Origin of the sequence: Streptomyces sp. NPDC051664 (genome assembly GCF_044453545.1) — a bacterium.
Taxonomy (GTDB): domain Bacteria; phylum Actinomycetota; class Actinomycetes; order Streptomycetales; family Streptomycetaceae; genus Streptomyces.
Genome location: NZ_JBITCU010000037.1, coordinates 1 through 57,354, shown reverse-complemented (window position 1 = coordinate 57,354; position 57,354 = coordinate 1). Strand labels below are relative to the sequence as shown.

55 protein-coding genes (1 of these 55 only partly in view) are annotated in these 57,354 nt (G+C 68.7%); 37 read left to right on the top strand and 18 right to left on the bottom strand.

Annotation, left to right across the window (positions count from 1 at the left end):
• Together ssb and ACIA8E_RS36335 are read right to left on the bottom strand one after the other, a co-directional pair.
• Positions 1-218 carry the 5' portion of a single-stranded DNA-binding protein gene (ssb, locus tag ACIA8E_RS36340; RefSeq protein ID WP_399304870.1) on the bottom strand. 262 nt of this gene lie to the left of the window's left edge, so 218 of the gene's 480 nt are visible here — the first part of the coding sequence; the start codon lies at positions 216-218; its stop codon lies beyond the left edge, outside the window.
• A 65-nt stretch (positions 219-283) separates the two neighbouring features.
• Positions 284-700, bottom strand: coding sequence for a hypothetical protein (locus tag ACIA8E_RS36335; protein ID WP_399304867.1), 417 nt, complete (start codon positions 698-700; stop codon positions 284-286).
• A gap of 154 nt (positions 701-854) precedes the next feature.
• Between ACIA8E_RS36335 and ACIA8E_RS36330 the strand changes: the two genes are divergently transcribed.
• Together ACIA8E_RS36330 and ACIA8E_RS36325 are read left to right on the top strand one after the other, a co-directional pair.
• Positions 855-2,510, top strand: a complete 1,656-nt coding sequence (locus ACIA8E_RS36330) for a hypothetical protein (protein WP_399304865.1) — start codon at positions 855-857, stop codon at positions 2,508-2,510.
• 466 nt (positions 2,511-2,976) lie between these two features.
• On the top strand, positions 2,977-3,504 hold the full coding sequence (locus ACIA8E_RS36325) for a hypothetical protein (protein ID WP_399304862.1): 528 nt from the start codon (positions 2,977-2,979) through the stop codon (positions 3,502-3,504).
• Positions 3,505-3,582: 78 nt separating this feature from the next.
• On the opposite strand, the gene ACIA8E_RS36320 is transcribed toward ACIA8E_RS36325, so the two are convergent.
• On the bottom strand, positions 3,583-4,326 hold the full coding sequence (locus ACIA8E_RS36320; protein ID WP_399304861.1) for a hypothetical protein: 744 nt from the start codon (positions 4,324-4,326) through the stop codon (positions 3,583-3,585).
• Between the two features lie 109 nt (positions 4,327-4,435).
• Positions 4,436-5,290: a hypothetical protein gene (locus tag ACIA8E_RS36315; RefSeq protein WP_399304858.1), complete on the bottom strand. Its 855-nt coding sequence runs from the start codon at positions 5,288-5,290 to the stop codon at positions 4,436-4,438.
• On the opposite strand from ACIA8E_RS36315, the gene ACIA8E_RS36310 reads away from it, so the two are divergent.
• The 3 genes from ACIA8E_RS36310 to ACIA8E_RS36300 all read left to right on the top strand — a co-directional run bounded on the left by ACIA8E_RS36310 (position 5,261) and on the right by ACIA8E_RS36300 (position 11,165).
• Positions 5,261-7,483: a Tn3 family transposase gene (locus ACIA8E_RS36310; RefSeq protein WP_399304855.1), complete on the top strand. Its 2,223-nt coding sequence runs from the start codon at positions 5,261-5,263 to the stop codon at positions 7,481-7,483. The genes ACIA8E_RS36315 and ACIA8E_RS36310 overlap by 30 nt on opposite strands.
• A gap of 336 nt (positions 7,484-7,819) precedes the next feature.
• Positions 7,820-10,357 (top strand): hypothetical protein, encoded by a 2,538-nt coding sequence (locus ACIA8E_RS36305; RefSeq protein ID WP_399304853.1) that lies wholly within the window; start codon positions 7,820-7,822, stop codon positions 10,355-10,357.
• A 202-nt stretch (positions 10,358-10,559) separates the two neighbouring features.
• The gene (locus ACIA8E_RS36300) at positions 10,560-11,165 is read left to right on the top strand and encodes a recombinase family protein (RefSeq protein WP_399304850.1); all 606 of its coding nucleotides are present in this window, start codon (positions 10,560-10,562) and stop codon (positions 11,163-11,165) included.
• A gap of 28 nt (positions 11,166-11,193) precedes the next feature.
• Here the strand turns inward: ACIA8E_RS36300 and ACIA8E_RS36295 are convergent, their stop codons facing one another.
• Entirely contained in the window at positions 11,194-11,484 is a 291-nt protein-coding gene (locus tag ACIA8E_RS36295) for a hypothetical protein (RefSeq protein WP_399304847.1), read from the bottom strand.
• A 258-nt stretch (positions 11,485-11,742) separates the two neighbouring features.
• Here ACIA8E_RS36295 and ACIA8E_RS36290 point away from each other — a divergent pair, with 258 nt between their 5' ends.
• Positions 11,743-12,096, top strand: a complete 354-nt coding sequence (locus ACIA8E_RS36290; protein WP_399304844.1) for a hypothetical protein — start codon at positions 11,743-11,745, stop codon at positions 12,094-12,096.
• A 43-nt stretch (positions 12,097-12,139) separates the two neighbouring features.
• Here ACIA8E_RS36290 and ACIA8E_RS36285 read toward each other — a convergent pair whose 3' ends face one another.
• The 4 genes from ACIA8E_RS36285 to ACIA8E_RS36270 all read right to left on the bottom strand — a co-directional run bounded on the left by ACIA8E_RS36285 (position 12,140) and on the right by ACIA8E_RS36270 (position 16,209).
• Positions 12,140-12,775, bottom strand: coding sequence for a DNA-binding protein (locus tag ACIA8E_RS36285; RefSeq protein WP_399304841.1), 636 nt, complete (start codon positions 12,773-12,775; stop codon positions 12,140-12,142).
• 91 nt (positions 12,776-12,866) lie between these two features.
• Positions 12,867-13,442 carry an adenylate kinase gene (locus tag ACIA8E_RS36280; protein WP_399304839.1) on the bottom strand — a complete coding sequence of 192 codons (576 nt, stop codon included), beginning with the start codon at positions 13,440-13,442 and terminating at the stop codon, positions 12,867-12,869.
• 395 nt (positions 13,443-13,837) lie between these two features.
• Complete coding sequence (locus ACIA8E_RS36275) at positions 13,838-15,019, bottom strand: hypothetical protein (protein ID WP_399304836.1); 1,182 nt, start codon at positions 15,017-15,019, stop codon at positions 13,838-13,840.
• A 938-nt stretch (positions 15,020-15,957) separates the two neighbouring features.
• Positions 15,958-16,209: a hypothetical protein gene (locus ACIA8E_RS36270; RefSeq protein ID WP_399304833.1), complete on the bottom strand. Its 252-nt coding sequence runs from the start codon at positions 16,207-16,209 to the stop codon at positions 15,958-15,960.
• Positions 16,210-16,253: 44 nt separating this feature from the next.
• Here ACIA8E_RS36270 and ACIA8E_RS36265 point away from each other — a divergent pair, with 44 nt between their 5' ends.
• The 4 genes from ACIA8E_RS36265 to ACIA8E_RS36250 are packed head-to-tail and all read left to right on the top strand — an operon-like array spanning position 16,254 to position 19,970.
• A complete protein-coding gene (locus ACIA8E_RS36265; RefSeq protein ID WP_399304876.1) occupies positions 16,254-17,357 on the top strand; it encodes a tyrosine-type recombinase/integrase in 1,104 nt (367 codons plus the stop codon).
• Positions 17,354-17,698: a helix-turn-helix domain-containing protein gene (locus tag ACIA8E_RS36260; protein WP_399304830.1), complete on the top strand. Its 345-nt coding sequence runs from the start codon at positions 17,354-17,356 to the stop codon at positions 17,696-17,698. Before ACIA8E_RS36265 ends, ACIA8E_RS36260 begins: the two co-directional genes overlap by 4 nt.
• Positions 17,699-17,701: 3 nt before the next feature.
• Complete coding sequence (locus ACIA8E_RS36255; RefSeq protein WP_399304827.1) at positions 17,702-19,705, top strand: hypothetical protein; 2,004 nt, start codon at positions 17,702-17,704, stop codon at positions 19,703-19,705.
• Positions 19,706-19,745: 40 nt separating this feature from the next.
• A complete protein-coding gene (locus ACIA8E_RS36250; RefSeq protein ID WP_399304824.1) occupies positions 19,746-19,970 on the top strand; it encodes a hypothetical protein in 225 nt (74 codons plus the stop codon).
• Positions 19,971-20,828: 858 nt separating this feature from the next.
• Here the strand turns inward: ACIA8E_RS36250 and ACIA8E_RS36245 are convergent.
• From ACIA8E_RS36245 to ACIA8E_RS36225, 5 genes are all read right to left on the bottom strand, one after another.
• Positions 20,829-20,978, bottom strand: a complete 150-nt coding sequence (locus ACIA8E_RS36245; RefSeq protein ID WP_399304821.1) for a hypothetical protein — start codon at positions 20,976-20,978, stop codon at positions 20,829-20,831.
• Positions 20,979-21,168: 190 nt separating this feature from the next.
• Positions 21,169-21,624 carry a hypothetical protein gene (locus tag ACIA8E_RS36240; RefSeq protein WP_399304818.1) on the bottom strand — a complete coding sequence of 152 codons (456 nt, stop codon included), beginning with the start codon at positions 21,622-21,624 and terminating at the stop codon, positions 21,169-21,171.
• An 87-nt stretch (positions 21,625-21,711) separates the two neighbouring features.
• A complete protein-coding gene (locus tag ACIA8E_RS36235; protein ID WP_399304815.1) occupies positions 21,712-22,554 on the bottom strand; it encodes a helix-turn-helix domain-containing protein in 843 nt (280 codons plus the stop codon).
• Positions 22,551-23,087: a DUF6879 family protein gene (locus tag ACIA8E_RS36230; protein WP_399304813.1), complete on the bottom strand. Its 537-nt coding sequence runs from the start codon at positions 23,085-23,087 to the stop codon at positions 22,551-22,553. The genes ACIA8E_RS36235 and ACIA8E_RS36230 overlap by 4 nt, the downstream gene beginning before the upstream one ends.
• Position 23,088: 1 nt before the next feature.
• On the bottom strand, positions 23,089-23,292 hold the full coding sequence (locus tag ACIA8E_RS36225; RefSeq protein WP_399304810.1) for a hypothetical protein: 204 nt from the start codon (positions 23,290-23,292) through the stop codon (positions 23,089-23,091).
• A gap of 463 nt (positions 23,293-23,755) precedes the next feature.
• Between ACIA8E_RS36225 and ACIA8E_RS36220 the strand changes: the two genes are divergently transcribed.
• From ACIA8E_RS36220 to ACIA8E_RS36185, 8 genes are all read left to right on the top strand, one after another.
• On the top strand, positions 23,756-24,604 hold the full coding sequence (locus ACIA8E_RS36220; RefSeq protein ID WP_399304807.1) for a hypothetical protein: 849 nt from the start codon (positions 23,756-23,758) through the stop codon (positions 24,602-24,604).
• A gap of 122 nt (positions 24,605-24,726) precedes the next feature.
• The gene (locus ACIA8E_RS36215) at positions 24,727-25,062 is read left to right on the top strand and encodes a hypothetical protein (protein ID WP_399304805.1); all 336 of its coding nucleotides are present in this window, start codon (positions 24,727-24,729) and stop codon (positions 25,060-25,062) included.
• Positions 25,059-26,123, top strand: coding sequence for a conjugal transfer protein (locus ACIA8E_RS36210; RefSeq protein WP_399304803.1), 1,065 nt, complete (start codon positions 25,059-25,061; stop codon positions 26,121-26,123). The genes ACIA8E_RS36215 and ACIA8E_RS36210 overlap by 4 nt, the downstream gene beginning before the upstream one ends.
• Positions 26,123-26,422 carry a hypothetical protein gene (locus ACIA8E_RS36205; RefSeq protein WP_399304800.1) on the top strand — a complete coding sequence of 100 codons (300 nt, stop codon included), beginning with the start codon at positions 26,123-26,125 and terminating at the stop codon, positions 26,420-26,422. The genes ACIA8E_RS36210 and ACIA8E_RS36205 overlap by 1 nt, the downstream gene beginning before the upstream one ends.
• A complete protein-coding gene (locus tag ACIA8E_RS36200) occupies positions 26,419-27,039 on the top strand; it encodes a hypothetical protein (RefSeq protein WP_399304797.1) in 621 nt (206 codons plus the stop codon). Before ACIA8E_RS36205 ends, ACIA8E_RS36200 begins: the two co-directional genes overlap by 4 nt.
• A gap of 2 nt (positions 27,040-27,041) precedes the next feature.
• Positions 27,042-29,594: an ATP-binding protein gene (locus ACIA8E_RS36195; RefSeq protein WP_399304794.1), complete on the top strand. Its 2,553-nt coding sequence runs from the start codon at positions 27,042-27,044 to the stop codon at positions 29,592-29,594.
• Positions 29,591-32,164 (top strand): hypothetical protein, encoded by a 2,574-nt coding sequence (locus tag ACIA8E_RS36190; protein ID WP_399304791.1) that lies wholly within the window; start codon positions 29,591-29,593, stop codon positions 32,162-32,164. The genes ACIA8E_RS36195 and ACIA8E_RS36190 overlap by 4 nt, the downstream gene beginning before the upstream one ends.
• On the top strand, positions 32,161-33,282 hold the full coding sequence (locus ACIA8E_RS36185; protein ID WP_399304788.1) for an NlpC/P60 family protein: 1,122 nt from the start codon (positions 32,161-32,163) through the stop codon (positions 33,280-33,282). The genes ACIA8E_RS36190 and ACIA8E_RS36185 overlap by 4 nt, the downstream gene beginning before the upstream one ends.
• Before the next feature lie 208 nt (positions 33,283-33,490).
• On the opposite strand, the gene ACIA8E_RS36180 is transcribed toward ACIA8E_RS36185, so the two are convergent.
• Entirely contained in the window at positions 33,491-34,048 is a 558-nt protein-coding gene (locus ACIA8E_RS36180; RefSeq protein ID WP_399304785.1) for an NUDIX domain-containing protein, read from the bottom strand.
• 51 nt (positions 34,049-34,099) lie between these two features.
• On the opposite strand from ACIA8E_RS36180, the gene ACIA8E_RS36175 reads away from it, so the two are divergent.
• The 18 genes from ACIA8E_RS36175 (at position 34,100) to ACIA8E_RS36090 (ending at position 51,634) form a co-directional block, all read left to right on the top strand.
• Positions 34,100-34,303, top strand: coding sequence for a hypothetical protein (locus ACIA8E_RS36175; protein ID WP_399304782.1), 204 nt, complete (start codon positions 34,100-34,102; stop codon positions 34,301-34,303).
• Positions 34,304-34,564: 261 nt separating this feature from the next.
• Positions 34,565-35,056 carry a hypothetical protein gene (locus ACIA8E_RS36170; RefSeq protein WP_399304779.1) on the top strand — a complete coding sequence of 164 codons (492 nt, stop codon included), beginning with the start codon at positions 34,565-34,567 and terminating at the stop codon, positions 35,054-35,056.
• Positions 35,053-37,308, top strand: a complete 2,256-nt coding sequence (locus ACIA8E_RS36165; protein WP_399304776.1) for an ATP/GTP-binding protein — start codon at positions 35,053-35,055, stop codon at positions 37,306-37,308. Before ACIA8E_RS36170 ends, ACIA8E_RS36165 begins: the two co-directional genes overlap by 4 nt.
• Positions 37,309-37,323: 15 nt before the next feature.
• Positions 37,324-38,286, top strand: coding sequence for a replication-relaxation family protein (locus ACIA8E_RS36160; protein WP_399304773.1), 963 nt, complete (start codon positions 37,324-37,326; stop codon positions 38,284-38,286).
• A 62-nt stretch (positions 38,287-38,348) separates the two neighbouring features.
• Positions 38,349-38,705: a hypothetical protein gene (locus tag ACIA8E_RS36155; protein WP_399304770.1), complete on the top strand. Its 357-nt coding sequence runs from the start codon at positions 38,349-38,351 to the stop codon at positions 38,703-38,705.
• Position 38,706: 1 nt separating this feature from the next.
• Complete coding sequence (locus ACIA8E_RS36150) at positions 38,707-39,732, top strand: hypothetical protein (protein ID WP_399304767.1); 1,026 nt, start codon at positions 38,707-38,709, stop codon at positions 39,730-39,732.
• A gap of 474 nt (positions 39,733-40,206) precedes the next feature.
• Positions 40,207-40,569 (top strand): hypothetical protein, encoded by a 363-nt coding sequence (locus tag ACIA8E_RS36145; RefSeq protein ID WP_399304764.1) that lies wholly within the window; start codon positions 40,207-40,209, stop codon positions 40,567-40,569.
• A gap of 11 nt (positions 40,570-40,580) precedes the next feature.
• The gene (locus ACIA8E_RS36140) at positions 40,581-41,435 is read left to right on the top strand and encodes an ATP/GTP-binding protein (RefSeq protein ID WP_399304761.1); all 855 of its coding nucleotides are present in this window, start codon (positions 40,581-40,583) and stop codon (positions 41,433-41,435) included.
• A gap of 27 nt (positions 41,436-41,462) precedes the next feature.
• Positions 41,463-42,182: an SAF domain-containing protein gene (locus ACIA8E_RS36135; protein WP_399304758.1), complete on the top strand. Its 720-nt coding sequence runs from the start codon at positions 41,463-41,465 to the stop codon at positions 42,180-42,182.
• A 1-nt stretch (position 42,183) separates the two neighbouring features.
• Positions 42,184-43,101: a MinD/ParA family protein gene (locus ACIA8E_RS36130; protein ID WP_399304755.1), complete on the top strand. Its 918-nt coding sequence runs from the start codon at positions 42,184-42,186 to the stop codon at positions 43,099-43,101.
• A 142-nt stretch (positions 43,102-43,243) separates the two neighbouring features.
• The gene (locus tag ACIA8E_RS36125; protein WP_399304752.1) at positions 43,244-44,722 is read left to right on the top strand and encodes a CpaF family protein; all 1,479 of its coding nucleotides are present in this window, start codon (positions 43,244-43,246) and stop codon (positions 44,720-44,722) included.
• Between the two features lie 47 nt (positions 44,723-44,769).
• The gene (locus ACIA8E_RS36120) at positions 44,770-45,618 is read left to right on the top strand and encodes a type II secretion system F family protein (protein ID WP_399304749.1); all 849 of its coding nucleotides are present in this window, start codon (positions 44,770-44,772) and stop codon (positions 45,616-45,618) included.
• Positions 45,619-45,620: 2 nt separating this feature from the next.
• Positions 45,621-46,520: a hypothetical protein gene (locus ACIA8E_RS36115; RefSeq protein WP_399304746.1), complete on the top strand. Its 900-nt coding sequence runs from the start codon at positions 45,621-45,623 to the stop codon at positions 46,518-46,520.
• A 43-nt stretch (positions 46,521-46,563) separates the two neighbouring features.
• A complete protein-coding gene (locus ACIA8E_RS36110; protein ID WP_399304743.1) occupies positions 46,564-46,764 on the top strand; it encodes a hypothetical protein in 201 nt (66 codons plus the stop codon).
• Between the two features lie 3 nt (positions 46,765-46,767).
• Positions 46,768-47,184: a TadE/TadG family type IV pilus assembly protein gene (locus ACIA8E_RS36105; protein ID WP_399304740.1), complete on the top strand. Its 417-nt coding sequence runs from the start codon at positions 46,768-46,770 to the stop codon at positions 47,182-47,184.
• A complete protein-coding gene (locus tag ACIA8E_RS36100) occupies positions 47,181-47,618 on the top strand; it encodes a TadE/TadG family type IV pilus assembly protein (protein WP_399304737.1) in 438 nt (145 codons plus the stop codon). The genes ACIA8E_RS36105 and ACIA8E_RS36100 overlap by 4 nt, the downstream gene beginning before the upstream one ends.
• A complete protein-coding gene (locus ACIA8E_RS36095; protein WP_399304734.1) occupies positions 47,618-48,067 on the top strand; it encodes a TadE/TadG family type IV pilus assembly protein in 450 nt (149 codons plus the stop codon). Before ACIA8E_RS36100 ends, ACIA8E_RS36095 begins: the two co-directional genes overlap by 1 nt.
• Before the next feature lie 6 nt (positions 48,068-48,073).
• The gene (locus ACIA8E_RS36090) at positions 48,074-51,634 is read left to right on the top strand and encodes a LysM peptidoglycan-binding domain-containing protein (protein WP_399304731.1); all 3,561 of its coding nucleotides are present in this window, start codon (positions 48,074-48,076) and stop codon (positions 51,632-51,634) included.
• A gap of 676 nt (positions 51,635-52,310) precedes the next feature.
• Here ACIA8E_RS36090 and ACIA8E_RS36085 read toward each other — a convergent pair.
• The 3 genes from ACIA8E_RS36085 to ACIA8E_RS36075 form a co-directional block, all read right to left on the bottom strand.
• Entirely contained in the window at positions 52,311-53,966 is a 1,656-nt protein-coding gene (locus tag ACIA8E_RS36085; protein ID WP_399304729.1) for a DUF2637 domain-containing protein, read from the bottom strand.
• A 497-nt stretch (positions 53,967-54,463) separates the two neighbouring features.
• Positions 54,464-55,489, bottom strand: coding sequence for a ParB N-terminal domain-containing protein (locus ACIA8E_RS36080; protein ID WP_399304726.1), 1,026 nt, complete (start codon positions 55,487-55,489; stop codon positions 54,464-54,466).
• Entirely contained in the window at positions 55,486-56,733 is a 1,248-nt protein-coding gene (locus ACIA8E_RS36075; RefSeq protein WP_399304723.1) for a ParA family protein, read from the bottom strand. Before ACIA8E_RS36075 ends, ACIA8E_RS36080 begins: the two co-directional genes overlap by 4 nt.
• A 511-nt stretch (positions 56,734-57,244) precedes the next feature.
• Between ACIA8E_RS36075 and ACIA8E_RS36070 the strand changes: the two genes are divergently transcribed.
• The coding region (locus ACIA8E_RS36070) for a transposase (RefSeq protein ID WP_399304873.1) at positions 57,245-57,354 on the top strand (110 nt) is incomplete at its 3' end.

The window sequence follows — 57,354 nt, the reverse complement described above, 5'->3', positions numbered from 1 at the left end:
TTCGACAACGACCCAGCCACGTTCTCCGCCAGCTGCCGCCAGCAACTGCAGTCCAGGAACGTCGACTCCCCGTCCCGCCAGGTGTTCGTATCCCGGTCAAACGTCCGGGGCGTCGACGCCACCGTGAACCGGGCAACCGCCACCCCGGCAGAAGTGAACCGCAACTCCGGGTCATCCACGAGATTCCCGATCACCGTCAAAGGAAGGTCATTACGCATGACGTCAACACTGACACACCCCTATGACACCGCCCCCAACTTCGCATCAGTACTGCGCCGGGCCGCTACCCGGTGGTGCGGTCAGACTCGGGAAACGGCGGCGGGAAATGCCGGTCCAGGATCTCCGCCCACCGGTGCAGCATGACAAAACCGGTGGTGTCGGCCTGCGCCTGAACCAGCTCGGTCAGCGCGCCGACGAACGGCTGGACCGCAGTGTCCGCAGGCAACGCGGCAAAGGCCTGCTGCAACCGCTCGCGCGCGGCATGGAACACACCCGTGGCCCACACATCCTCCTCCAGAACCCGCTTACACCCTTCCTCACCCATGATCCGCATGATCGTGAACTGCGGGCAATCAGGCATGTGCCAGACCTCGCCGAGCATTCCGCCGGCCCTGGCGGACAAGACGCGGGTATTGTCCGGGCCCGGCAGAGCGAAGCAGTCAGCGCAGTCGACGCGCTCCATATCCAGATGGTCAGTCACGCGGAGCTCCCTTTCCGAACGGAGGCAAGCCTGCCACCCCTGATCATCAGACGACCAGGGTTCCCCCGCCAGGGCTTCGGGGGCTGATCGGCTGGTATCCCCGATGATGGGGACCGTCCGGGCAAACGGATCAAGCAACGCTGGGAGTACGCACATGGCAGTGGAGGCCGGTACGCAGGAGGAGCACGTCGTGGGGCGGGTATGGACAATGCGCCTGGACCCCTACGACCGTCCCTCCGCCGGCACGGTCCGGCTCTCCTGCTCCCGCCCGGCCTGCGCCGACCAGCGCTTGCCCAACGCCACTGCGGGACGCAAGGCAGCGGTCGCACACGTCAACACGCACCTGGCCCACATCCGCGCGGGCGGCGGGCCGCGCCCCGGGGCGCGGTGCGGCTGCCGCGCCGCCGACTGCGCGTGGCACACCCCCGACCCCGACACCCTCCCCAAAAGGCAGACCGATGCACGGCCGATGGCGGGAGCGGTGCGGTGCGGGGGCCCAGTGGTCCTGGCGGTATACGCGGACCGGGCCGGGCGGCTGTGGCGGATCGCGGAGACGTGCGCGCGCTGCGCGGCCGCCACCCCCGATTGCCGTGTCCTGGACACCGCCCCACCACCGCCCCGCCCCACCCCGGCCCCGACCGAGGCGGGCAAGGAAACGGCGCAGAAGCCAGGGGCGGAGCGCAAGCCCGCAGGCAGCACCGCCGGGGGTGGGGCGGCGGTGTTCTCCGACCACGGCCCCTCCCCCGTGGCCGACGCTTCTTCTTGCACGGCCGCCGGGCCGGCTCCGGTGCCCCGCGCCCGCGCCGCCTCATCGGCAACAACGCCTGAGCGGGCGAAGCGGTGGGGGAAAATCGCGCAGCGGCCCGTGCCGCACGACCTTCAGCCCGACGTGCTACGCGTGGAACTCATCGAGCTCGGCGACGCGTTCCGCGTCTATCAACGACGTGCTGAACCCGACCTTGCTCTCCTCGCCCGCCTCCATGAGCGCAAGGCCCGCGCGTTCGCCTTGTGGGCCAACGTCACCGACGACGGATCCCTGCGCCACGAGGCGAAACGCGCCGAGAGTGCCGCGCAGACCACCCGCGACATGCACGGCAACCGTGTCGGCCGGCCAGTCGGCGACACGGTGAGCAGGGACGAGCCGGTGGTGGAACGGCTGCTGACCCGCAGCCAGGCCGCGCACGCCCGCACCGTGCTGGACTACGTCCAGGCCAACGCACCCCATCCCGACGCCGAAGTACGCCTCGCGGTGCTCCTGCTCACCCTGCGGGCCGCGCGCGCCGGCACCGGAAACATCACCGGACAAGACCTCACCGGCTGGCTGCCCGGCGACGCCGAGCAGGTACTGGAACGGCTGATCGCAGCCGACTGGCTACGCCTGCCCGGCACCGTCACCGAAACCCTCGCCTCGCGCCCCGAGGACCCCACCGCGTTCACCGTCCCCACACTGCTGCCCGAGCGCCCCCGCCCGTTCACCTTCGGCAAGACCACCCGCTCCAGAATCTCCGGCTGGGCCCAAAAGGTCGTGGGCGACCGGAAGATCCGCAAGAAGAAACTGGGCGCCACCACCCGGCTCCTCGCCCTGTACACCGCCGCCCACACCCGCCCCGACGGCCGCCTCGGACACGCCGAGGACGGCGGACTCCACCTGGACAAGATCGCCGCGCTCTGCGCCCTGCCACCCGAAAAAGTCACCGAGCACGCCGGGCTGCTGGTCACCGCCGACTGGCTCACCGAAGCCGACACCACCCAAGGAATGCTGCACGGACAGCTCGCCGAGCGGGCCCTACCGCTCGGAGGGCTGCTGTAACACGCTTCCCGCAACGACGACAGCCTCACCAACCTCCCCGTCCACACCGACACCCCATTTCTTCCAGTTCTTCCAGCGTCAGTCCGGAAGAAAGGGGCCGGTCCCCAGGCGGCAGCGCGAGCTTGGGAGCGGCCCGGCTGCCCCAGAGCGCCTGGGAGCACCAGGCCGACAACGAGCGAAGCGGCCGCGATACTTCTGCGCATCTTGATCCTCAAATCGGGGGTCACAGGTGCAGGTGAAAGTCACCTCCCGCCTGCTACCGGCAGAAGACCGCATTCAAGCCGGCAGGAAGCGGAACGAACTTTCGTCCTGGACAAAGCTGAAACACAGAGCGCTCCAGGTTCCCGCCCACGACACCCTCCGTGACACCGTGACAATCACGGTGCCCAGAAACGCCGCGCCGGGTGAGCGCTATGCCGTGATCTGGGCACAAGTCAGGGGCAATCGAGGTGATGGTGTCGCCCTGGTGAGCCGCACCGGCATCCGGATGTACCTCTCCGTCGGCGGCCACAACCCCCCGGCCCCGAACTTCACCGCCCGCACGATGACAGCTCAACGCGGCCCGGGCGGGCGCGCGATCGTGCGCGCCCAGATCATCAACACCGGGGGCCGCGCCCTGGACCTGTCCGGCACCCTGAAGCTCGCCTCCGTGTCCGGAAGCCTGAGCGCCGGCCCCTACCAGGTACAGCTGGGCACGAGCCTGGCACCCCACCAGTCCGAGCCGGTGATCATTCCCGTAACCGACGAAGTCGCCGACGGCCCCTGGCGCGCCACCCTAGAACTCAGAAGCGGACTGCTCGTCAAGAAGTTCCACGCCAAGATCAAATTCCCGCACACCCACGGCATGGCCCCGGCAGCCGCCGTAGACGCCGAAGCATCCAGCGGTAACGCACTCAAGGGGCTGGTCGCAGGAACCCTCCTGCTGGGCACCGCCCTCCTGATCATCACCAACCGCATCCGCCGCCGACACGACAGAACAACAGCTGACGCGTAACAACCCGCGGGCCACCCCTTCTCGCCCTGCGGCCCACGGCCGCAGGAACAGGGAATGCTGAATCACCTGAGGCCATCGTCAGCTCCTTTCCGGGCCCGTCAGCTGCGGCCACAGCAGCTTGATGTCGTGGGCGACCCGCTCGGCCAGGACGACGGGGTCGTTGGCCGTCCACTGGTGAGCTGTCCCGATGGCGTCGGCAGCCTTCGTCCTAGAGGTGCTCTTGCCGGGGAACGAGCCGGACTCCGCGCGGGCGGTGAAGGTCGCCGGGGCCGGCGGGCGGGGCAGAAAGAGCAGCGGGTGGTGCGGAGTGAAGTCGAAGTGGCCGAGGCGGGCTGCGGGCGCTTCGTCGAAGAGCTGCGGTTCGGTCCACAGGCCGACGGTGACGACGATCCAGGTGTGCGGGTGGTCCGGGTCGTTGCACAGCCACAGGTCGAACGTGCCGACCAGGAGGTTCTCCTCCCACTTCCAGACCCTCGCCCGCGGATCGAGTTCATCGGCCCCGTCCCGGCGCAGCGGCATCAGGGCGCGCTCGAACGGGGCGATCAGATCGTCGTAGGCGTCGTGCAGGGCGCTGCTGACCGCGTGGTCGACGGTCCGTTCTTGGTCGGGGACGATCTCCCAGTACAGGAGGTCGGGCAGTTGCCCGGCCAGGTAGCGGTGCAGCCGGTCCACAGCGACCGGGAGGCCGTTCTCGCCGCGGCGGGCGTGCTCGGCGGCCGGCACGCGGACCCACCAGGCGTAGTACGGGACGTCGTCCTCGGAGGTGTCGTCGTCGCAGCAGTCCTCGTACTCGCAGCCCAGCGAGGCGGCGAGCTCCGTCATCGGCTGACGGGTGCGCTCCGCCAGGTCCGGTGTCTGGCCGGAGGCTGGCAGACCTGACCGGTGACGACTCCGAACACCGGCCACAAGCAGGCTTGATGGCCCGCGTCTGCTACCGCCGTCGTCCGAACCAGCGGCCCAGGCCTCGGCGGCGTCGCGGGTGCACGGGAGGCAGCGGGGTCTGTGGCCGTGGAGGACGCGACGGCCGTGGTGGAACCGCCGGTGCCGGCACAGTGGTGGAGGCCTCAATCCTCTCCGGCTCGGTGGGCAAGGGCTGCTGGGGTGTGGTGGGCTCCGTGGCCGGTGGTTCGGAGCTGTTGCTGGCCGTTGTGCTGGGCGGTGTTGTCGACGGCATCTGCGGTGGCGCGACTGCAGGAGGGGGCGTCCAGGACACGATGGGCGGCTTGCCGGACTGCGTGGCCTTCGTTCGGCGCTTGCGTTCCTCGGTCTGCAGGATGACCCGCTGTCGGGCTGTGACGGGCGGCGGGCAGGATGGTTCGGTGATCTTTCCGGTCTGCTCGTCGGCTCTCCAGTACGCGACTTGCCAGTGGTCCGTGGCGAACAGGCGCAGCTGCGGGGTTCGGCTCTTGGCGAAGATGTCCCAGTCGCCGACGGCCAGGACGTGCGTGCCAAACTCGAGCGGGTTGATGAGGGTGTCGAAGGCGGAGCGCAGCAGAACCTCGAAGCGTTCGGTGCCCGCGGGAATGTCGGTGGCGAGCACGGCGTACGGGCGGCCGCTCTTGCTCTCGTGCGCGATACGCTGGACTGTGCCGTACAGCGCGATCGGGTGTGTGATCGGCGTCTGGGTGCGGCGTAGTTCGTACAGCTTGGCGTACGAGGCGGGGGTCGGTCCGTAGCAGAACTCGCCCCAGCTGATGGGTCGTTTGCGGCCGTGTGGCTGGACGCGGAAGCGGCCCACGATGTCCGGGTCGAAGTCGTGCACCGGCGCGAGCCCCAGCGCCGCCACCCGATCCTGTTGACGGTCCTCGCGCAGTCGGCCGCCGACGTGCTGGACGAGGTCATCGGTCTGTTCGACCAGGCGGTCTCGGCGCGGGAGAGCCGGGCCCGGACCAAGATGCGCGCCGCGCTGGCGGCACGGGCTGCGGCGGGGGAGGGGCGCCAGGCGCTGCTGGACGAGATCCTGCCGGTGCTGCTGGACCCGGCCATCGAGGACGAGCAGGTCGGGGGACGGCTGCGGAACACCATCGGTATGGAGCGGCTGCGGGCCGCGGCCACCGAGGCCACCCCCCGGTTGCCGCGTGACCACGGGCACCTGGCGATGCTGGATGATTCCTACGCCTACCTGCGGCAGTTCACCCCGGACGTGCTGCGGGCCATCTCCTTCCAGGGCGGCGCTGGCGCGGAGTCGCTGATGGAGGCTGTGAAGATCCTGAAGGAGCTGAACGCGACCGGCGCGCGAAAGGTCCCCGACGGCGCTCCTGCGGACTTCGTGCCGGTGCGCTGGGCGGGTTATCTGGAGCAGGCAGTCAGGGCCAAGGACGCCACGGCGTACCGGCACTTTTGGGAGCTGACGGTGCTGCTCGGTCTGCGCGACGGGCTGCGGTCGGGCGATGTGTACGTGCCCTCGTCGCGACGGTACGCCGACCCGGCCTCGTACCTGTTCACGCCCGAGCGGTGGAGCGGACAGCGGGACCAGTTCTGTGAGCTGGTCGGCAAACCCGTGTCGGCCAGGGCCGCGTTGGAGGGGTGCAAGGAGGAGTTGGAGTCGGCGATGGGGGACCTGGAGAAGGTCCTGGGCAACGGGGAGGCTGGGGTGGGGGAGGTGCGGCTGTCGGATAAGGGAGAGCTGGTCATCCCGCCACTGTCGGCCGAGGACGTTCCGGCCGAGGCCGCCTCGTTGCGCGACGAGCTCTCTGAGCTGCTGCCGCTGGCCCCGATCGCCTCGCTGTTGGTGGAGCTGGACCGCCGCACCGGGTTCCTGGACTGCATCACCCACGCCGGCGGGAAGCAGTCGCGTACCCCGGAGCTCAAGCGCAACCTGTTGGCGGTGCTCATCGCCAACGCCACGAATCTGGGGCTGGTGCGGATGGCGGAGGCATGCGGGATCTCCTACGACATCCTGGCCTGGACCCAGGAGTGGTACATCCGCGAGGAGACCCTGGCCGCGGCGAACGCGGCGATCGTGAACTACCACCACCGTCTTCCGCTGACCCAGGTCTTCGGCGGCGGCACGCTGTCGTCATCCGACGGGCAGCGGTTCCCGGTGCAGGGCAAGTCGACCACGGCGCGGACGATGAAGAAGTACTTCGCCGGGCAGGGCCTGTCCACCTACACGCACGTTTCGGACCAGCACTCGACGTTCGGTACAAAGGTCATCGTGGTCACTCGGCGCGAGGCCCAGTACGTGCTGGACGAGATCATGGGCAACAAGACCGACTTGCCGATCACCGAGCACGCCACCGACACGCACGGCGTGACCCTGGTCAACTTCGCCCTGTTCGGCTTGGTGGGGATGCAGCTCTCGCCACGGATCCGGGACCTGGGGAAGATCACCCTGTACCGAATGGACCCGCAGCGCGACGTCAGCAAGATCTGGCCGGTCGCCGGACCATTGCTTACCCAGAAGATCAACATGGGGTTGATCGAAGAGAACTGGGACGATCTGCTGCGGCTGGCCGCCTCGATCAAGTTCGGGCACGCCACCGCCTCCCTGATCGTCGGCAAACTCTCTGCTTCCTCCCGGCAGAACACCCTGGCCGCCGCCCTCAAGGAGTACGGGGCGCTTCGGCGCACGATCTACGCCGCCCGCTACCTGGCGGACGAAACCTACCGTCGCAAGATCGCCCGGCAACTCAACAAGGGCGAGTCCCTGCACTCCCTGCGCCGGGACCTCCACTACGCCCACCAGGGCAAGATCCGCGAACGGTTCCTGGCCGGACAGACCGAACAGGCGTGGTGCCTGACCGTGCTGACCAACTCGGTCGTGACCTGGACGAGCGAGTACTACGGCTTGGCCGTCGCGCAGATGCGGGCCGAGGGCCGTGCGGTGGATGACGAGCTGCTGGCGCACATCTCCCCTGCGCACAGCGAGAACGTCAACTACCACGGCACGATCAACGTCGAGGTCGACACCGAACTCGCCAAGCTCGACCCAGCCGGCTACCGGCCGCTGCGGTCACGGCGGCCGGAACGCGCATAGGGCCGGTCCACCCCGGAGACCGTCTATCTGTTTCTATCCGATCGGACTCAGCAATCTCATCACTGAGAGCCTGACCACGGGGGAACGCCGTCGGCGGGAGACCACCAGGGGCGGTCCCAGATACCGTCGGGCCGGGTGGCGGGGGCCAGGGCGAGGTCCTCGTCTATGAGATGCGCGAGGTAGTACCGCTCGACCTGTGGATATCGGGCCCGCACGCTGTGATCGCTGTCACCCGGGTGACCGGGGAGTTCTTGAACCCAATCGGCACGTAGATCGTAATATTTGACGGATGTTAAGCCTTATCGAATCTCGATCTCGCCCTGCGAGGGGGCCGTCGTGCTGCTGACGGACGCTCCGGTTTTGACGGAGCTGGACGGCAGGGATGTCACCCTCCGTTCCTTGCCAGTGGAAGGGGGCGTCGTGCACGCTTCCCTGCCCGGGTTCGTTCCGGGGAGCGTCGCGGCCGGGGATCCGATCGCGGCGCAGTTGGTCTCTGGTGGGGCGGTGGCCGATGTCACCGGTTACTACCTTCAGGGTCTTCCGCCGAGTCGGCCGCTGCTTGCGGACTGGCGTACGTGGCCGTGGCCGCCGGGCCTCGAACCGTTTCTGCTGATGGCGCATTCGTCTCCGCACAACCAGCTGTGCCTGATGGTGGACGGCGAGGCGCGGCCGGTCACGGATCAGGCGCTGGGCTCGTGGCTGCGGGCGCTGCCGGAGCTGAATACCTCGAAGCGGCCGCTGGAGGACCCGGTGGTGGCCTTGACGTGCAGCACGGGTGCGGTGCGCCCGCGGCTCGCCGACCTGGTCGGGCGCCTGGTCTGGTTTCCGCACGGTGAGATGACGGTAGGCGTCAAGCCGCTGGATGCGGTCGGCCGCGCGGCCGGGGACAAGGTGCGGTTGGGTGTGCATAGCACTGCAGATGGCGAGGGCGGGCAGTTCAGGTCGTCCTACCCCCAGGGTCCTGCCGGTGACCGGGTGCGATTCGCCTACCGTTCGCGGTTCGCCTCCCGTCCTGCCGACTGGCTGGTCGAACGCTCTGCCGCGCCCGGCACCCGGGCCCCGGTCTGGCTGCGCCCGTACCCGATCAGCGGCAAGCGTGCCCTGGGCCTGTGCTACTTCGACCGGCGCGACCTCGCATCCCGCTCGTCCGCTCTTGCCGCGCCGGTACTTAGTTCCTCGTACGTGGCGTGGACGCCGAACGACGCCTACCAGCCGGGGACTTCGGCGCACCCCGCACCGTCCGCCGGGGCCCTGCACGCGGCGGCCCGGCCCTGGCATAGCCGGGAACTGGGCGAGCTGCCCTTCGACCCCGATGGTGTGGCGATCGTGGTCTGCTACGTCGCCGACGGCTTGTTCGCCGTCTACGACGAGTGGCAGGACCTAACCTACTGGGAGACGCCGGGGGCCTTCGGCGCGCGCCTGCGCAAGGACCTGGCCGAGGCCGGCGGGTCGGCCCGGGGCAAGCTGCCGTCGCGTGTGCTGCTGTTGACCGACTTCGACGCGGTCTCCGACAGCGCGCGCGGGCAGCTCGCGCGGGGTCTCGGCGGCACGGACCTGATCACCGTGAACGCGCCGTCGGCGCTGTTCCTCGACGAGGGCTCGGAGCTCGGCGTTCCCAGGGCGCGCATCGCGCTGCTACCCGCAACCAGCCGCGTCACCGCTCCGGTGTGGACAGCCACGACCACTACCGGCACGTCTACCACATTGCCCCCGGCTCCAGCCCCGGGAGACCGCACGGACAGGGCGCTGCCGGCCGATACCGCGCTGCGGGGGTCGGTTCACACCACCCGGACACCCACCCACAGCACCGCCACCCCCCAGCCCTGGAGCTTCGATGCCGGTATGCGGACACTGCCGGCGCAGCGGCTGCTGAAGTGGGCGCCCAAGCGCGAGAACCAGCGGCGGGCCGCGCTGGACAGTGGCGCCGATCTGGCCGACGACTGCGTGCCGCTGGCCGCGGAGGGATTCGCGGCGGCGTACGGGCGGACGGGCAATCGCAGCGCGGAGGCAGAGGACGCGGCTGGCGATCAGGTGATCGCCAAGAAGGACTGGCTGGGGCTGATGGACATCCTGCAGGTAGTGCCCGAGCTGTGGCCCGATCCGGCCCAGTTGGCGAAAACACTGATGCAGGAGCCGGAACGGCTCGCGGTGGTGCGGCTGGCCCGGCAGAACCACCACGATCACGTGATCCTGGTGGTGCACGGCAGGGACCCCGATCACCCTGACCAGACGGGGGTCTGGCAAGTCGATTTCGCAAAGCACCCGGCGACCCGCCGCATCACCTCCCAGCCGGAACTGCTCACCCTGATGAGCCCCGCTTCCTCGACGGCGCTGCTCGACGGCAGCGGCTTGCCACTGAGCCTGTCAGGCGCTACAGAGCGGCGCATTCCCTACCGCGCCGCCCTGCCCGATCCAGGGGCAAGCCCGGCCGCGACCGACGGGCCAGAGCAAGCAACCCTGCCTGGGACATATATTCTTCAAGGTAATAGAAACGGGGCGTCCACCAATCAGAGCAACTCCGTCCTCCACACCACCGACCTTGGGCCCTGCGTTGCCGTGTGTGGACACAACGGCTCGCTGGCATTCATGATCCACAGCGATTCCCTCGCAAGTGGAGGGATAGGTCGAACCGATCTGATGCTTGGCATCAGAAGACTCGTGTCGATCGGCACAGGAGATGGTTGGGCCATCTCTCTCATCGGAGGTTCCACCGCAGGCTGCAGCAAGTACCTTCACCAACACCTTCCCAGTGCCACGATCCGCGATCTCGGCGAATCGGAAGGCGCCTTCATTACGGAGACCGGTCTGGTGGCGAAGACAAAGCGCGAACTCGCTGCACTTCTCGGGGTTCCCTCCATTTCCATCACTCAGTAGCAATGGTCCAGCCGCGACTTCCCCAGCCTCGGCGCGTAGCCGACCGGAGAGTTTTCGCCTGTGTCACAAGCATGGATGTGACACAGGCGACCGACCGGCAAGGCGTGATCACGTTCCCGCAGGTCGCACCGTGTCAGAAGCTGGTGTCATAAGGCTTGGTCAAAACCCGCGTCACGGCGTCAAGTTGTGGGACAGTCGCGGGATGGATCTTGCGTATTGCCGTGTAAGCACGACCGCTCAGGACCTCGCCCGGCAGATCGACGCGATGCACGCCGCCGGAGTCGCCGAGAAACACATCTACGTCGACAAGCGCACCGGCGCGAACATGGACCGCGAAGGCCTGACCGCGCTACTCGGCTTCGCCCGGCTCGGCGACCGGATCAACGTACTCACCCTGGACCGACTCGGCCGCAACATGCGCGAGACCCTGAACCTCGTGCACGACCTCACCAAGCGCGGCGTCTTCCTGCGCACCCTCGGCGACAAGCTCGCCGTGGACACCAGCGAATCCGGGCCCGGTACCGACATGGCCATCGCACTGCTGGCCATGTTCGCGCAGATGGAGCGGATCTACATGTTGGAACGCGCCTCAGGCGCCCGCGCCGCCAAACAAGCCCGCGGACTGCCGACCGGCCGCCCGGCGAAGCTCAACGCCACCACCAGAGCCGGAGCCGCCCAGCGGATCAAGGACGGCGCGATCCCCGAACAGGTCGCCGCCGACCTCGGCGTCAGCCGCTCCACGCTCTACCGGGAACTACGCAAACACCGCGAGAGCGCCGCCATCGAACATGCTGGCCAGGACGGCTGACCGCTGACCCAGGCTTCATCATCCCTGGTCAAGGATATCCGTTGGTTTTTCGGCGATTACTACAGGGACCCCATAACCGTTCGACGCTGTAGCCGAACCAGGCAACGAGCACGCGGCGGGCATCGCGGTTGGGCATTCGCTGGCCGTAGTACCAGGCCTCGATCGTGCTGGGGGCTGGCTCCAGCGTTGCGAGACGCGGATCGCTGTCGGCTTCTGCCAGCCGTTTCGCCTGCTCGACGAACCGAGGCAGAAATGCGCGGGGATCCCTCAGCTCACGCTCGTCGACGAGTCGGCGGAACAGCGTCGTAGACGTAGTCATGGGCGGCGCCCCTCGGTCGATGTCGGCACGTCACGAACGCCGACAGTAGATCTCTAACACCTCAAACCTTCCCGGAAGTTGCGGCCGGCAGTGATGCCGATGCGAAACCGGTGGAAGCGCGAGGAACCGGAGCTCCACATCGCCGGAATCCGATGGGAACCCGATGCCGGTGCGGGGGTGGAGCTGCTGCTGTTCCCCGCGCGAGCCTTGCAGCAGCCCTCACGGAGGGTGCCGGAGCGAACACGAGGGAGCGGTGCGATGGACGCCAGAGGCGCCACAGACGAGGTGGACCTCAACGCGATCGAGCAGGCCATCGACAACGCGCTTGCTCGCCGTATCGCGGTGCCCGCCCGCAGCATCATCGATGACGGGACCGACACCCTCGTGCAACACCTGCGGAGCCTGCTGGAGATCGACTACGGCCAGGACGACGACGGCGGCGCGGGTGTCCGCGCCCTGTTCCGAGTCGCATACCGGAACCTCGATGTTGCCGTGCGTCCCACGCCCGGGACATCGCAGCATTCCGCGTACACGTACTGGCGCAACATCGCTGGCTTAACTGCGGCCTTCCGCGACCTGTACCTCAAGCTGGAGGCCATGGAGCAGGCGTAACCGATGGGACCGCCTGGCCTCTCAAAGGCCCCCAATGTCGTGATCAGTTGGACGCGGAGCGGCGGCGGACGGCCGGAGTCGGTCCGGTCTCCTGGCTTGCCTGGGCGAGGAGGCGTTCCCAGGTGCGTGTGGACCCGCCGTGCTGGTGGGCGAGGGCTGCTGCGAGTTGATGGCGGGGGGTGTCTTCGGCGGTGCTGAGGGCTGCGGCAGCGGTGTGCAGGCGGGGATCGCCCTCGTAGGCGTGCGCTTTGCGGGGGCCTTTCCCCTTGCCTGGGGGCCGGCCGCCTCCCTTTCCCTGCCCGGGCGGGCTGTTCCGGCGCTCCTCGATGTCACGGCGGGGCCAGACGCGGACGCTGTAGACGGTCGTGCCTGCTGAGAGGTAGCCCTGGGTCGCGTAGGCGCGGACTGTGCTGGCCGCAACGCCGAGCAGGGTGGCTGTCTCTTCGTCGTTGAGGAGGTCGTCGGGATGTTCTCCAGTGGGCAGCGCGGGGATGGGCTGGCCGTTGAGGTGGGCGTGAGCCTGGGCGAGGTCGTAGATCAGGATGCGGCTGCTGGGGAAGAGGCTTGCCACGCGCTGGCGGAAGGCGGGGGCATCTCGCCGGCGCCAGGTGGCGATGGGGACGCCGGCCTGCCGGGCGAGGTCGGCTTCGTTGATCACGGGGCGGCTGTGGGGGATCACGAGAGGCTTCCTTGGCGGCTGTCGGTCAGGGACGGGCCTTGTAGGCTGGTAGTGCTTCCTCCGCCGGCGGTAACGTCGGCGTGGATGTTGGTTAGGGGCCGGTGGTGTGCCGGGCCGCTTCTTGCAAGCGGCTCTCCATCGGCCCTTTTGCTGTCTCCTGCTTCCAGCGTTGGACGTCGCGCGGGCTGCGGAGCCTGACGATCTCGACGCCCAGGTCGGCTGTCTCGGATACCTGCCGGGCATAGCGGGGCCGGTTTGCCCGGTACTTGCGGATGGCGGTACGCAGCAGCGATCGGCGGCTGAAGAATGCCGTGCTCCAGGTCAGCCGCCTGGCTTGGGCACTGTCGTCGCGGCCTGCGAGCTGGCGCAGACTGCGGCGAACGATTCGGTACACGATCAGGGGCAGCGGGAAGTCGAGCCAGACCAACGTGTCGGCCCGGTGCCAGACGACGTCGGCGAGCTTGGAGAAGTTGCCCTCAACGATCCATCCGTCGGTGCAGGTGATCTCTCCTGCCTGCCGGCGGAATTCCTCCAGCGGCAGCGGCCCGTCCGGGGTGAACAGAAGGTCGTCGAGGTCGGTGTGGGGCTGGTCCAGTTCTGTCGAGAGCCACCGGGCCAGGGTGGACTTTCCCGTGGCCGGCGCGCCGAACAAAGCGACCTTTCGCATGTGTGCCTCATCCTCATAGAGAGTCGACAGGTAAAACTTTACAGCATTCAGGACCGCTTTTCGTTTCGTGGGAGACCAGGCAGGTTGTGGTTCCTGCGCCGCCGAAGGCGGCTCCTTGGCCCCGCAGGGGCGGGCCCGCGCCCGAAGGGTGCTTGAGGGGCCCGGCGCGCAGCGCCTGCCCGAAGGGCAGAGAAAAGCCGCCCGTGGCCGAAGGCCACTCAGGGGGCGGCGTTTCCGCTGGTCCGCCCCGCGCCCGAAGGGCGCTTGAAGGGGCGGACGCCAGCCGCTTGCGGCTGTCCTTTCGCCGCGCGTCCCGCCCCGCATGATCATGCGGGGCGGGACGGTGATCCGGCCGGGGGCCGGACCCGGTGACAGGGTCCGGCCCTGCGGTGGTGCTACAGGCGGGGGAACAGCGCCCGCGTCGCCTGCGGGTGACGGTGCAGCATCCGCAGGAAGTCGCCCTGGAACGCGGCCCGCGCGGCGGTCTCGGCGGGGCTCATGTCGCCCACCCCCTTCTTGGTCTTCACGATCACTCCGTCCATGATGCTGATGCCCGCGCCCCCGAGATCGGAGAACACGTTGGTACGCAGGTGCAGGAACACCTGTCCCTCCTGCTCGGCGATCGTCACCGCGTAGGCGAGATCGGCCAGCGGGTAGACGAACGCGGTCCGCGACCGCTCGACGGGCAGAGACAGAAGCTCGGGGCGCAGTCCCCGGAGGTAGTGGGCGAGCGCCGCCCGGGTCGCCGCCCTCAGCGGCACGTCGATCTGCTGCGGGTCGAACTCCCTGACCATGGGGCGCCGCCACACTCCCGCCGTGCCGGTGGTGCAGACACGAAGGATCTCGTCGTACATCCTCCGCAGCTTGCGGTGGATGTACGACAGGTCGGCGGGCAGGTCCGGGCTGGTCAGGCTCTCCCATCCCTGCGGAAGCCGAAACTGGGCCGTCGCGGTGGCCGTGGCGGTGGAGAGCGCCGGTACGGGCTCAAGCACCCGCAGCGCGTCGCCGTCCACGATGTCCGCGCTGATCAGCGCGCCCAGTACGGATGCCTCCTCGACGATCCGTCGGGACCGGACGGCGGAGAGTCGCCCCGCCCGCACGGCCCGCGCCGCGACAACTGCGCGCTCCGCCTGGGTGCGTCCCACAAGGTGGGCGTGGAACCGCTTCTCGCCCTGGATGGACTCGCGGTCAACGGTGTGCGGGTCATAGCTCCACGAGACGACCGGACTCAGCTCGTAGGCGCGGCAGTGCTCCGCGAAACGGGCCGCGATGACTCCCAGCGCCCTGCCGAACTCCGGCGAGTGGTCGTGCAGCCCCGGCCGGGGCGTGACCCCGGCGGACATCAGCATCAGCTCATACAGGGCGTGCGGCGAACGCTTGTCGGTCAAGGCGTACGCCTCATCCGCCGACATGTTGATGTGCGCGTGAACGTTGGTCCACCCGTAGACGTCGTGGACGGTGCCCATGCGCTGAACGCCGTTCACGTACCCCGGGAACCCCTTCGCCGGAAGCGAGTCCACCACGCGAATGTCCCTGCGCCGGTTCTCCAGAGCTGCCGGAAGCAACTGACGGGTCATGGGATTTCCTTCCCTCGATGTTGGTTGCCGGTCGGGGTGTGCCGCCCCTTCCGACATGCATTACTTTACAGCACTTCAGCTCACTTTTCTATGCAAAAGCCCAGGTCAGAGCATGTTTATCGAGGGGCCCGGTGGGGGGTGGCGGCAGCGGGTCACAGGTCTGGCGGTGAACGCGCCGAAGGCGCCCGCCAGACCACCCCGGAGGGCCGCCAGGCCCTCCGGGGCGTCCCCGCCCGACCTGTGACCCGCTGCCGCCACCCCCCACCGGGCCCAGAGCGCTGCGCCCCGCGAGAGCTGCGCCCTAAGTGCCTGTTTCTGAACCCTCGGACGCGAGCGCTCGGTACCCTGAAATCAGGTAGGGCCCTGGGCCAAGACCTCCATGGAGGTCTTGAGGATGATCAAGGTTCTGACGATCCTCGGCGGGCTCCCGGTGGCGTTGGTGGTCAGCGTCGTTGCCCCTCGCTCTTCCGTCACATCAGTCTCAGAGCTTCCGTTCGGGGAGCGGTCACAGTGACCGCTCCCCGAACGCTTGCGGAAAGCTCCCATTCCGGACTCGTAGCCTCTGACCTGCTGCTGCGGGGTTCAGAAACAGGCACTAACGCAAAGAACGGGGCTGAGAGACCTTCCGACCTGCGGCGCATGTCCGCTGGCGCCAGTCCAGCGTCGGCTGCAACCGGTCGGACCATCCCGGCATCCACTCCCGCCGCGGGCGTGGGGCAGTCTCACGGGTTCCACGGATGCGCCTTTGCGCAGGTCAGCGCTGTGCAGCTTGTCCCACGACCCCGGACGGGTGAGGCGGGATGCGTTGCGCTTCCGGTGGTGGAGCCGGGCGCGGTAGCCTGGTAGGGACGTCAGGGGTCGTGGACCCCTGGAAGACGTGGGGCCAGGTGACCTGGGGCATGACCGGGAGCCTGGCCTGGCGCATGTCTGGGGTCCGTTCAGCGCACCTCGACGGGGAAGTCGATGACGCGCTCCCGGAGGATCTCCCGGTATCTCGGCTCGCCCAGCTTCTCCGCGCGCACCGCGCCGGCCACGATGTCGGCGACCCACAGCAGCGGCTCGGCCGCGGACCCGGATTTATTGCATCTGATGCAACATAGTGCACTGCCCTGCAGGCCCTCGGGCTCGTGACGCCAGGCACCCGCGCCCCGTTGACCTGGGACTTTTGAACTCTCCAGAATGCGATGCAACGATGATGCATCTACTGCAACAGCCTGGAGAGGCCGTGCATCTGCTGAACATACCCGGGGCCGCCCACCAGGTCCTGGCTGATGGGGTCATCCACCTCGACGAGCAACCCGCCGTGTTCGAAGCGATGTTGAGCGGGTGGGAGAAGCAACAGAAGAGTCGACTGCTGGGCGGCTCGACGGTCAAAGACAGGCTGAACTTGATCCGTCGTTTTCAGCGGTTCTGCAACGAGTACCCGTGGAACTGGACCCCGGCTGACCTGGAGGGTTTCACCTCATCGCTCATGGACCTTGAGCGGGCACACTCGACTCTGCGGGGATACCAGACGGACATCGGCCTGTTCTGCGACTACATCACCGACGAGCGCTACGACTGGCCCGAGCAGTGCTTCAACCGGTTCGGTACAGCGCCGGTGCAGATCTGCCACGAGTGGAACACCGCGGTTCATCTGTCCGAGTACGAGGGCAGACCCGAGCGGCGGGCGATGACGCACGACGAGATTGAAGCCTTCTTCGATCACGCAGATGCCCGTGTTCAGCGGATCGTCGACGCGGGCCGCAAGGGCGCCCTGGCGGCCCTGCGCGACTCCCAGATGTTCAAGACCATCTACGCCTACGGCCTGCGCCGCCGCGAGTTGGCCCGGCTCGACCTCGTGGACCTGCGGCACAACCCGGCAGTGGGCCACTGGGGCCGCTACGGAGCTCTGCACGTTCGCTACGGAAAGGCAACCAAGGGAAGCCCGCCGCGGAGGCGCCTGGTCCTGACGGTCCCCGAGTTCGACTGGATCGTCGACGGCATGAAGCAGTGGGTCGGGGTGGCCCGTCCCCGCTACAACGCCGGCGCCCATCCGGCTCTTTGGGTGACCGAGCGACGCTCTCGGGTCTCGACCCGCTACATCGACGACCGCTTCGCCGAAATACGCGACGAGCTTGAGCTGGACAAGGCTCTTGTCCCCCACTGCCTACGGCACAGCTACGTTTCCCACCTGGCGGAGTTCGGTTACCCAGAGAAGTTCATCCAGGAGCAGGTCGGACACTTCTACTCGTCGACGACGGCGATCTACACGCACGTCAGCAACGACTTCAAGAACCGGGTGCTCGCCACGGCACTCGATCGCGTCTACACCCCTGCCGGAGGCGGTTCACGATGAACAAGAAGATGGGTACTCGCTGGCACCTGCGGCAGGTAATGGCCGCCCGCGGGCTTTTCCAGACCAGTGATCTCGTTCCGCACCTCGCTGAACGTGGCGTCCACTTGTCGCGCGAACAGGTCTATCGACTGGTCACGCAGCCGCCGCAGCGGCTCAACATGGATGTCTTCGCGGCCCTCTGCGACATCCTCGATTGCGGCCCGCAGAACCTGATCGAAGTCGTTGCCGAGCCGAAGCAGGTCCGCAAGGCCGTCGGCGACGACACCCCGGAAACGGGCATCGGCGACCTACGGCCGATCCGTGCCCGGATCCGGCGGCCGGGAACCAGCGAGGACGCCTGATCTGTGGGCAAGTTCAGCAACCGCAGCAAGCTCACCCCACAACAGACGCTGGACACGCTGATCGACCACGTCCAGACCGTCGCCTCGCAGCTCAATCGGGCTGCCGCTGAGGCCGCAATCATCGCCACGGCCAATCACGACGGCTGGCGAACACGACTGCTGCGAAGCCTGGAGGCGGCTCCCGACTGGTCGACGTCCGCGGACAGCCGACTGCCGCTGCCCGTTCAGCGGCTGCTGCGACACCTGAAAGAGGCCGGTGCCGAAGTTGCCCTGCCGCGATGCGCGACCTGCGGCCGCGCATCGCAGAAACGAGGGTTGCCCCGGCTGTTGCCGGACGGCACCCGCAACTGCGATACCTGCGGCTCCTACCGGGATGCCCAGCCTTGCGCCCGCTGCGGCAACCTCCGGCCGGTCACCGCCCGAGACGAGGACGGCGGCCCGCTCTGCCTGCGGTGCTACCGCCACCACATCGCCCGCCGAATCACGTGCTGTCGCTGCGGTCGTGTCAGCCACACGGCCGGCCTGACAGATGACGGTCCTGTCTGCAACACCTGCGCGGCCAGCCTTTACACCAAGGAATGCCATCGCTGCGGGAATGCCAAAAATGTTCGCACCCGCCTCGCCGGTCAGCCCATCTGCGGCGCCTGCTTCCTGGCGCTGGCCCAGAACCCGGCGCTCTGTCCGGCCTGCTCCCAAACCAAGGTCCTCGCCTTCCACAACGGCTCAGGCCAGCAGATCTGCAGCGTCTGCGCGGGCGAGAAGTCCGTCTTCAGCTGCCGTCAGTGCGGCAGCGAGGCCAACCACTACGGCAGCCGCTGCGCGAGTTGCGTCCTCACCGAACGCGCCGCCGCCTTGCTCTCTGACGAGCACGGGACGCTCCAACCCCAGCTCAAGCCGGTGCTCGACGCGCTCATAGCCGTCGACCGGCCCAAGTCGACGCTCTTCTGGTTCCAGCACAGCGAGGGTCCAAAGATCCTTCACCGCATGGCACTTGGACAGATACCCGTCAGCCACACGGGGCTGGACGATCTTCCCCGGACACGGGCCATCGACTATCTGCGGGACTTCCTCATCGCCGTCGGAGCCCTGCCTTCTCAGAACGTTCACCTCGAACGTCTCGGACCCTGGCTCGACACGTTCATCGAAGGACGGCCACCCCCACAGACCCGCGTGCTGCGGCTCTACGCGACCTGGAGCGTCCTCCGCCGACTCCGCGGCCGGAGCAACCCCGCCGCTGCGGCGTCGAACACCGCCCGCTACAAGATCAAGTACGCAGCTGACCTGCTGCAATGGATCGACCAGCGGGACAAGAATCTCATCACCATGCGGCAGGCAGACCTGGACCTCTGGCTGACGGAGGCTGAAGGATCAGCCATCGCTCGCTACCGCTACATTCCCGTCTTCATCTCCTGGGCCCGCGATCGACGGCTCACCGCTGATCTCCGCGTCCCCACCCAGTTCCGGTCCGAGCCCGCCGCGGCAATGGACGAGGACGACCGCTGGGAGCTCGTCCATCGCCTTCTTCACGACGATGACCTCCCGCTACGGGAACGAGTCATCGGGCTGTTCGTCCTTCTCTACGGCCAGTTCGTCGCACGCGTGGTCCGCATGACCCCGGCCCAGGTCGAGATCACCCCGAACGCCGTCCACGTCCAATTCGGCGACGACATGCTCAGCCTGCCGCCCGTCCTCGACGGCCTCGTCCGCCAGCTCCTCGACCAACGCGGTTACTCCAGCTATGCGAGCCGCCCCGACGCCTGGCTCTTCCCGGGCGGGAATCCCGGGCGGCCAGTCAGCGATAACCACGTCCGCATCTACCTCAAGAACGCTGGCATTCCGCTCGGCCGGCCAGCCCGGCATGCCGCCCCTATGCACCTTGCGGCGAAGATCCCTTCCCCCGTCCTCGCCAGCCTCCTTGGCCTGTCACCGAGGATTGCATCCGACTGGCACAAGCTTGCCCGAGGCGACTGGACCCACTATCTGGCCCACCGTTCCAACGACGAATAGTGCACGGTTCACATAGGTACGCTCCGCCAGTACCGGGCAGATGGTCCAGGCGGAAGACGGCGTCCTTGGGCAGCGCGTAGCGGGCCTGCTGGACGGTGGCGACGTCGCGGGCGTTGAGGACCTGGTCGCGGGCTTCCATGAACAGGTGCTTCACCCCGAACCCGTGCAGCTCGCAGACCAGCAGGTTCAGGCAGTGCGCGCGGGCCCGCTCCTGCCGACGCGGCCCGACCGGGGCGCCGACGGCGACCACGTGCAGTCCGTCTAGGGCGGCCACGGTGCGGGCCAGCTCGGCGCGCTCGGCGTTGTCGCGCTTGGTCCAGTGCAGCTTCGCGGGCGCGTGCTTCGCCTGCAGGCGAAGCATCTCCTCGCGGGCCTGGTCGAGGGCGTCGTCCGGGATTACCGCCGCGGCGATGATGTAGAACCCGGCGTCGTCGTGCTCCTGAAAGGACTCGTCCGACCAGGCCGTGTTCGCGCTCACTCGCCTGCGTCCTCTTCGGGCCCGCTCAACAGACGCGACCAGGCGGCGGCCCGCTCGCGCTCAGCGCGGGGCTGTTCGTCGTCGCCCGGCCCGTTGCTCGGGAGTGTCGTCCTCATGGCGACACACGATGTCATCGTGGGGACGCCATGCGGGGCCGGGTCCTGGGTCCCACCCGTCGGGGCCGGCCTGGGGACTGCAGATCCGGGGCACTGAGCTCTGCCCTGAGCTGAGCTGGTCGGCGCTGAGAGAAGGAATGCCTCTTCTCCTATAGAAGAAGAGGTGTCAGCGTCAATTCCCCGGATGCCCACCTGCCTTGACCAGCGCGAATGCCCATCGCGTCGCGCGGGAGCCGGTACCTGCGGCGGTAGCTACGCCGGTACCCGGGCTGGTATCTACGTCAGTAGCTGCGCCGGTAGCCACCTGCAGCCACCGGGCCACGACGCTCACGGGCAGCTCCCTACCGATACCTGTAGGCGTCTAAAGGGGCAGTCGCATGCGGTGACGAGCCCCGGACGCATGACGGAACCCCGACCTCGGGTTGCGGTCGGCCTCTGGTCTTTAGTCCTGCGGGCTGGGGAACCGCAACTCCAGCTGAGAACCTCCTTGCCTCGGCGGGCGTCATGTACCGGTCGCAGCAGTCGCAGATCATCGGCGGACCGCCCGCCAGGCCCGGCCGAGCCGCACGGCTGTGATGCACGCGGCTCCGACCCGACATGCGCCGCACGTCACGGTGTGTCCGAGGAGCGTGCGGTACGCGGCCTCCGCGCGGTGGCGCGACTTGGTCAGTGCGATCACGGGGCATCCTTCCTGCAGGATCGGGGGAACCAACGAACTGAGAGGCCGAAGACGTCGACCAGGCGTGACCCGAGGTCGACGGCTGTTGCGGCGGATAACGTGACGCTGCACCACACGCAGCACACGCCGCGCTGCTGCGCGTCAGACAGCAACGCGAGTGGGGGCAGCTCCCGAGGAGCATCGACGGCGGTCAACAGAACGCCCCTGCGGGAAGTCTCAGGCCACTGCCGCCGGGGCCGAACGCTGCGCCGAGCGTGGCCGCGTTCGTCAGCCGTCCCGTACCGTCTGGCTTCTCCAACCATCCGAGTCCGTCTATGTACCGGTCGGCCGGCGGGCAGAGCAGCGAGCGTGCCTCGGGGCGGACCGTCAGCCGCGCCAGGTCGGCGAGAAGCTCCTCGGCACCGGGCGGTACGAGCCACCACGCACGGTCGGCGCCGGGGTGGACCAGGACCGGGCCGAGCCGTTCGGGGCCGATGCGTTGCATCGCGGCGACCGACGGCAGGATGTCGGCCTCCACCGCGAGCCACAGTCGACCGCTCGGGATGTCAGCGAGCTCGCCGGCTGCCCATTTTCGTTGCACCAGCACAGGGTTCGGGGCGCAGGAGGCCAGCCAGTCCGTGCCCGGATTGCGTGTCCGTGAGGCCATGACCAGCACCGTAGGAGCGACGGTTGCGGCACCGCTGGTCGATTGCGCCGGATTGCGAATGCCGCCTGGCCGGTTGGCGGCGGTTGCTTATGAGAGGTCGAGAGTGGCCCTCGCGCGGCCGATCAGACGCCGCGCCTGCGGGCCGTGAACCGCAGCTTCGTTCAGCCACTCCCACGCCCGGCCGTACAAGGCGATGTTCTCCTCGTCGTCGAGCCACATCTCGGTGTTGATCGTCTCGACGATGACAAGTCGCTGATCGTAGATCCAGAAGCCGTGGGTGGGCGGGCGTCGCAGCTGCGCGCCGAACGGGATGATGCCGAGTTCGATCGTGTCGAGACCGATGAGTCCGGCCAGCCGGTCGAGCTGGGCGGCCATGACGTCACGGGGGCAGGTGAGGATGTACAGGGCGCCTTCCCACAGCAGGAACCGGAACCGGCGCCCTGGCTCGTACAGGGCCTCTTGGCGGCGTATCCGGGTGCGCACAGCGTCCTCGATGTCCCGCGGGATCTGCCTGAACTCGGCGTTCGTCTCGAACGCATTCCGGGCGTATTCCGCTGTCTGGAACAGACCGGGAATCCGCGAGACCTCCACTCCCCGGATCGTCTGAGTCGCCGCGCTCTCAGCTAGTGCCAGCTCTTGCCGGGCCCGGTGCCCTCCCGACAGCTGGCGGCGCCACGAGCGGTACTGCGTCTCCAGTCCGACGAGCCGGCCCTTGAGTTCGCCGGTCATGTCCGGGCGGCCTACCGCCTGCGCCCACGCCGTCAGATCACCAGCGGTGGGTGTCTGCTTCCCTGTCTCCAGCCGCGACACCTTCGAGCGCTGCCATCCCAGGGCCGCGGCTACGCCCTTGCCGTCCATGCCGGCCTCGGTGCGCAGCTCTCGCAGCCGCGCACCGAGGGCGACCCGGGCAGATTGGAAGTCGGTGCTCACACGGTGGAACGTACCGCCCTGGCGAAGTCGGCGGTACGGATTGCGTGGTGCCAGGCCGCATCCCTCGCCTGGCAGGCAGCAAGGACGTCCGCCGGCTCCTCGGTGAGGACGACACCCAGCGTGGTGTCGTCCTCGTCAAAGACGAACCGAGCCAGGATGCGGGAGTCGAACAGCCAGAAGTCGAAGTCCGGCAGACCGAGTCGCACGGCATCCGCGCGGTACAGGTTGCGGATGTCCTCGCCCGCGGTGACGTTGCTGCTGGCCGTTGTGAGCAGGAAGTGCTGCCCCTCGGTCAGTGGGTCGTCGACCAGGCGTACCCGCTCGAACCGCTTGCCCTGCTCAGTCGCGCGCTGCACGTTCAAGCGCCACTCGTCGAACGGTTCGGCCGCCACGTCCTTACCGGCTTGCCACCTCTGCCACTTCGGGCTGTTCCGGTCGGAGGCGTAGCCCTGGCGGGTCTCCAGTCGCCATGCGGTGTGCTCGAACTCGGCGAAGAGGTGAGCCGCCTCAGCGAAGGGGATCAGATCCGGCACGTCACTCCTTGGGGGCGAATCGAGTGAGGAGCTCGCGGGGGATGACGACGAAGGTCTCCGAGTCCTTTACGTCACGGAGTTGCTCGAGGTGCTCGGGGTCGGTGAGCTTGTCGCCCTGGACGACGATGTCGCCTGTCTCTTCCACCTCGTACAGGGTGGGGCAGTCGCCGCCGTCACTGGTGGTGCCGATGAACCTGAGTGTCATGTCGCCCTCCGTCTGCGCTGGTTGAGAGACCAGGATGCGTGGGATAGTGCGAGCTCGCCTGAGGATTGCGGGGGATTGCAGATCCCCCTGGGCGCCGGTTGGTTGCGCGCAACCGGACTTCGCCGCTGGCACGCGCGGGCGGGCCCTCGGTTGCCTTGAGTCCTCGGCCACCTCCCCCGGGGCTTCGTTGGAACCTGTCGCTATGGGCCCCTGTGGGACGTGTGCGGAGTCTGTAGGAAGCGCTGCCTTGACGTATCTGCGGGCGTCGAACCCCACGGCGGCGCAGCCCGGCTGCGGATACCCGGTTCCCGGGTCGTCGGCTGACGGATGCCCGGGTGTCCTGCGCCCCGGTGAATCTTCGGATACCCCACTGTGACCAGCGCTGTTTCCCTGTTTGGGGCAAGCACTCGGGTAAGGGGCGAGGGCGATGGTTCACGGCAGTTGATCCGAAGGGAGCTTTGCCGTGAACGCTGGACCGGAACGTGATGCGAGCGTGTTCACCCGCCTGAACACCGAGTGGACGTGGGTCTGCGCCCAGGGTCGTTACGCGCAGCCGGTGTGGTCCTGGCTCGTGGAGGACGGGGTCCAGGGAGCGGCCGGGGCACCGCGGTCTCTGGAGGCACTGCTGGATTGGTTGGAGGAGCGGTCTGTTCGCGAGGGCCACAGGTTTTCCGACGCGTGGCTGGGTGCCCTGCTGCGGCGCGCGAACGGTCACGACGCCGGCGCGCAGCTGGCGGCCCGGACGGTGGTGCAGGCGATGCTGCCGGCTGCGGTGCGCATGACGCAGCGGTCGGTGCGCGCGGGTGAGCGGCTCGATGAGGTGGCGCAGGTGGTGGTCGCTGCGCTGTGGCAGGCGGTGCGCTCGTATCCGGCAGGTCGTCGGCCGGAGCAGGTGGCGCGGCATCTGCGGCTGGAGATGTGGCATCACACCTCGCGTGATCTCAAGCGGGAGTTCGCGCCGTCGGGGACGGAGCTGGACGAGCGGTTGACGCCCGAGCCGGGCCCACAGTGCGATCCGGTGGTGCGAGCGGAAGCGGTCTGGCTGGAGCAGGCTGCGGCCGAGGCCGGATTCGAGGCGGACCTGACGGGTGCGCGTCGGGAAATGGTCGAGCTGCTGGTGTGGGCGCTGTCGCAGAAGGTGCTCTCGCGCACGGCGGCGGTGGCGATCGCGGATCACTACCGGGAGGGCGCTCCGGGCGATCGTGCGGCCGCGCTGGCCGCGGGAATGAACCCGGCGGCGTTTCGGCAGCGGCGCAGCAGGGCGGTCTCGACATTGCGGGCTGCGGCCGGCCAGTGGGCGGCCGCCGCATGAGCCGCGCGGCGATCCGTAGAAGTTTCTCGGCCCCGGATGTCACATCGGGGTGCCGTTGCTTCCCCTTCCTTGGTCGTACGGGCGTGATGCCCGGGCATGGCGAGGGAGAGGGGACGTGCGGCATGGAACTGCGCGCACAGGAACAGCGGCTGGTTCAGATCAGGCGGCAGGCCACGTTGCTGGCGGTAGCGCTGGTGAGTGAGCCGTTCTCGGCCGCGACGGATGAGCGGCTTCGGCTGTATGTAACCGAGGTCGCCGACGAGGCGCAGATGTTGGCCCGCAAGCTGCTGGAGCTTCCGGAGGAGGTGCTGCGGTCCCGGATCAGCGAGCTGTCATCCAGGAGGGGCGGCAGGGGTGCGGTGAGCGGGGGCACGAGCGCGGTGCTGCTGTTTGACGCGCCGGGCAAGCATGCGGGTATCGCGCGGGCCGCCCTTCGTGGTCGGAAGGCCACCCGATGAAGGCGTGGCGCAGGCCTCCGGCACCAGGGACGCCGGAGGAGGACTGGACTGGGCAGGCGGCTCCCGGCGACGGTCTGGAGTCCGGGGCCCAGGCCGGGTGGGTGACGGTCTCCACCGGTGCGGCCGCCAATATGACGGCCGTGCTGCGCTGGGCCGCATGGGCGCTGCTGATCGCCGGGCCCGTAGTCGGCATCGCGGCGTGGCTGCGGCCGCCGACCGCTGCCGGGGCGGTGCAGCAGGCACCAGCGGCATCGGTGGTGGTGCGGGATATGGCCGGCCCGGCAGGCTTCGCCGAGCTCTACGTGTCCGCCTATGTCCAGGCCGGGAAGGGCAGCGAGGCCTCGCTGCAGCCGTACTTCCCGAACATCCGCGACATCACGCTCGAGGCGACGCCCGGTGTGCAGCGCCCCGAGCAGCTGGCAGCAGTGCAGGTGAAGGAGGTATCGGCCGGCTACTGGTCGGTGACGGTCGCCGCCCGCATCGACGCCGGATCCGACGAGGCATCCAAACCCCAGGACGGCACGACGGATACCCCGCAGGAAACCGGTGCGGTGGACGGCGTGCTCCGGTATTTCCAGGTGCCGGTCAAGTCCGCGGGTTCCAGCGGCGGCTACGTCGCTGCGGCACTGCCCGCCGAAGTCGCAGCCCCCGACATGGGCGAGGCAGCCGTGCTCGATTACGGCACACCGGTGCCCGCGGACACTCACGATGCGGCCACCGCCGCGGTGAGCGAGTTCTTGGCCGCGTACCTGACCGGGACAGGCGAGCTGGACCGCTATCTGTCGCCCGGCACCGACATCAGCCAGGTCTCCCCGGCCCCGTACAAGCAGGTGAAAGTCGCTGAGCTCGCTGAGCGGGGCGGTGAGTTCCGTGCGAGTGCCCCGGTGATCGAGGGCACGCAGCGAGAGCTGCTCGTCAATGTCGACGCGACGGACGTGAGCGGGCAGGTGAGGCCGCTGACGTATGCGCTGCAGCTGAAGGCCCGCGATGGCCGCTGGGAGATCGCCTCCCTGGACGCGGCCCCGGCACTGAGCACCACCACTTCGAAGGGAGATTCGTGATGGACATGGTCACGGCCGCGGGCGTCCTCGGCGACTTCAAACTGATCAGTGGCGACGTCAAGGACATTCTGGTCAATGTCCTGCCGCCCATCGGCGGCGCGGCGTTCGTGCTGTGGACCTGGGGGAACACCAAGTCGCCGCTCAAGACGCTTTTGGCCTGTGTCTTCGCCGGTGCGATCTGGTGGGGCATCACCAACATGAGCATCCTGCGCGACAAGACAGGCGAGGATCTCAACCGCGATGCCAGGACCGCAGTAGTCGTTGTGGTTCAGCCGGCCGCGGGCGGTGAGTCCCCGTGAGCAGCGCGGTTGAAGCACCCGGTCGCGATGCTCAGGAGCAGCTGGTCGGGCGCTGTTATACGAAGGCGCGGCGCCACCCGCTGGTGATCGGTCAGCTGCCGGGCGGCGGGCGGTTGTGGGGTGGTCCGTACACGGTTCCACAGGCCATCGTGATGGCCGCCTCGTTCGCCGTGTTGTTGCTGTTCCGCGGGGCGTGGGCGCACTTCGGGCTGCTGCTGAACGTCATCGTCGCGTTCGCCGTGCCCTACTGCCTGGGGCTCCTTGTGCGGCGCGTCCACGTGGACGGCCGCAATCCCCTCGCCGTTGCCGGGAGCGCGTTGGGGCTGTTGTCGGCTCCAACGGGTGGCCGGTTGGGTGGGCGGCCGTTGAAGAGGATCGGCCGGCGCTCCCTGGTTCGCGGGGTGTGCACCGTGACCTGGCAACCCGGGTCCGTCACGGCAGTACGCCCGTTGCGGCAGCCGGCACCGGCGGTGGCAGGTGGCGGTGTGCAGCAGGCCGCCGGGACGGCCCGGCCTCAGGTGCTGTCGGGAGTGGGGGCGTTGCTCGCGGCGCGCGATGCCGGCGCGAGCTCAGGGCCGTGCCGGACGGCGCGCGCGCACGGCGAAGGGGTGAAGTAACGATGCAGGTCCCCATCCGGCACATGGCCGGGAACGTGATCTGGACGACGCACGGTGGAGTATGGGCGATCTGGCGCGTGACGGGCGCCGATCAGGCGCATGTCTCCCGCCGGGCGAAGATGCAGCGGCTCGCGGTGATCGAAGCCCTGGTCAAGCAGGTGCGCGGGGAGGCGATGCTGCTGTCGCTGTGCCCGCAGGTCAACCCGGCCACGGTCGTGGAGAAGATGGTCGCCGGTGTCGACACCGACGCATCGCCGCGCTACGAGGCGCTGGCGCACCGGACCCTGGACCAGTTGGAGCAGCTGGAGCTGACCGGCCGCACCGACTGGCTGGCGGTGCCGCTGGCGACCTCGCGCCGCCAGACCGTGACCGACGCGGTGCGGGCCGCGCGGGCCGAAGTTGCGTTGCAGCTGGGGCTGCTGCCCGCCCGGATCCCGGCACGTGAGGAACTTGAGCGGCTCACTCAGGCATCCGAGCTGGCCTCCACGTGGCCCGCCCAGGTGCGGCTGCGGCCGGCCAGCGAGGCCGAGATCTTGTGGATCTATGGGCACAGCACGCGGCGCGGGCTGATCGAGCCGCCGCTGCCCGAGTACAAGCCGAACCGTGGTAGGACCTGGGGCCGGGGGGCGGCCGCGCTGGGCCAGGCCGTACTCGCCGAGGGCGCCCACAGCCTGGCCGACGCAGAAGAGGACACCCGTACGAGTCGCAGGCGCTCCAGTAATCCGTTCGCGCGCCGGTGGCTGGAGGTGACCACGCAGTGGGGGCCGTCGTACCAGGCTTTGCTGTCTCTGGCCGAGATGCCCGACAGCTTCGTCTTCCCCGGCAGTGAATTCCTTTCCCGGCTCGACCAGTTCGCTTTCCCCGTGGACTGGGTGGTGCGGCTCCATGTGGCGGAGGGGGCCGAGGCGGAGGCCAAGTCGCGCCGTCAGGCGCGGGAGCTGGCCGGCCAGTACAGCGAGTACGACGCCGAGACGTCGGGCGTGCCGGCGTCGGTGGACAAGGCCGCGGCCAATCTGGACGAGTACCGCGACCGGCTGACCTCGTCCAAGACCGAGGTGGAGGTCCGCGCCATGGGTGCGCTGTGCGTGTGGGGCGGCACCCCGGCCGAGGCCGAGCGGCGTGCCGGTGAGCTGCAGGCATATTTCGGGGCCGGTGAGTACACCTTCGCCCGCCCGCGGGGCGAGCAGGAGAGCCTGTGGTACGGAATGCTGCCCGGCGCCCGCACGCCCCGGGTGATGGCCCAGTACGCGCAGTTCCTGCTGGCCCGTGACTTCGCCATGGCCGGCCCGTTCTCTGGCGGGGCGCTCGGGGATGAGACCGGGCCGCTGTACGGGCTGCAGCTGGCCGGCGGCGGGATCCGGCCGGTGATGTCGGACTTCACCCGCGGCCCGCGCAAGAAGGCGTCCGCGTCGGCGGCGTTCATCGGCGAGTTGGGCAGCGGCAAGTCGGTGGCGATGAAGACGGCCGTCTACGGGATCCTGGCCGCCGGGCACCGTCTTGGGGTTCCCGGGAGCCGGGGCCGGGCGGTCATCGTGGACCGTACCCCTCAACAGGAGTGGGTGCGCTTCGCCAGGGCGTGCCCGGGCGCCACCCAGGTCATCCACATCACCGGCGACGCGTCCGTGTCCCTGGACCCGTTGCGGATCTTCACGAAGAAGCCGGGCGAGGCACAGCGGTTCACCGAGTCGTTCCTCACCCTGCTGCTGGGCTTCTCCCCGATGGAGGACGAGGGCTCCGCACTGTCCGAGGCGATCGAGACCGTCCTCGCGGGTCCGCGGCCGTCGATGCGGGTGCTCGCCGAGGAGCTTGCTACGCGCGGCGCCGAGGACCCGGCCGCGCGGTCGGTGGCCCGCCGCCTGATGGCGGTGCAGCGAAAGGACCTCGCACGGTCGCTGTTCGACGAGACCCTGCCCATCGTCGAGGCGGATGCCGCCGACACCGTCGTGTTCTCCGTCGCCTCACTCGCGCTGCCCAAGAAGCGGGAACTGGAGGGGACGCGACTGGAGAAACTGGAGTGGGAGAAGATCTTCGGCCGCGCCGTGATGTATCTGATTGCCGCACTGTGCCGAAAGATCGCCTACGAGAAGCGGGAGGAGTTCGCCGCAGTCGTCTGGGACGAATGCTGGTGGCTCACCTCCAGCCCGGAGGGCCTTGAGCTGCTCCTCGAGATCATCCGGGACGGCCGCAAGCACGCCGCCGGCGCCCTGGTCGGCTCGCACGATCCGTACGACATCGGCCCCACCGACAGCGAGATGGGCCAGATCGTGCGCGGCCTGATCCCCCGCCGATTCCTCTTTCGCCACACCGATACCAACCTCGCCCGCCGCGGCCTGGAGTTCCTCGGCCTCGACCCGCACGACGACGACCTGGTCACCGAGGTCACCACCGGGTTGTCCCCCATCAACCTCTCCGATGCCGAACAGGCCGCCCGGGCCGGCGAGTGCTTCCACCGCGACCTGATGGGCCGCATCGGCGGCATGCAGGTCAGCATCCCCAACGACCTCGAGGCAGCCGCGAGCATCCACTCCGACCCGGAGGCGGCGATCACTGCATGAAGCACAGAGCGCCGGCCGGCGGGTCGCGTACGACGGGACGTGTCCAGCTGTGCAGCACGGCGCGGCGGTGGCTTCGACCCGGGCGCGCGCTGGCCACCGGGGTGGTGATGCTGCTGCTCGCCGCGGTGTGCTCCCTGGTGCTGGCCACCGCAGCGGACGCCGCCCCCGAACCCACCCCCACCCCAACGCCCTCCCAGCCGCTGCCGGATCACCTGAACCTCGACCCCGACCCGCTGAGGCCCGACCCGTTGGTGTCTCAGCCGGCGCCCGGTGCATCCCGGCCGCCGGGCGAGGCGCAGCAGGCGATCGATGAGGCAAAGCGGATGGCCGAGGCCGAAGAGAAATCAAAGGTGCGGTCCCAGTGGGAGCGCCGTGTGCAGGCGTACAAGGCGGACCGGCGCAACGGCGGCGTGCTGTCCGCGTTCGAGGTCACCGACCGCGACGGGAACCCCATCTCCTCCTACCGGATCTACTCCGACACGGGCGGGTGGAAGGACTGGGACCTCAAGATCGAGGCGTTCCTGGTCGACCTGCTGTTCCTCAGCGTCCAGTGGCTCGTCTCCTTCGCCTGCTTCCTCATCTCCTGGTCGCTGGCCTTCCAGCTCGCCCGGCTGCTCCTCAAACCGGCGCTGACAGTTTCCGACGCCCTGTACTCCAACGTCCTCGTCCAACTCGGCCTGCCCTCCCTGTTCCTGACCTACGCCGCGGTGGTGGCCGGCTGGCACCTGATGTTCGGGCGCAAGGCCCGCGGCTGGGGCGAGGCAGGGGCTGCCCTGGTCATCTCCGCGCTCGCCGTCACCACCCTGGCCGCCCCGCCGCAGATGCTGCTGAGCGAACAGCACGGCGCCGTCGGTTCGGCCCGCGCGCTCGCCGTCGAGGTCGCCGCCCTGATCCTGGACAACGAAGAAGCCTCCAAGACCCCGAAGACCGCCATCAACGACGATCTGAACGACAAGGTGCCCGCCGGTGCCAGTGCCGGGGCACAGGTGCGCAGCAATGCTTCGGCTCTCGCCCGTCCCATCACGGACGAACTCGTCGATGCCTTCGTCGTCCGCCCCGCCATGCTGCTGTCCTACGGGCAAGTCTTCGAGGGCAGTTGCGCGAAGAAGTACCGCGACTCGCGGATCCAGCAGGCCGTGGCCGACCGGTGGCTCGACGACGTGCTCGACAGCCCCGAGGACGCCGCCCAGAAGAAGATCCCATGGATCGGCGACACCGTCGGCGACCTCATGGACGGCGTCACCGCGGCGCCCGAAGACATCATTAAGAGCCGGATCAAGAACGTCGGGCCGATCACCACATTCGAGAAGGCCTGCGTCAAAGGCGACGCGAAGGGGCTGAAGAAGGCCTCCATGGACAAGGTCGGCGGCGCGGCCTTCATGGCCCTGGCGGCCCTGCTGGTCTGTCTGTTCATCACGGTTCTCGACGCCGCGTTCCTGTATGCGCAGGTCTGCATCGTCAAGGAGGCGATGATCGCAAAGGTGGCCCTGGCGGTGGGGGTGCTGCCCGGCCCCGGACGCTCGTGGCTGTGGTCCAGAGGTACCAGCATCCTGCGGTACCTGGGGCTGATGGTGCTGGCGGTCAGCGCGCTCGCCATCCTGATCGTCGTCGTCAAGGGGATCATCAACGCCCCCGAGAAGGACCTGCCCGGCGGGGTCACGGTGCGGTTCATCGTCATCGACATCGTGTGCGTCGGCTCGTTCTTCTACCGCAAAAAACTGGTGCGGGCCACCGAGAACCTCTCCCTGCGTGCCCGCGCCCGCCTCGGTAACACCGTCCTCGGCGGCAGCGCTCCCACCGACCTGGGCCCGCAGGCCCCGCGTCGGAGTCTGGGCCGCAAGCTGCTGATCGGCGGCATGATGGTCGGCGCGCTCGCGGCCACCGGCGGCACCGCGGGTGCGGCCTTCGGATCCGCGCGCGGGTCCACCGCTCTCGCCGCCCGCCTGGCCCGCGGCACCGGCCGCATGATCGGCGGCACGGCGAAGGCAGCCGCCGGCACAACGAAACTCGCCGCCCGGGGCACCCTCGCGGTCGGCAAGGCAGGGTTGAAGTCCACCCTGGGGCTGCCGGTGTACGGGCCGCGGGCCGCCCGCCGGACCGGTGCCGCGCTCGCCGCCATACCCAGTCAAGTCACCAGCAGTGCCACCGGCCTTGGCCAGCGCCTGCAGCAGATCCACCAGCAGTACACCCCGCCCGCGCAGAACTTCATGGACGAATACGCCCACGGCCTGCGCTCGTTCGGACGCCTGGTCCGCGGCCGCCGCCCACTGGGCCCGTATACACCTCCCCCGCGTCCCAACCCAGCGCGCCCCGCAGCCGTCCCCAGGCCCCTCGTCTCTCCGGCGCGGCCCGTGCACCCCACGCCGGTGGTGGCGCCTTCTGCCGCCAGGCGCCGCCCGGCTCCCCCGCGTGTCCCTCAGCCCGCAGCGAGCCCGGCCCAGGCGGCACTGCAGATGCGGCTGCACCGCATGCGCAACCGCCAGACCACCGCACCCCCTGCGACACCCTCGACCCCGCGCCCGGCACGGCCGGCCAGGCCCGCGCCCCGCCGCGGCGGGGGCAGGCCATGACCGGCGGGACAAAAGCTCTTCTCGTCTCCGGCAGTGCTCTCGCTCCGATCGCGTTCGTGCTCGGCATCTGCGTCCTGTTCGTCGCGGCAGTTGCCGGGGGCGCCGCCGAGCACGAAAACGAACTCGACGACAGCAGCGGCCTGACGACCGGGCAGGGAGCGCCCTCGCACGTGGCGGGTGTGAACACGGTGATGCTCGCCGCGTACTCCCGCGCCGCCACGAGCATCACCACCCTCCGTCCGAAGTGCGCAGGGATGCGCTGGTCCGTGGTCGCCGGGATCGGGGCGGTGGAGTCCAACCACGCCGCCGGACGGAAGATCACCCCGGATGGCGCCATCACCCCGCATATCACCGGCCCCCGTCTCAACGGCAGCGGCGTCGGCGGCAACGAGACCGCCTTCACGGACACAGACAACGGCGTGTGGGACGGCGACACCACCTACGACAGGGCCGTAGGACCGATGCAGTTTCTTCCCTCGACCTGGAAGGGACCCAGCGGCTCCGACGGCAACAGCGATGGCATCAAAGACCCGCACAACGCGTTCGACGCCGCACTGGGCACCGCGGTGTACCTGTGCGGCAGCGGAAGGACGGACCTCCGCAACGATGCGCAGCTGCGTAAGGCTGTGCTGCGCTACAACCGCTCAGGCGCGTATGCAGACAAGGTCATCGGCTACATCCGTCAGTACGACCAGCTCACCCCTGCCGGCACACCCCGCGGCACAGCAGTCGGCGGTCAGGCGGGAGCGGTCATCCAGGCCGCCCTCGCAGCCCGGGGCACCCCGTATGTATGGGGCGGCGGCGACATCCACGGGCCGACCAAGGGCGGATACGACTGCTCCGGGCTACTGGTGTACGCCTTCTACAAGGGCGCCCGCATCACCCTCCCTCGCACGTCCCAAACCATGCGCAGCGCCGGGACCGGGGTGTCCCGCAACGGACTTCAGCCCGGCGACCTGATCGTCATCAACAACGACGGCACCTGGGGACACGTCGGCCTCTACATCGGCGACGGCAAGATGGTGCACGCTCCACGCCCCGGGAAGTCCGTCGAAACCACACCCGTCACCACTGGCTACTGGACCCAATACGACTGGGATATTCGCCGCATTATGTGATCTAAGTTATGTAGTGGACGGGGTGGCCATGAAGCTCCCGATCGCCGCGGAGGATGTGCTGCTGATCGGCGACACGCCCTGCGGATGTTGCCGCTGGAATTTCGGCAGGAGTCCCGGTCATTGGCGGGCCACGGGCCGCTCAAGCACCGATGCCCTTCGCGAAGCTGGCGCTGCCCACACTCTTCCCGACCTGCGAGACCTGGCGGCGCTACACGCCATGCTCGGCTGATCCCCGAGGCCCGTCCGTGTATCTGGGGCTGTCCAGATTCGAGCTTGTCGCACCGTGTCGCAGGTAGACGGTGGTGCCCTGGGTCAGGGCACGGGAGCAGGCGTGCAGGCGGCGGGCCATGTGTGGGGCGAGCAGGGCGTCCCACTGTTCGGGGGTGGCCAGCTGCCATGCGGTGAGTTCTTCGGGGTCGAGGTGGATGCGGGTCCGGGCTTCTGCCTGGGTGATCAGGCCGCCGTCGAAGAGGTAGTTGGCCAGCGGCGGCCGGCCGTCGGCCTGTGCCGGTACCCAGTCGACGGCCAGTAGCCGGCCCGGCGCGAGGTCGATGCTGAGCTCTTCCTTGACCTCGCGCTGGACTGCTTGCAGTGGGTCTTCTCCCGTGTCCAGTCCGCCGCCGGGGATCTCCCAGGTGTCGGTGCGGTAGGACGGCTGGACCAGAAGAATGCGGCCCGCTGCGTCGTGGATGATGGCTCCGGCACCGGCGATGTGCTTGGGCAGGGAGGCGTAGTACTCGGCGGGAGGAAGGTGCGTGGGACTCATGCGGCGGGACGCTAACGGTGCCGCCCACGGGGTCCGTTCAGCACCTTCGGCTTGACACAGAACAGTGACAGACCGGTTTGGACCTCACTCCAGGGGCAGGGCCTGGTCCACCACTACCTGGACCGCGACACCACTACTCTGCGCCAGCGCCACGGCACCCGTCCCGGCGTCCGCGCTCTGCTCACCGACCTGCCCCACCCGTGTAGGACCGACGCATTGCTCGCCGTGCGGGCGCAGGTGTCGGGGTACGGCTGAGCGTGCCCGGCCAGGTCCGTCTCCGCATCAGGCTGTCCGGCCGAAGAAGGCCCGGTGCTGTCGAAAGCCCGTGAGCATTCGGATCGGACGCAGACGGCCAGCGATGTCCAAAACCACTGCCGAAGTGCTGTCCGTTCTCGATGGTCAGAACCACCCGATCGCATTTTTCATTTTCTGTTGTCACATCTTGGTTGTTGTGGCTCCCCTTCCTGGGTGATGGCGGCGTATGGCCGCTTTCCAGATGAGGGAGATGCGTGCGTGGTGAGCGACGTGTTGCCGCAGGTACCGGATGTCGGGCACGGGTTCGGCATCGTCTTCGACTTCGTTCTCACCCATGCTGGGTGGTTCATTGGCGCCGCCGTGGTGGCGGTGGCCGCCTGGGTGGTGTCAGCCGCGTGGTGGCGGCAGTGGGCCGTACGGGAGCTGGGGAGGCGGGCGCGGTTCGAGCTGGTTCCCGCGGTCACTTTCGATCCGCAGCTGCCGGACGTTGGTCAAGCCGCAGCCCGGCTGTCCGAGGCACGAGCGGCGTCGGGTGCGCTGCCACAGCGAGCAGCGGCGATGCGGATCCGGGCCTCGGCCGGGGCAGATAGCCGGCTGCGGTATGCGTGGGAAGGCCCGGAGCGGGCGGCGAGTGTGCTGCGGTTGCCGGGATACCGGCAGGTGGAGGTGCTCGCCGCGGATTCCGCCCGGGACCGGGCGGCACGAGTGAAGTTCGATGATGCTGGTCCGCTGGAGTGGGGCGGTGGCTGGTGATCCCCGTCCGTCTCATCAAGGAGGACCAGCAGGCCGGGCAGCCCGATGCGGCCGCGGCCAGCACAGCGGTGCGGGAGTTGTACGTGTCGCGGGCCGAGCTGGTGCTGGCTCGCCCGGATCACCGGCCGCTGGGCAAACCAGTCTTGAATCCCGACCCTCTGGAGCAGTTGGCAGCGGCGTTTGCCGAAGTGCGGACGGAGGAGGGGGAGGAGGCCGAGCTCGTCGTCGATCTGCTGCCGGTGCCGGGGCAGAAGGTGGCGCGCAGGCGGCGGCGTCTGATGGCGCGAGCCGCACGGCAGGGGCCCTCGGCGTACGGGGAGCAGCTCCAGCCCGGGGGGCGGCGCGGTGGCTGGGTGTCCCAGGTGTGGGAGGTGCTCAATGGCACTGATCTGAAGAGCGCCGGCCGTGGCAGTGCGCGTCTTCCGCGGCAGAGCGACCTCGCGGATCAGGTCGGCAAGTTCACTCCGGGAGCGGACGTGTTCGCGCTGCAGGTGCTGGTGCGCTGTACGGCGCGGCACCCGGCGCGGGCACGGGCACGGCTGCATCAGGTGATGACGTCGCTGCAGTCGCTGCGCGGCGAGAACACGTTCGTGCCGGTCGGTCCCCGTATCGGAATGTGGCGGCCGTACTCGGATGTGTGGTGGCGCAGGCGCGCTTTCGACCGGAAGTTCATTCGCGGGGACTTTGCGCCGGCCAAGCGGCAGTGGGTGACCTGGCAGGAGGTCGCCGGCCTGCTGAAGCCGCCGACTGTGCACTGCACGGCGCAGAACATCGTGCGGACCGGTGGGGTGGTGCCGCCGGCCCCGGCCGGACTGCCGACCTGGAGAGGGCAGAAGGACGTCATCCCGCTGGGGTACGTGACCAGTGCCGACGGAAAGCGGCGGCTGGCCGGCGCGTACGCGAAGGACGTGCTGTTCGGCGCGTCCTTCGGCAAATCGGGCTTCGGGAAGACCGAGGCGGCTTTGGTGCAGTTCGCCGCCCGCGCGTACGCCGGGGACGGGGTCTGGCTGCTGGACCCGCACAAGTCGGCGTGGCAGCGGATCAAGCCCTATCTGGCGCACCCGGCGCTCGCTGGCCGGGTGTGGGAGGTCGACCTGTCCCGCACGCGGGACTCCGATCGGATGGCGTGCTGGAATCCGCTGTCCATGGAGGGACGGCGCCTGGACGAGGTGCAGGAGGTCGTCGGTGCGGTGGTCGGGGCGATCGCCTCGGCCCACAGCTGGGGCGAGCGGGCCACGAGGGCTCGCACCATCCTGTCCAACGCCGTGCGCACCCTGGCCGAGCTCTCCCACCTGATGATTGCGGACGGACATCCGGAGCTGCAGCCCACCGTGTTCCAGATCGGCACGCTGCTGGAGGACGAAGCCTGGCGCGAGCAGGTCCTCGAACACCTGCCGGACGGCACCGCCAAATACTGGCGGAAGTCGTTCGTGAACGTGGAGGCGTCCGCGTTGAACGCGGTCACCAACGTGCTGTACCGCATCAACACCTCTCGCTCGCTGCGGGCGTTCCTCGGTTCTCCCCGCTCCGGCTACGACCTGCGCCGGGCGATGAGCACCTCCGCCGTGGTCGGTGTGTGTCCCGCAGGCACTGGTGAGAGCGACGAGCTGATCTGCGCGCTGCTGCTGTTCGATCTGTTCCGTGAGGGCATGGCCCGCGCCAGCACTCCTGTCGAGCAGCTGCACACCTTCTGGGCGTGGGTCGATGAGCTGACTGCGGTCGACGGCGCCTCCCACGGCTACGTCGCCAAGATCCTGGAGCAGCTCCGTAAGTACGAGCTCAGGTTCATGGGGATGACGCAGATGGCCATGCGTCTGTCGGACCAGACCCGTCAGGCCCTGCTCCAGAACCAGAGCTGGCTCTCGGCGACCGCCGCCGACTCCGACGAGGCCTCCTTCGTTGCCAAGCGGATGCCCGGCATTGACGCCACCACCATCCAGCGCGTCAAGAAGTACCACTACATCCAGTCCGTCGACCTGCGTGGCGAGCGCACCACTCCCTTCCGCGTCGACGGCGTAGCAGTCAGCGATGTCTACGCCGATTACCACAACCCTGCCGGACTCCCGGCGCTCGAGAAGGCGATCGACACCAACCTCACCCGGCGCACCGTCGGCGAGATCCTGGCCGGTCTCGACGAGCTCGACGACGCAATCGTCGGTCAGCTCGCCGGCCGCCCCACCTCCAAGGCCAACACCTTCAAGGGCGGCTCCCGCGGCGACGTCGTCCACCGTCTCCACCGCCCCACGTCCTGATAGAGAGGCCGACGCATGACCACCGCAACCGCCACTACGGCTCGTCCGGACGGCCTGTCACGGCTCGCCCAGGAGCTCCTGCCCGTCCTCTACCAGCACCGCCTGCTGACCGCAGCCCAGCTCAACCGGCTTCTGCGCCCAACAGCGACCACCAGCCGCTACGTGCGCAGCCAACTGCAGATCCTCCAGGAGCACGGCCTGGCGGACGCGGCCGTGCGCCGCCACACCATGGCCGGCGAACTGTTGTGGTACGCCACGCCGCTCGGCGCCGACACCGTCGAAGCCGGCCGGGAACTGCCCGCGCGTTCCTACCGGATCACCGGCCAGGCCGCCGCCAGTGCCCTGCAGGAACACACCCTCGCGATCAACGACACCGCGCTCGCCTTCATCGAGCACGCCCGTCGGCTCGGCGACGAATGCGGACCGCACAGCTGGGACATGGAACTCGCCCACCGCGTCCGCGACGGAAACGCCCGACATGGCGACGAGGCCTGGCTCACCCCCGACGCTGTACTCCATTACGTGCGCGCCACGGACGACGAGCGGATGCTCCTCACGTTCATGGTTGAGGTCGACCGGTCCACGATGAGCATCGCCCGCCTCGCCGCGAAACTCCACGCCTACGCCCGCTACGCCACCTACACCCCCCAGCCCTCGCCTGCGGCGCGAGGCCGCCAATCAGCCTCGGGCGGTCTGGTGCAGGAGGCGTGGCGGGAGCGCTACCCCGCCTTCCCGCGGATCCTGTTCGTCCTCACCGGCGCCCCGCCGAAGGTGCTGGCCCGGCGCGCAGCAGACCTGCGGGCCCTTGCCGCCGCCGACCCCCGCATCGCACGGGCCGTCAACCGGATCCAGGTCGGCGTCACCAGCCTCGAACTCCTGCAGGCTCACGGACCATTCGCACCGATCTTCACCCCCGTCCAGGGAGATGCCGCCCCCACCGACGTTCTGCTGAACACCGGACCGGAGGCCACGGCATGACCCGCACGCTGCTCCCCTCCCCTCCGCCCGGACCGGCGGGAACGTCGACCGGAAGGGCATCCATGTTCCGCATACGCCGCCGCATACGCCTGGCAACTCCGCCAGACGAGACCGCAACCTGGGCGCCGCCGCAGCACGCGTGCGCCGATCTTGTCGACGCGATGCCGCAGCTCGACTCGCCGCTGATCACCGAACTCATCGCCCTGCACGCCCACACCCGCAACCTCGGCTGGCTCAGTACCCGCGAAGCCCACCCCGAGGAATACCGGCATCTCGTACGTCCCATCCTTCAGCACCTCCTCGACGGCTGGCGCGCCCAGACAGGCGGCCGCGGCGGCCTCGAGGACCTCCTCACCGCCCGCCCCACCAGCACCTGCTGTCATCCTGAGCCCACCAAGACGAATACTTACGGGAGTTGATATGCGACACCGCCTACGCATTGCGGTGAGCGCGGTCATCGCCGCCGCGCTGCTGACCGGCTGCAGCAACAGCGGCACGACACCAGACCACGCGCCAGGTGAGCCAGACACGACGGCCCAACCGTCGCCGCGCCCGGCCGCCGACGAGCTCCCCCGAGGGATGGTCCGGCTCGGCCAGGAACTCCCACACGACGACGAGGACACCTGGGTCATCAAAACGGGCAACCTGAAAACCGTGCAGGCGACGGCAAAGGCGAAGGGCCTGCCGAGCGGGTGGCTCGCAGTGGTGTCCGACTTCGCCTTCACCAACACCACCAACCAGATCCAGAACGTGCCCAGTGATCTGGCCTTGACCGCCCGCTACGGTCCCGACGGACACACGGCGCCCAACTTCACCGACACCGGCGTCGTTGGCCTCCCCCTCGACACCCTCACCAGCGACCCCGAACCCATCCGGGTCGAGCCCGGCGGCACTCACACCACACAGCTCGGCTTCGCCGTCCCCCGCGATGCCGCAGGCCAGCCACTCACCCTCACCCTCGAGGACGGCTGGAACAGCCGGTACGTCGAAGGCACCATTCCCGGCGCCGCCGCCCATCCTGTCACCGCGTCCAGGATCCACCCCGTCGACGAAAGCAAGAAGTCGCTCGCATTCGGCGACTGGCACGACGGCGACGAGATCACCTGGCTGCGCGCAGCACCTGTGAAAGTCACGGGCACCGACAAGACCGGGCAGCGCACCTGCCAGCTCGACCTCACCTTCTTCAATCCCGACACCGAGGTCAGCCAGCTCTCGCAGACCCCGCTGGACGCGAACGTCCACGTCTACTACGGCTCCGATCTCAAGCAGGCTGACACCGTCAAGGAATGGCTGGGACTCAAGGGAACCTTCATCGCCCCACAGCGCACGGCAACCGTCACAGCCCACTTCACCCTGCCGCCCGTAGCTCTCCCCGGACCCATCTCGATCGAAATTGGAAACCGTGACGGACACCGGGTCACATATGCCGGAGAAGTGGGGAATTGATGCTGTCTCAGAGAATCAACAAGAGTTTCACGGTGCATCCCGTGAGGTGGGATTGGCGGGATCACGATCCCGTGAACCAACCAAACGGACTGGGCTGACGAGGCGAAAGTACGTAGCGTATGCATACGCACGGACACGATCAGGCGCACGCGCAACCGCACCATCACACAGCGCACTGAATCGCAGGTCGCTTGCGCATCGGGGATCACGTACGGGGAGGACACAGTGGGACGAGCAGCGCGACCGAAACTCGGTGCACTTCGCACCCGAAATCGACTTATCGGCTCGGTAGTTGCAGGATGCACCGCGCTCACTCTGGCCGCGTGCGGGGGTGGAGACGAAAACGCCGACACAAAAGGCTCGGCATCGACGACCAGTACACCCGCTCCGAAGAAGTCGTCTGAGACCACGAATCCACAGACGGCTGAAAAGACGTCCGTAGTTGCGGCGTACGACGCAATGTGGGTCGAGCAGATGAAGGCCTACCGCAAGGCCGACGCCAAGGGCACCGACCTGAGGCACTACGCCGCGCTCGATGCGCTGAGCAAGTTCGAACTCGACCTGGCCCACATGAAGGCGAATTCGACCGTCATCAAGGGCGAGATGGGGCACGAGGCCGAGGTGACCGGGATCGACCTGGCCGCGAAGCTGCCCAAGGCCACGCTCTCGGACTGCGTGGATCTCTCGAAGTGGCGGACGGTCGACACAAAGACCGGCAAGGTGATCCCTCTCCCAACTGCCCAGCCGATGCGGTACGTGGCGACCGCCAAAGCGGAGAAGTGGGATGGCCACTGGATGGTCACCGACTACACGCCGGACGGGGGGCGGACGTGCTGAGAAGAGCGGCGATGGCCGCGGTGCTCCTGTCGGGCGTGCTCGCGCCCATCGCATACGCGAAGGACGGGCCGACGGTGGGCAACGAGGAAGGCTGTAGAGGGTCACTTCTCTCAGTCACGGTATGTGCCCAGGACGGTGGAGGCTCGTCTGGATCGAGCGGCTCGCGCCCGAAGCCGGCAGCGGCCAGCTCGGGGAACCGCAGCGGCAAGGCGCCCAAGTGCACGTACGAAAAGGCCGAACCGCAGCCCCCGGCGGAGAGCCTGACGTGGGATGGCCACAAGCCCGGCGATGGCGGCGCGGTCTACCGCGTGATGTGCCCGGCCACGGGCCGAGTCGGAGCGCTCTGGATTGCGGACGGCGGCGCCCCGGCCGCTCCGGCGATCGATCCCGAGGTAGTGGCCAGGCAGGCGGTGGACTCGATGAAGCTCATCGGACCGGACATGAGCATCAACCCAAAGCCTGGCGGCAAGGGACTGGTGGGGATGCCGGTGTGGATGGCAGTCGATCAGTCGCCCACGACGTACGGGCCGAATACTGCGTCCGCGACGGCCGGTGGGGTGACCGTATCCGCGACGGCGAAGGTCACCACGATCGCGTGGTCGATGGGTGACGGTACGACCGTCAAGTGCACCGGTCCTGGCACGGTCTACAAGAAGTCGTACGGCCTGAAGGCCTCGCCCGACTGCGGTCACCGCTACAAGCAGCCGTCGAGCGAGCGGACGGGCGGGACGTACAAGGTCACGGCAACCGCGACGTGGAGCGTCGACTGGCAGGTTGTCGGCGCCGGCGGAGAGACCGGTCAGCTGACGGAAATCCGCGACTCCGAGGTGGCGCTGACCATCGTCGAGTCGCAGGCCGTGAACTAGATCTACTGGAGAGGGACTTCGTACGCCATGGACACCACCACGCCGCCGCTGCCACCAACGGCGATCGGCTCGCAGCGCCAGCCCGATCTGGGGATCAGCGCGGGCGCGCGGAAGACAGCGAAGCCGCGCCGGAAGATTGTGCAGGCGGTGGCCTGGGTTCTGGTGGCGCTGGTCGGCGCGCTGGTCGCGATCTCTGCGGTGAACCGGGCCGGTGACCGGGTGTCGGTGCTGGCCATTGCCCGGGATGTGAAGGCTGGGCAGCCGATCGCGGAGGCTGACCTGGTGACCGCTTCGGTGGCCGACGATCCGGCGCTTGCTCCTGTCCCGGCCCGTGACCGGGCCTCGGTGGTGGGGCAGCGTGCTGGTGTTGATCTGCGCCGGGGCGGTCTGCTGACCCGTTCGCAGCTTCAGACGGGCGGCGGTCTCGGCGATGACCAGCAGGTGGTCGGTGTCGAACTGAAGAAGGGGTATGCACCGCGGGATGAGCTGCGGCCCGGCGACAAGGTGCTCGCAGTCGTGCTGCCGGCGCAGGGAGAGTCGAGCCAGTCCGGCGATTCGAGGGGCAGTGCGTCGGCCCAGACGCCGGAGGGTATCGAGGCGACGGTGAAGTCGGTGGGCCGTGCGGATGCCACCGGTTCCGTGGTCGTCAATTTGGTGGTGGCTCCGACGGATGGGCCGCAGCTGGCGACGCAGGCTGCGGCCAAGCAGATCGCGTTGGTGCGGCAGCCGCGCGGATCGGAGCAGTGACATGGCTCTGATTGCTTTGGTGTCCGCGGCGTCGGACGGTGTGACCACGTCGGCGGCAGCAATGGCGTTGGCCAGTCCGCGGCCGGTGCTGCTTGCGGAGTTCGACCTGGCCGGGGGTAAGTTGCGGAACCGGTTGCTGCGCGGGGTGCAGCGCAGTGGCCGGCCGCTGGACGGCCATATCGGCCTGCACAAGCTGGCCGAGGCGTACTGGGGTAATTCCGGGACCAGCAGTTTCACTCCGCAGGTGGCGCAGCACTTGTGGCCGCTGGACGACACTGACTACCGGTTCGTGCTGCCTGGGCTGACGGATCCGCGGCAGGCCGCATCACTGCGGGAGGTGTGGCCGAGTCTGGTGAACGTGCTCCAGCTGACGGACCACGAACTGGGCTGGGACGTCATCGTCGATGGCGGCCGCGTGGTGCTTGAGGGTGGCCGCCCGCACCCGGTGCTCTCCCCTGTGGCTGTCCTGCACGAGGCGGACATTGTGCTGCTGGTGGTGCGGATGGCGGACGAGGCCTCGGTGCTGCTGGCGTCCTCGATGATCGAGGCGCTGCAGGACGAGCTGTCCCGGCACGGGACGGGGGCGCGGGCGCTGGGCCTGCTGGCGATCGGGAACGGTGAACGGCACGAGTTCTCTGTCGACCAGGTGGCACGGGAGCTGCAGGCGCCGGTGCTGGCCACGCTTCGGTGGGATCCGCGGGCCGCGGCATACATCCAGGGCGGTGGTCCGGCGCCGCGTGGCCTGTCGAGGTCGGTGTTGCTGCGCAGCGCACGCGATGTGATCGGGCCGCTGCATGAGTACGCCCAGAGGAGGCGGATTCAGCTGCAGTTGCGGGCGGCGCAGGCTGCGAATCCGGGTGTGATGCAGCAGGTCCGGCAACTGGGTCTGATCCGCCAGCAGGGGGCGGGACGTGGCTGAGCAAAGCCGCGGGAGCGGCGCGAACGGGCATGAAGCACAGACGCGGCTGGGCGGTCTGCTGGCCCAGCACACCACGTCACGCCCTGGCCCCGCCCCGTATCCCCAGGGGCATCCAGCCTCTGCGGCAGGTTCAGTGCCTCCCGTGCCCGCTCCGGTGTCACCGCCGCCACCTGCACCGGTGGCGCCGCCGGTTGCTGCGGCCGTGCCGCTGCGGGGAGGGGCCGGGCCGTCCGACGTCGCGGCGGCAGCCTCGCTGCCGGGGGCGCTGCCCGTACTGCCGGAGGTTATTCAGCAGCTGCGGTTGCAGGTCGCCGAGGACGTGCGCGTCGCCCGTGCCGAGCGCGGGCAAGGGCGCATAGAGCCGGGCGAGGAAGAAGAGCTCGCGAAGGTGTTCGCGCACCGCCGGGTCGCGCAGTGGCATGCCGACTTTGCACTGAGCAACCCGCCTCTGGTCCGTGACCAGTTGAATCTGGTGCGGGATGAGGTCCTCAACCTGACATTTCGCGCCGGGGCCCTGCAGCGTCTGTTGGACCAGCCGGGCGTGGAGAACATCGACATCGACGGCCCGCGGATGTTCGTCGATGCGGCGGGGCAGCCGCGCCGCCTTGTTACGTCGCCATTCGCGACCGACCAGCAGACGGAGGACTGGGTCAACGCGATGGCCGCCCAGTCCGGACACGGTGAGCGGCAGCTGTCGTACTCCTCTCCGTGGGTGGACTTTCGCCTCCCGGACGGTTCGCGGGTCGCGGCCAACCGGCTGGCCACCCGGATTACGGTCTCCATCCGCAAGCACAGCCCTTCGTCCTCGCACCTGGCGAAGCTGATGGAGCTCGGCACGATCGATCCTCTGATCTCCGCGTTCCTGGCCGCCTGTGTGAAGGCGAGGATGAACATCTTCGTCTGTGGCGGCATGTCGGCGGGCAAGACGACGCTGATGCGCGCGCTGGCCCGGGAGATCCCGGCCTCGGAGCGGCTCGTCACGATCGAGAGTGACCGCGAGCTGTATCTGGATACCGAGGACACCCCGGCTCATGTGCTCGCGTTCGAGGCCCGGCAGTCCAACGGTGAGCAGGGTGCGGCCGGGTCGGTGAGTGTCGCGGACCTGGTGCCGGTGGCGCTGCGCTACAACGCGGACCGGATCATGGTCGGTGAGGTGCGCGGTGTGGAGGCCTTCGCGATGCTCGATGCGATGCTGGCCTCCAATCCGGGGTCGATGTGCACCTTGCATGCCCAGCACCCCACGCAGGTCATCAACCGGCTGGTGCTGCTGTTGTCGATGGCCGGCCTGCCGGACTCGACCGGCTACCGGCTGATCGAGGGCGCCGTCGACATCGTCGTCTACCTCGAGAAGAAGCCGGCTGCCCAGCCGGGTCAGGAAGGCCGGCGGGTCGTCTCCCACATCTGGGAGGTGGCCGGGCTCGGTGAGGGCGGGGGTGTGGCGATGAACCAGCTGTTCGCGCCGCGGGCGGGAGATGGGCGGGCGGTGCCGACCATGACGCCGATGACCGAAGTGCGCTCTCAACTCCTGGAAAACGAGGGCGGGTTCGACCGGCGTCTGCGGGCCCATTACCCGCACGGCATGTGGCCGGCTGAGGCCGATACGGAGAGGCGGGCGTCGTGAGCCGGGTTCAACTGCTGCTGTCCGCGGTGCTGGGCGTAGTGGTGTGTGTGGGCGCACTGGCCGGTGCGGTCGCGTCCTGGCGTGGTCAGTCGGCGCCGATGAGCCGCACGGCGGATCGGGGCCGCGGGCGACGGTTGCTGGAGGAGCTGCCCGCGCCCTGGCGGGACAACTACCGGCACCTCGTTGTGGTTGCCGCCGTGGCCGCGGTGGTGGTCTGGGTGCTCACCGGGCGGCCTGTGCACGGGCTGATCGCGTTCGGCGGGATCGCCGGGCTTCCGTTCCTGCTGTACCCGGGCGGCTCGGCCCGGGTGGAAATTGAGCAGTTGGAGGCGTTCGCCGACTGGCTGCAGCAGTTGTCCAGTGTGGTCGGCGCGGGCAAACCGCTGGAGCAGGCCATCCACGGCACGCTGTCCACGGTGCCCGAGCTGTTGCGCCCTTCCCTTGCGGCGCTGGCCGTGCGGATGAGCAATGGCATGCCGACGGCCGAGGCGTTCCGGCTGTTCGCGGACGATCTCGACAGCCAGGCCGGGGACGACGTGGTGCAGCTGTTCTTGATGCATACCGAGACGCGGGGCCCGAACCTGGCGCGGGTGGTCAAGCAGATGGCGTTGAACGTGTCGCAGAAGGCCAAGAACCTGCGTGCGATCGACGCCGACCGGGCGCGCTCGCGCCGCAAGGCACGCAACGTGACGGTCTTCACGCTGGCCGTTGTCGTGCTCGGAATGACGAGCAGCGGCTACACGGCCTGGTATCGGACCGGGCCGGGCCAGATCGGGCTGTTCGTCGTCTCGATGGGGATCGTGGGGTCTCTGATCTGGCTGCGCAAGACCGCGCAGATGAAGCCGGAGCCGCGGCTGCTGCGCACCGCAGCCCAGCGCACGAACAAGGAGGCGTAGCCGTGTTGGTGTCCATGCCGGCGCTCGCCGGAGGTGCGGTAGCGGTCGTGGGGGCCGGGCTTGCGGTACGGGCCCTGCGGCCTGCCCGTCCGGATGTGAGCGAGCTGCTGCGCCTGGCCCGCTCCCCCGGGCCGTACGAGGCGGCCACGACCTCGGGTGCGAACCGCATTGAGGTGTGGGCGGACCGGGCCGGGGCTCAGCTGGTCAAGACGCCCACGGTCGCGGCCAGGCTGCCGGCCAAGGATCTGCGGCTGCTGGAGCTGTCTCCGGCGAAGCTGCTGGGTCGCTGCGCCAGTTTCGGGCTGCTGGGCCTGCTGCTGCCACAGATCTTCGTGCTGATGGTGACCCTGGCCGGGAAGAACCCGCCCTTCGCCGTCCCGGTCCTGGCGGCGCTGGGCTGCGCTGCGTTCTTCATCTTCAAGTGCCTGGACGATGTGCGGGACAAGGCAAAGCTGCTGCGCGAGGAGTACCGGTACGCGGTGGTGTCGCTGCTGGAGCGGCTCGTGCTGACCCGCTCCGCCGACGCCGGTGCGGGTGAGGCTCTGGTACGGGCGGCATCCGTGGGCGACAGCACACCCGCCGTGCAGATGCGCGAGGCCCTCGCACATGCCCGGCTGACAGGAACCAACCCGTGGACCGCGTTGGAACAGCTGGGCCAGGACCTCGGCGTTGCGGACCTCACCCACCCCGCGCGGGCCCTGGCCCTGGCGGGTGAGGAGAAGACGTCCATCACCAGCACGCTGGAGAACCAGATCGACATCCTGCGCACCGCTTTGCAGACCGACCGCATCGCGCGCGCGAACCAGGCGACCGAGCAGATGGACATCCCCGCCCTGGCGGTCGGTCTGTGCCTGGTCATCTTCATGGCGATGCCAGCCTTCATCAAGATCCTCAACCTCTGACGTATCACCACCACTTGTTCCGTTCAGTCCCTGGGAGGACATTGTGATCATCCGTCACCTCACCCGTACTGCGGCGGCGGTGCGCCGCCACCACGACCGTGTGCGCGGCGCGTTGTCGGACGCCGGGTACTCGGTCACCGAGTGGGCGTTCATCACCGCGGGCGGCGGCACCATCGCCGGTGTGCTGTACCTGGCGATCGACGCCAAGGCGCAGGAGAAGGCCGCACAGATCCTGGGATTCTGAGACGTGCCCGCCGATCCGTCCCGTCGCAGCCTTTGGGCACAGCGGCTGCGCGCCCGCATCCGGAGCGACCGGGGTGACAGCGTCGTGGAGTTCGCGGTCATCTTCCCCGTGGTGCTGCTGCTGGTGTTCACCGTCATCGAAGCGGGCCTGTACTTCCATGCCCGCTCGGTCGCCGGTCGGGCCGCACAGATCGGGGCGGACGCGGGACGTTCCTACGATGCCGAGCCAGGCGCCGGTGCGGCCGCGGCCACCGACTTCCTCGCCCGGACCGGGAACTCGGTGGAGAACCCGTCGGTGAGTGTGGATGCCGGTGGCGACCAGATCGCGGTCACCGTCACCGGTCAGGTCACCAGCCTGGTCCCCGGGCTCTCGTTCACGGTGCGCCAGCGCATCCAGGCGCCGATCGAGGAGTTCCGTTGAGCCGTTTCAGGAGCCCGTTCGGGGATCGGGGCAGTGCCGCGCTCGGGGCAGCGATCTTCACCCCGGTATTCATCGCCCTGCTGTGCCTGATGATCGCCGCCGGGCGCATCCAGGTCGCTCAGGGTGCGGCGGATGCGGCGGCCCGCGACGCTGCCCGCACGGCGTCTCTCGCCGACTCCCCCGAGACGGCCGAAGCCGACGCACGCGAGGCGGCGTTGGCTTCGCTGGCCCGTTCGGGACTGCGCTGCGGTGACGTTGCGGTGTCCGTGGACGCCGGTGGCCTGCAGGTGCCGATCGGGCAGGCCGCCACGGTGACGGCCACCGTGGCGTGCACCGCGCCACTTCAGGACATCGCGCTGCCGGCCATGCCGGGAGCCAAGACCCTCACCGGACAGATGACGAGCGTGGTCGACGAGTGGAGGGCGAGGAACTGATGACGAACTGGGTGGGCGCGTACTTCCATCGCCTGCGCACCGCGCGGAGTGACCGGGGCGGGGTGGAGCTGTTCATGCCCATCATGGCGCTGGCCATCTTCGTCATCCTGGGCCTGGTCGTGGACGGCGGCGGCGCGCTGAACGCCAACAGCCGCGCCACCTACATGGCGCAGGAGGCTGCCCGGGCCGGCGCCCAGCAGATCGACCCGGGCCGGGCGATCACCGGCGAGGCCATCGTGGTCGACCCGGACGCCGCCGCAGCGGCGTCCCAGGCCTACCTCGACGCGGCCGGCCTTGGCGGCAGCATCACCGTCTCCGCCGACGGCAAGACCATCTCCGTGACCGTGCAAGGCTCCTACGACACCCTCTTCGCCTCCCTGATCGGCTACTCCACCCTGCCGGTCACCGGGGAAGGCAACGCCACTTTGCTCCACCAGCCCGGAGGCTGATCTGCCATGTCTCACCGCATCGGCCGCTGGACGGCCGCGATCGCCCGCGCAGGCATCCGCCTGATCCTCCTGGTGCTGCTGGTGGCCGGAATCCCGGCCGTGCTGCTGAACGTGGGCACCCTGCCGCATCACGTTCCCTCGCCGCAGGACCTGGGGAACGCGTTGATGGCGCCGGACGACGGCAGCCTGCTCATCACCGTCCTCACCCTCGCCGCCTGGATCGCGTGGCTGTGGCTGCTGATCCCGCTCCTGGTCGAAACGTCCGCGGTGCTCATCCGCCGCTCCACCCCGCGCCTGCCGGGCATGGTCACCGGGCAGCGGCTGGCCACCTACCTGCTCGGCGGGCTGCTGCTCGCCTCCCCCGCAGCCGTCGCCAGCGCCGCCACCCCGGCCGTCGCCGCGACGCTCCCACTCACCACCTCCAACGCCGAACCCGCGGCCGACGCGACGGCCGCCCCCACCAGTTCAGCGGCTGCCCCCGAAGCGGCCAGTGCGACGCAGGTCCACCACGTTGCCGACGACGGCGTCATTGCGTACGACATCGCCGAGCAGCGCCTGGGCGACGGCCTGCGCTGGAAGGACCTCGCCCACCTCAACCCCGACCTCCACATCACAGCCGCGACCTTCGAGGTGCCCGTCGGAAGTGTGCTGACACTGCCCGCCGACGCGCGCCCCGCATCCAGCCCGGCAGCCCACACGAGCACCGCCCACGCAGAAGCACCCGACGCGAGCGAGGAGGGCGGGAGCCGAGACGAGGCGCGTGAATACGTCGTTCAGCCCGGCGACTACCTGTCGAAGATCGCCCAGGAGCAGCTCGGTGACGCCAGCCAGTGGCCCGATCTGTATGCGGCGAACAAGGGCGAACAGCAGCCGTACGGGCACACCTTCACCAACCCGGACCTCATCTACGCAGGCCAGGAGATCACCCTTCCCGCCGATGCGGACAGGCCCTCCGAGCACGCCCCTTCCCAACAGCGGGACAGCGCCGGCCAGGACGACGGCGGACAGGGCCAGGACGCCGCGCCCACACCCGGTGGCGAACAGGACAAGGGCTCCCAGGAAGCTGCGGAACCCTCTGCCGCCCCGCAGGACACCCCCTCGCCTGCACCCGGACATCAGGAGAGTGCTGCCCCGGCACCGGCAGACTCGGCTGCCCCGGCCCCAGGATCCACGCCCGCCGCGGAGACCGGCCCCTCGTCGGATGCCCCGCGCGCCCCCCAGGCCTCCGCCCCCGACCAGGCGTCTGACGGACAGGAGTCGGACCAGGGCCGTCACGCTGGAGTGTTCGGGCTCGCCGCCACGGGCGTCCTGGCCTTCGGGTTCCTCTCCGTGCTCGGCTACCGCAGGATCATGCAAATGCGGCGACGGCGCCGCGGCCGCCACATCGCGCTGCCCCAGGGCGAGGCAGCACGCGCCGAGCACGCGCTGCGGGTCGCCGAGGCGACGACGGACACCGCGGTACTCGACGCAGTGCTGCGCACGGCCGCTGTCCATCTCACCGACGCAGGCCGCGAGCTCCCCCAGCTGACGGCGGCCGTCGTCGGCGAACGCACCATCGTGCTGCACCTGGCCGAGCCGGCCGCCCCGGTGCCGCCGTTCAGCGCCAACCCCGAAGCCCTGCAGCAGTGGACCTGCCCGGCAGCAGCCACGGACGTACTGCCGCAAGCGGACACCGACGATGTCGATCCCCCCTACCCGGCACTGGTCAGCCTCGGATGGGACCCGGACGGCCGCCTGATTCTCGTCGACCTCGAGCACATCGGTCATCTGCATCTGACCGGCCCGGCCGCCTCCCGCGTCGCGCAGACTCTGGCCCTGGAGCTGGCCACCAGCGAGTTCACCCACCACCTCGATCTGGGAGTCGTCGGCGACGGCCTCGCACCCGGACTCGGGCAGGAACTTCCCGAGCGCGTCACCCTTCACCCCGGTCTCGACACGGCCCTGTCCGCGCTGCGCACCCACCACAGCGAGCAGCAGCGCGCCTTGGAGGTCCTCGGCGCGGCCACGATGCGGCACGCCCGAACCGGCGTCGACACCGCGGCCGCGTGGACTCCGTACCTCGTCGTCGCCGGCAGCGTCGACGACGAGGCCACCGCGCTCGACGGCCTTCTGGAAAGCGTCAGTGCCGAGCCGCGCAGCGCCACCGCACTGATCACATCCGGCGACCTGCCGGCCGGCCTGCCCGACGACAGCTGGACACTGCACGTCGATCACGAGGCGGGGCCCATGCGGCTGCCCATCCCCGGCATCGAGCTGGAGTGCACCGTGCAGGCCCTGTCGGATGACGACTTCACGTACGCGCTTCAGATCCTCGCCACCACCCGCGAGGGCGACGTTCCTGCACCCGAGCCGGAGCCTGAGGCACAGGTCTTCGAGGGGGACCCGTTCCCCCTGTCCGCCGCTGAGAGCGACGACGGTGGCACCGAGACTGCAGTCCCGGATCCGGACCTCCGGCCGGTCACTGCCGAAGCGGGCACGGCAGGAGCGGGACAGGTACCGAACTTGCTGGCGCAGTTCGCGACTTTCGACGACTCCGACGGCAGTGACGAGGACGAGAGTTCCGCCGCACCGGCAGAGGTCGCCGATGAGTCAGGCCCGGGCAGCGAGGATCTCGGTGTTCTGGACAAGCGCCTCCAGGACCCAGCACTAAGCCGCGGGCCGGTACCGGCCCAGCAGTCCCTGCCGGCCGCGGCGGTCAGTGTCCGGCTGCCCGACCCCGCTCGCGGCCCCGTTCTGGTTCCTGCCTCCGAGCTCGACGGCTCCCCCGCAGACTCATCACAGACCACCAAGCCTGCCCCGCCCGGCTTGGAGCCTTCCGACACGTCGTCGAGCCCTGTCGTACGCGTGCTGGGGCCGGTCGACATCACGGGCACACGCGGCACCACCGAACGCAAGCGGGAACGCACCAGCATCGAACTCGCCGCCTGGCTGGTCCTGCACCCCGGACGCGACCACCACGCCCTGGATGAAGCAATGTGGCCCGATCGCGTGGCAAGCCGGAAGTACCGCAACGCCACCGTCTCTCGACTGCGCACCTGGCTCGGCGACGACGACAACGGCAAGCCCTACCTACCGGCCATCTCGGCCACCCCGGATGCCCGCTACGCCTTCTCCCCCGCCGTCGACTGCGACTGGCACCAGTTCCAGCGGCTCGTCCGCACCGGAAAGCAGGCCGGCGGACCGCAGGCGGACCAGGCACTGCGCAACGCCCTGGAACTCGTCGCGGGCCGCCCCTTCTCCTCCTCCGACCGCAGCCGCTACCGGTGGGCGGAACACCTGGCCCTCGTGATGATCATGGACATCGTCGACGCGGCAGAGATCCTCTCCGAACGCCTCCTGGCCGCCCGCGATCCGCGAGGGGCGCTCTGGGCAGCGACCAAAGGCCTGGACGTCGCCCCGGAAGTCGAGTCCTTGTACCGGATCCTCTTTAGGGCGTACGCGGCGATCGGCGACCACAACGCTCTGGAACGCGCCGCACGGAAGCTGCAGGATTTCAACGAGGACAACGACATCGAGACCGAAGAAGACACCTTGGCCATCCTCAACGAGCTCATGGCCAAGGTCTGACTCCACCCATCGGCCACAGCATTCCCTGCCATCGGCCACGGTCCCGGCCACCATCACGAGACCGTGGCCGATCCCTTTTCGATCTAGACCGGTCCGACCGGACACGTGCGCAGCACGCACCACCCACGGCACGGAACCCACCGGCCCGGCCAGGCGAAGCCGCCACCGACCGGACATCGCCAGCGGGCCATCGGCCACCGTTCCGCGCCCCGTCGGCCACCCCCATCGCCGGATACCCTGACGCGACCGCCAACGGATACCCGGCGGCCAAGCGGATACCCAGATGCTTACCCCGCCGACATCCCCCCTCCCCCAGCGGATACCCCCAGGTCAGAAGCAGCACCGCCGAGCGGGCACGCCAGGCCAAACGAAGTCAGATTGCCGATCGGAACGACCAGTCGTCCGCAGCCGGCGGTGGCCGATGCCCCTCGAATCGGTCATGGCCGATGGCCGACGGACAACGGATCGGTCATCGGCCACACCGCCAGATCGGTCACGCATCCATCGGCCACCGTCATTGGCCACACCGCCAGATCGGTCACAGATCCATCGGCCACCGTCATCGGCCACCGGCCACCCGGCCGGAGAATCGGCCAGCCCCACTCTCCGGACATAGCAGTGGCCGATGACCTCGATCGGTCATCGGCCACACTCTTGGAGACGGTCGGTCAGTCGGTCAGGGGCGGTTGGTGACCGACCGCAGGTGCGCGCGACCGCTCTGCCGCAGCTGCTCGTCCCGATACGCCATCGCCTTGTCGAGCCTGCGCTGCCCGGTACGGGGGGCCACCCCCAGGCGCCGGCCGACCTCGGCGCCAGACAACTTCTCGCCTGCGTCATCGGCTTCGTCGATCCACCCGGCAACGGTGAGGATCTGCTGCTGCACTGAATCCAGTTCCGGCTCCTGGTGCTGTTGCTCGGGCACCCGCGCGGTCGCCTCACCCGTACCCGTCGCGGTCGCCACCCAGGCGGCTTGCTCCGCCGTCGCGTTGCCCGCAGAGGTGGAGGTCTGCGACGCAGGTGCGTCCAAGGACATCTGCTGCGGGACTCCCCCGTCGGTCAACCGGTCAGTGGCCACCGCGGCGGTCGGCACTGGCACCGGGTCAGCCATGGACGGCCGCGGCTGAGGGGCAGCGACCGCCCCGACCGACGACTCACCGAAGGCCGGGTGCGCCGCCGACTCGCCCCAAGCACCTGACCGATCGGCCACGCCATCACGATCCTGCTGATCGGCCATCCAGCCGTCCATGGCCGTTTCCTCGATCACCGGCTCGGCCCCCTGGGCACCGTCGTGCTGGCGGAGCTCCTGCAGCAGTGGACGCAGCAGCGCCTCGGTCCAGGGGCCGCCGGTGGTCGGGTCGGTCACGCCGTAGCTGGCGAGAAACAGGCCGAACTGGCGGGCGTTGGGGAATTCACCGTGCTGCGCAACGTACCCGCGGACCGCCTCGGCATAGTCCACCGGCTCGAACCCGGGAGCTGGAGTCTGCTCCGGGGCCACGTCGCTCGCCGTCGTTTCCGGCTGCTCGTGATGGCCGCCAGCCTCGGTGCTCTCCCCGGGACTTAGGGCACGCTCGTGATCGAAGCGCATCGGGTCCTCGTGCTCGACGCCAACCTGCTCAACAGTGAAGACGGGCACCTCTATGCCGGCCGCAGCCAGCCCGGCCGGTGCGGTCTGCACGAGCGGGACACCGAACTTCGCCAGCCGTAGCGGCATCAGTGACTCGACGGGGGCCTTGCGGCGCCAGTTCCGGCCGAAGCGGGCCTGGAGCCGGGCCTGGTAGATCAGCCGGTCCTGTTCGAGCTTGATGACCTGCTCGTACGAACGCAGCTCCCACAGCTTCATCCGGCGCCACAGCTTGAACGTGGGGATGGGGGAGAGCAGCCAGCGGGTGAGCCGGACGCCCTCCATGTGCTTGTCGGCCGTCAGGTCGGCTATCCGGCCGACGGCGTGCCGGGCGGCCTCGACGGCGACCACGAACAGCACCGGGATCACCGCGTGCATGCCGACGCCGAGCGGGTCGGGCCAGGCCGCGGCGCCGTTGAAGGCGATCGTCGCGGCGGTCAGCAGCCAGGCCGTCTGGCGCAGCAGCGGGAACGGTATCCGCATCCAGGTCAGGAGCAGGTCCAGCGCCAGCAGTACGCAGATGCCCGCGTCGATGCCGATCGGGAAGACCAGGGAGAAGTTCCCGAAGCCCTTCTGTTCTGCGAGCGCGCGCACGGCGGCGTACGAGCCCGCGAAACCGATCGCGGCGATGACTGCCGCGCCCGCGACGACCACACCGATGAGGATTCGGTGTGCTCGGGTGAGGAGGACTGTTGGCCTGTTCCGGGTCACGCCTCGCCCCTCCGTCATCTGCATCATCTTGCTTCACACTCTCACGATGGGTCACCAGCGCTACCTGCTCGGCGACATACATCGCGGATCGTCAGCGAATAGTGATCACTTATGGAACCTGCGTGGGCGGCTAGCGCACGAGCCTGCGACCGGTGGCCGGCACCTGGGCGAGGGCGCAGGGTACGACCGCGAAATCCGGGAGCTGGGTGCCGCCCATCTCTCCGGCTCTGCAGGGCAGACTTTTACGCGGTAAAACCGGCGCGCTCTCCTCGACCGGAGGCCTCCGCGGCCCCAGGGCTGCCCTGGTGGCCAAGGCGCGCATTTGCCCGTGGCGGCGTCTCCCGGAGCTAGGCGGCCTGGCTCGTTACAAGGAGGCGGTGCCGGCTTAATGAGAGCGGCCGCCCGCTGACTTTTACCGCGTAAAAACGGGAGCCTGATGCCGCCGGGCGCTGCGCCTCGCAGGGCAGACTTTTACGCGGCAAAAGCCGGTGCCGCGTTCAGAGGCTGCCGAGTAGGCCCTGCGCGACGCTCTGTACAACGTCGGGTGAGCAACGTTCCAGGATGACGGCGGTGATGGCATCGGGGTTCGTCCAGTCGACCTGGGAGTCGTGCGTTGTTGACGGTTCGACGCGGGGTTCTGGCACGCCGTGCTGGGGCGCCGCTGGAGGGGCTGCATCCGGTGTGCTCTCGGGCGACGGCAGCGTTGCAGTAGGGGACGCTCCGGCGGGGGAGTTGTGAAGCTCCTTCTTCTTGGCTGCAGCAGCCCGGCCTCTGACTGGCTTCGGCTTGCGCAACTGCTCCGCTTCCCGTTCTGCCATCTTGGCGTCCACGAATGCGGTCTGCTCCTCAGCGCTGCTGAGACTCCCCGCTTTGCGTGCGATAGCGATGGGAACTTTCTTCTCGGCGACGCGCTGCTGGATCGGTTCCGGCAGCTTGAGGAGGGCGCGTCGCGTGGAGATCCAGGAGTCATTGACTGCGCCACCGAGGACCGTCACAACCGCGGCAGCACTGCCGTGAAACCCCACCAGGGCTTCGATGGCCTCGGCTTCCTCGATCGGTGTGAGGTCCTTGCGGAAATGGTTCGCGGACAAGGCGGCGGCGAGAAGGTCCTCGCGAGTACCAGCCGAGGAGTCGTCCACCGTGATCCGCAAGTCGATGCCAGCCTTCTGCGCTCCTCGCAGCCGACAGTGGCCGTCGATGATGACGTACTCCCTGTCGGGTGGAATGACGTCCTTGTGCTCGGGGTGTGCGACCAGGAATGCGAGGCGGGTCATGACGGTGGCCGTCTGGATCTGCCCGACCTCCCGGAGGTTCCGGGCGAGGCTGTCCAGGTAGGTCTCGTCAAAGTTGCGTCGGGGGTTGGCCGGGTTCTCGGCGACGAGGTCGGTCGGAACGGACGACGGCGGAGCGCCAACTACGGCGTCGATGATCTGCCCCCGCGTGCTGCGGGGTGCTCGGGCGGAGCCGAACGCTGCGCTGGGGCCGCTGCGTTCAGCGGCACTCTTTCGACGGTCGGGGCTCAAGAGATCTCCTTGACGATGTGGCGCATGACGCGTGACTGGACACAGGACGGGTCGTAGGCCAGAAGCGGCCGTCGGGCGCGGGCCGCTTCGCGCTGCTCCTTGCGGCGGGGGATGACTCCTATGACGCGTGGATCACCCAGGGCACGCCACTCGTTGAGGGAGCTGGTGACAACGTGCCCGTCCCGGGCGTCGTAGAGGTTGACCACGAGGCCGAGGTAAGCGGCCGTGATGCGCCAGTCAGTCATGCCATCGTCGATCTGCTCGACGAGCATGTTGTAGGCGTCGGCTGATGAGTCCTCTGCCTGCACCACGATGAGGATGCCGGACTCTCCCTCGCGCTCACCGTCGCGCTGGCGGCTGTAGTAGATCGCAGCGTCCATCGCCATACCCAGGCTCGGTGGGCAGTCGATGATGATGACGTCGTAGAGCGGCTCAAGAGGTTCAAGGGCATGCTCAAGCGTGGCCTGCCGGTTGCGGGCCGTCGAGATCATCACGTCCAGCAGGAAGGCATCCTGGCAGGAGGGCAGCAGGTCCAGCCGGCCGCCGAAGCGCTCGTCGTCCACGGGGACGATCAGGTCGTTGATGTCGCCGGAAGTCTGCCGCGCCATGAACTTCGCGAGGCTGGGGCCGGTCGCGGGGAGCTGTGGCACACCGAGCTGCTTGGACAAGTGGCCCTGCGGGTCATAGTCCACGATCAGAACTCGGAGCTGCGGGGCCTCGTAGGAATCGTCTGTCTCGACCAGGTCGAAAGCCCCTGCTTCGGGTGCCGGTTCTTTATCTGTCAGAAGCATGGCGAGGCGGGCGAGTTCGGCATCCTCCGCGAAGGCTCCGCCGAGGCCAGACGTGACCGCGGTCTTCCCTACGCCGCCCTTCTGGTTGCAGACGACGAGGCGGCGGGTGGCGCCTTCCAGAGGCTGATGGCGGGGGGAGGGGTGCGTGGTGAGCCAAAGAGACACGGCCTGGGCAAGTCCCTGAACGTACGGGATCCCCCGACCGCTGCACTCTGCCTTGAACTGCGAAGTCATTGCTTCGGTCAGCCAGGTCGCGAATGGCGGCGCTCCAGCGGTGTCGACTTGGGCGACTTCCCCCCGAGGGGTGTCCCTCCACTCCGTCATCGCGTCGGCCACGGCGTCCTGGATATCCATGCGGAGCTCTGCCGCACGGATCTTGAGGTGGGCTTTCAGAGATGCTGGCAGCTTGAAGGTAACCTTCTGCCTGTCATCTTGCTGATCTGAGGACAACATGAGGCGAGCTTACTTACCTCCACCTCACCCAGGGAAGCTGACGCGCCGCTGTGCGGCGCTCTGACGGCCCGCCAGGAGCTTCGGAGTCGCTCCATACCGGCGACTTGAAGATCGGCCGCCTATGCCGCCTTTCTGTGCGTCGCTTTTCACTTGAAGCATGCGATTTAACCGGTTCATCCTGACCTAGTGACTCAAGCGGCCTGTCAGCGACGAGTGATGGGCAGCCGTCTCCGGTGACCCAAGGCCCCGTCCAAGGCGTTGACCCGGGCCACGACTGAACACGGACACACTGCAGGTCGCGATGGAGCGCAACCCCGAGAACACTCGCACGATGGTGCGCAAGCTGATCGAGGCACTGTCAGCCTCAGTCGGCATAGAGGTGGAGATCACCTCGTTCGCCCTGGAGTCTGCAGCGAACCTGACGGACCCCGAAACGCAAAAGGGCCCGGCCTCCCCGTTAGGTTCTAGGGCGTGTTTGAGATGTTGATCAAGGTCGTGAAATGATCTTCAGATGTCTCGTGGCGATCTGACGGATGCACAGTGGGAGCGGCTGGAAGCGGTGTTGCCGCCGATACCGAAGATGGGTCGACCTCCGAGGGATCGGCGGCAGGTGTTCGACGG

Coding starts and splice junctions, on each gene's coding strand:
- ACIA8E_RS36260 (WP_399304830.1), top strand. CDS start 17,354: ATGAACAAGAAGATGGGTACTCGCTGGCACCTGCGGCAGGTAATGGCC.
- ACIA8E_RS36185 (WP_399304788.1), top strand. CDS start 32,161: ATGACCGGCGGGACAAAAGCTCTTCTCGTCTCCGGCAGTGCTCTCGCT.
- ACIA8E_RS36205 (WP_399304800.1), top strand. CDS start 26,123: ATGGACATGGTCACGGCCGCGGGCGTCCTCGGCGACTTCAAACTGATC.
- ACIA8E_RS36075 (WP_399304723.1), bottom strand. CDS start 56,733: ATGTTGTCCTCAGATCAGCAAGATGACAGGCAGAAGGTTACCTTCAAG.
- ACIA8E_RS36150 (WP_399304767.1), top strand. CDS start 38,707: ATGCGACACCGCCTACGCATTGCGGTGAGCGCGGTCATCGCCGCCGCG.
- ACIA8E_RS36240 (WP_399304818.1), bottom strand. CDS start 21,624: ATGGCCTCACGGACACGCAATCCGGGCACGGACTGGCTGGCCTCCTGC.
- ACIA8E_RS36160 (WP_399304773.1), top strand. CDS start 37,324: ATGACCACCGCAACCGCCACTACGGCTCGTCCGGACGGCCTGTCACGG.
- ACIA8E_RS36095 (WP_399304734.1), top strand. CDS start 47,618: ATGACGAACTGGGTGGGCGCGTACTTCCATCGCCTGCGCACCGCGCGG.
- ACIA8E_RS36190 (WP_399304791.1), top strand. CDS start 29,591: ATGAAGCACAGAGCGCCGGCCGGCGGGTCGCGTACGACGGGACGTGTC.
- ACIA8E_RS36275 (WP_399304836.1), bottom strand. CDS start 15,019: ATGACCCGTCAGTTGCTTCCGGCAGCTCTGGAGAACCGGCGCAGGGAC.
- ACIA8E_RS36210 (WP_399304803.1), top strand. CDS start 25,059: ATGAAGGCGTGGCGCAGGCCTCCGGCACCAGGGACGCCGGAGGAGGAC.
- ACIA8E_RS36180 (WP_399304785.1), bottom strand. CDS start 34,048: ATGAGTCCCACGCACCTTCCTCCCGCCGAGTACTACGCCTCCCTGCCC.
- ACIA8E_RS36090 (WP_399304731.1), top strand. CDS start 48,074: ATGTCTCACCGCATCGGCCGCTGGACGGCCGCGATCGCCCGCGCAGGC.
- ACIA8E_RS36320 (WP_399304861.1), bottom strand. CDS start 4,326: ATGACGGAGCTCGCCGCCTCGCTGGGCTGCGAGTACGAGGACTGCTGC.
- ACIA8E_RS36250 (WP_399304824.1), top strand. CDS start 19,746: ATGGTCCAGGCGGAAGACGGCGTCCTTGGGCAGCGCGTAGCGGGCCTG.
- ACIA8E_RS36145 (WP_399304764.1), top strand. CDS start 40,207: ATGAAGGCCTACCGCAAGGCCGACGCCAAGGGCACCGACCTGAGGCAC.
- ACIA8E_RS36140 (WP_399304761.1), top strand. CDS start 40,581: ATGGCCGCGGTGCTCCTGTCGGGCGTGCTCGCGCCCATCGCATACGCG.
- ACIA8E_RS36330 (WP_399304865.1), top strand. CDS start 855: ATGGCAGTGGAGGCCGGTACGCAGGAGGAGCACGTCGTGGGGCGGGTA.
- ACIA8E_RS36195 (WP_399304794.1), top strand. CDS start 27,042: ATGCAGGTCCCCATCCGGCACATGGCCGGGAACGTGATCTGGACGACG.
- ACIA8E_RS36300 (WP_399304850.1), top strand. CDS start 10,560: ATGGATCTTGCGTATTGCCGTGTAAGCACGACCGCTCAGGACCTCGCC.
- ACIA8E_RS36225 (WP_399304810.1), bottom strand. CDS start 23,292: ATGACACTCAGGTTCATCGGCACCACCAGTGACGGCGGCGACTGCCCC.
- ACIA8E_RS36280 (WP_399304839.1), bottom strand. CDS start 13,442: ATGCGAAAGGTCGCTTTGTTCGGCGCGCCGGCCACGGGAAAGTCCACC.
- ACIA8E_RS36295 (WP_399304847.1), bottom strand. CDS start 11,484: ATGACTACGTCTACGACGCTGTTCCGCCGACTCGTCGACGAGCGTGAG.
- ACIA8E_RS36290 (WP_399304844.1), top strand. CDS start 11,743: ATGGACGCCAGAGGCGCCACAGACGAGGTGGACCTCAACGCGATCGAG.
- ACIA8E_RS36130 (WP_399304755.1), top strand. CDS start 42,184: ATGGCTCTGATTGCTTTGGTGTCCGCGGCGTCGGACGGTGTGACCACG.
- ACIA8E_RS36135 (WP_399304758.1), top strand. CDS start 41,463: ATGGACACCACCACGCCGCCGCTGCCACCAACGGCGATCGGCTCGCAG.
- ACIA8E_RS36215 (WP_399304805.1), top strand. CDS start 24,727: ATGGAACTGCGCGCACAGGAACAGCGGCTGGTTCAGATCAGGCGGCAG.
- ACIA8E_RS36155 (WP_399304770.1), top strand. CDS start 38,349: ATGTTCCGCATACGCCGCCGCATACGCCTGGCAACTCCGCCAGACGAG.